Origin of the sequence: Fusobacterium sp. (assembly GCF_019012925.1) — a bacterium.
In the GTDB taxonomy this organism is placed as follows: Bacteria; Fusobacteriota; Fusobacteriia; order Fusobacteriales; family Fusobacteriaceae; genus Fusobacterium_A.
Genome location: NZ_JAGIRL010000054.1, coordinates 1 through 57,671, shown reverse-complemented (window position 1 = coordinate 57,671; position 57,671 = coordinate 1). Strand labels below are relative to the sequence as shown.

Annotated in this window: 58 protein-coding genes and 2 riboswitches (1 of these 60 running past the window's edge); of the genes, 7 read left to right on the top strand and 51 right to left on the bottom strand. The window is 29.2% G+C overall.

Annotated features, from left to right (window positions below):
• Positions 1 to 201, bottom strand: the 5' portion of a protein-coding gene (locus tag QZ286_RS10240; RefSeq protein WP_291256870.1) for a hypothetical protein. Its footprint begins 348 nt before the window's first position; 201 of the gene's 549 nt are visible here — the first part of the coding sequence; it begins with the start codon at positions 199 to 201; its stop codon lies off the left edge, out of view.
• Between the two features lie 118 nt (positions 202 to 319).
• On the opposite strand from QZ286_RS10240, the gene QZ286_RS10235 reads away from it, so the two are divergent.
• Together QZ286_RS10235 and QZ286_RS10230 are read left to right on the top strand one after the other, a co-directional pair.
• Positions 320 to 1,003 carry a pseudouridine synthase gene (locus QZ286_RS10235; RefSeq protein WP_291256869.1) on the top strand — a complete coding sequence of 228 codons (684 nt, stop codon included), beginning with the start codon at positions 320 to 322 and terminating at the stop codon, positions 1,001 to 1,003.
• A 105-nt stretch (positions 1,004 to 1,108) separates the two neighbouring features.
• On the top strand, positions 1,109 to 2,086 hold the full coding sequence (locus tag QZ286_RS10230) for a tyrosine-type recombinase/integrase (RefSeq protein ID WP_291256868.1): 978 nt from the start codon (positions 1,109 to 1,111) through the stop codon (positions 2,084 to 2,086).
• A 290-nt stretch (positions 2,087 to 2,376) separates the two neighbouring features.
• On the opposite strand, the gene nagA is transcribed toward QZ286_RS10230, so the two are convergent.
• From nagA to QZ286_RS10080, 30 genes are all read right to left on the bottom strand, one after another.
• Positions 2,377 to 3,510 (bottom strand): N-acetylglucosamine-6-phosphate deacetylase, encoded by a 1,134-nt coding sequence (gene nagA / locus QZ286_RS10225; RefSeq protein ID WP_291256867.1) that lies wholly within the window; start codon positions 3,508 to 3,510, stop codon positions 2,377 to 2,379.
• Between the two features lie 59 nt (positions 3,511 to 3,569).
• Positions 3,570 to 4,397 (bottom strand): glucosamine-6-phosphate deaminase, encoded by an 828-nt coding sequence (gene nagB / locus QZ286_RS10220; protein ID WP_291256866.1) that lies wholly within the window; start codon positions 4,395 to 4,397, stop codon positions 3,570 to 3,572.
• 19 nt (positions 4,398 to 4,416) lie between these two features.
• Positions 4,417 to 5,271 carry a MurR/RpiR family transcriptional regulator gene (locus QZ286_RS10215; RefSeq protein ID WP_291256865.1) on the bottom strand — a complete coding sequence of 285 codons (855 nt, stop codon included), beginning with the start codon at positions 5,269 to 5,271 and terminating at the stop codon, positions 4,417 to 4,419.
• Positions 5,272 to 5,273: 2 nt separating this feature from the next.
• Positions 5,274 to 6,191, bottom strand: coding sequence for a TIGR01212 family radical SAM protein (locus QZ286_RS10210; protein ID WP_291256864.1), 918 nt, complete (start codon positions 6,189 to 6,191; stop codon positions 5,274 to 5,276).
• 48 nt (positions 6,192 to 6,239) lie between these two features.
• Entirely contained in the window at positions 6,240 to 6,956 is a 717-nt protein-coding gene (locus QZ286_RS10205; RefSeq protein WP_291256863.1) for a 2-phosphosulfolactate phosphatase, read from the bottom strand.
• A 116-nt stretch (positions 6,957 to 7,072) separates the two neighbouring features.
• Entirely contained in the window at positions 7,073 to 7,798 is a 726-nt protein-coding gene (locus tag QZ286_RS10200; protein ID WP_291256862.1) for a basic amino acid ABC transporter substrate-binding protein, read from the bottom strand.
• A gap of 17 nt (positions 7,799 to 7,815) precedes the next feature.
• Complete coding sequence (locus QZ286_RS10195) at positions 7,816 to 8,544, bottom strand: amino acid ABC transporter ATP-binding protein (RefSeq protein ID WP_291256861.1); 729 nt, start codon at positions 8,542 to 8,544, stop codon at positions 7,816 to 7,818.
• A complete protein-coding gene (locus QZ286_RS10190) occupies positions 8,537 to 9,247 on the bottom strand; it encodes an amino acid ABC transporter permease (protein WP_291256860.1) in 711 nt (236 codons plus the stop codon). The genes QZ286_RS10195 and QZ286_RS10190 overlap by 8 nt, the downstream gene beginning before the upstream one ends.
• 312 nt (positions 9,248 to 9,559) lie before the next feature.
• Positions 9,560 to 10,762, bottom strand: coding sequence for a pyridoxal phosphate-dependent aminotransferase (locus QZ286_RS10185; protein ID WP_291256859.1), 1,203 nt, complete (start codon positions 10,760 to 10,762; stop codon positions 9,560 to 9,562).
• Between the two features lie 154 nt (positions 10,763 to 10,916).
• Complete coding sequence (locus QZ286_RS10180; protein WP_291256858.1) at positions 10,917 to 12,248, bottom strand: dicarboxylate/amino acid:cation symporter; 1,332 nt, start codon at positions 12,246 to 12,248, stop codon at positions 10,917 to 10,919.
• A gap of 101 nt (positions 12,249 to 12,349) precedes the next feature.
• Positions 12,350 to 13,792 (bottom strand): ABC transporter ATP-binding protein, encoded by a 1,443-nt coding sequence (locus QZ286_RS10175; protein WP_291256857.1) that lies wholly within the window; start codon positions 13,790 to 13,792, stop codon positions 12,350 to 12,352.
• Between the two features lie 2 nt (positions 13,793 to 13,794).
• Positions 13,795 to 14,574, bottom strand: a complete 780-nt coding sequence (locus QZ286_RS10170) for an ABC transporter permease (RefSeq protein WP_291256856.1) — start codon at positions 14,572 to 14,574, stop codon at positions 13,795 to 13,797.
• A complete protein-coding gene (locus QZ286_RS10165) occupies positions 14,571 to 15,494 on the bottom strand; it encodes an ABC transporter permease (RefSeq protein ID WP_291256855.1) in 924 nt (307 codons plus the stop codon). Before QZ286_RS10165 ends, QZ286_RS10170 begins: the two co-directional genes overlap by 4 nt.
• Positions 15,495 to 15,496: 2 nt before the next feature.
• Positions 15,497 to 17,062, bottom strand: coding sequence for a nickel ABC transporter substrate-binding protein (gene nikA / locus QZ286_RS10160; protein ID WP_291256854.1), 1,566 nt, complete (start codon positions 17,060 to 17,062; stop codon positions 15,497 to 15,499).
• A gap of 1 nt (position 17,063) precedes the next feature.
• Complete coding sequence (locus tag QZ286_RS10155) at positions 17,064 to 17,816, bottom strand: cobalt-precorrin-6A reductase (RefSeq protein ID WP_291256853.1); 753 nt, start codon at positions 17,814 to 17,816, stop codon at positions 17,064 to 17,066.
• Complete coding sequence (gene cobJ / locus QZ286_RS10150) at positions 17,813 to 18,544, bottom strand: precorrin-3B C(17)-methyltransferase (RefSeq protein WP_291256852.1); 732 nt, start codon at positions 18,542 to 18,544, stop codon at positions 17,813 to 17,815. Before cobJ ends, QZ286_RS10155 begins: the two co-directional genes overlap by 4 nt.
• On the bottom strand, positions 18,537 to 19,523 hold the full coding sequence (gene cbiG, locus QZ286_RS10145) for a cobalt-precorrin 5A hydrolase (RefSeq protein ID WP_291256851.1): 987 nt from the start codon (positions 19,521 to 19,523) through the stop codon (positions 18,537 to 18,539). The genes cobJ and cbiG overlap by 8 nt, the downstream gene beginning before the upstream one ends.
• A 3-nt stretch (positions 19,524 to 19,526) precedes the next feature.
• On the bottom strand, positions 19,527 to 20,285 hold the full coding sequence (gene cobM / locus QZ286_RS10140; protein WP_291256850.1) for a precorrin-4 C(11)-methyltransferase: 759 nt from the start codon (positions 20,283 to 20,285) through the stop codon (positions 19,527 to 19,529).
• The gene (cobI, locus tag QZ286_RS10135) at positions 20,264 to 20,992 is read right to left on the bottom strand and encodes a precorrin-2 C(20)-methyltransferase (RefSeq protein WP_291256849.1); all 729 of its coding nucleotides are present in this window, start codon (positions 20,990 to 20,992) and stop codon (positions 20,264 to 20,266) included. Before cobI ends, cobM begins: the two co-directional genes overlap by 22 nt.
• A gap of 15 nt (positions 20,993 to 21,007) precedes the next feature.
• Entirely contained in the window at positions 21,008 to 21,568 is a 561-nt protein-coding gene (gene cbiT, locus QZ286_RS10130; protein ID WP_291256848.1) for a precorrin-6Y C5,15-methyltransferase (decarboxylating) subunit CbiT, read from the bottom strand.
• A gap of 17 nt (positions 21,569 to 21,585) precedes the next feature.
• Positions 21,586 to 22,209: a precorrin-6y C5,15-methyltransferase (decarboxylating) subunit CbiE gene (gene cbiE, locus QZ286_RS10125; protein WP_291256877.1), complete on the bottom strand. Its 624-nt coding sequence runs from the start codon at positions 22,207 to 22,209 to the stop codon at positions 21,586 to 21,588.
• Positions 22,196 to 23,320 carry a cobalt-precorrin-5B (C(1))-methyltransferase CbiD gene (gene cbiD, locus QZ286_RS10120; protein WP_291256847.1) on the bottom strand — a complete coding sequence of 375 codons (1,125 nt, stop codon included), beginning with the start codon at positions 23,318 to 23,320 and terminating at the stop codon, positions 22,196 to 22,198. The genes cbiE and cbiD overlap by 14 nt, the downstream gene beginning before the upstream one ends.
• Positions 23,321 to 23,968 carry a precorrin-8X methylmutase gene (locus QZ286_RS10115; RefSeq protein WP_291256846.1) on the bottom strand — a complete coding sequence of 216 codons (648 nt, stop codon included), beginning with the start codon at positions 23,966 to 23,968 and terminating at the stop codon, positions 23,321 to 23,323.
• Between the two features lie 18 nt (positions 23,969 to 23,986).
• Positions 23,987 to 25,294 (bottom strand): cobyrinate a,c-diamide synthase, encoded by a 1,308-nt coding sequence (locus QZ286_RS10110; protein WP_291256845.1) that lies wholly within the window; start codon positions 25,292 to 25,294, stop codon positions 23,987 to 23,989.
• Positions 25,291 to 26,349 carry a histidinol-phosphate transaminase gene (locus QZ286_RS10105; protein WP_291256844.1) on the bottom strand — a complete coding sequence of 353 codons (1,059 nt, stop codon included), beginning with the start codon at positions 26,347 to 26,349 and terminating at the stop codon, positions 25,291 to 25,293. Before QZ286_RS10105 ends, QZ286_RS10110 begins: the two co-directional genes overlap by 4 nt.
• Positions 26,350 to 26,385: 36 nt before the next feature.
• A complete protein-coding gene (gene cbiB, locus QZ286_RS10100; RefSeq protein ID WP_291256843.1) occupies positions 26,386 to 27,345 on the bottom strand; it encodes an adenosylcobinamide-phosphate synthase CbiB in 960 nt (319 codons plus the stop codon).
• 2 nt (positions 27,346 to 27,347) lie between these two features.
• The gene (locus QZ286_RS10095) at positions 27,348 to 28,829 is read right to left on the bottom strand and encodes a cobyric acid synthase (protein WP_291256842.1); all 1,482 of its coding nucleotides are present in this window, start codon (positions 28,827 to 28,829) and stop codon (positions 27,348 to 27,350) included.
• A gap of 139 nt (positions 28,830 to 28,968) precedes the next feature.
• Positions 28,969 to 29,139: riboswitch (cobalamin riboswitch) on the bottom strand.
• A gap of 96 nt (positions 29,140 to 29,235) precedes the next feature.
• The gene (locus QZ286_RS10090; RefSeq protein WP_291256841.1) at positions 29,236 to 30,762 is read right to left on the bottom strand and encodes an ATP-dependent helicase; all 1,527 of its coding nucleotides are present in this window, start codon (positions 30,760 to 30,762) and stop codon (positions 29,236 to 29,238) included.
• Positions 30,763 to 30,771: 9 nt separating this feature from the next.
• The gene (locus tag QZ286_RS10085; RefSeq protein WP_291256840.1) at positions 30,772 to 31,728 is read right to left on the bottom strand and encodes a Gfo/Idh/MocA family oxidoreductase; all 957 of its coding nucleotides are present in this window, start codon (positions 31,726 to 31,728) and stop codon (positions 30,772 to 30,774) included.
• Between the two features lie 21 nt (positions 31,729 to 31,749).
• Positions 31,750 to 33,267 (bottom strand): iron ABC transporter permease, encoded by a 1,518-nt coding sequence (locus QZ286_RS10080; RefSeq protein ID WP_291256839.1) that lies wholly within the window; start codon positions 33,265 to 33,267, stop codon positions 31,750 to 31,752.
• 138 nt (positions 33,268 to 33,405) lie between these two features.
• Here QZ286_RS10080 and QZ286_RS10075 point away from each other — a divergent pair, with 138 nt between their 5' ends.
• Both QZ286_RS10075 and QZ286_RS10070 read left to right on the top strand, forming a co-directional pair.
• Complete coding sequence (locus QZ286_RS10075) at positions 33,406 to 34,395, top strand: hypothetical protein (protein ID WP_291256838.1); 990 nt, start codon at positions 33,406 to 33,408, stop codon at positions 34,393 to 34,395.
• A gap of 144 nt (positions 34,396 to 34,539) precedes the next feature.
• On the top strand, positions 34,540 to 35,328 hold the full coding sequence (locus QZ286_RS10070) for a glucosaminidase domain-containing protein (protein ID WP_291256837.1): 789 nt from the start codon (positions 34,540 to 34,542) through the stop codon (positions 35,326 to 35,328).
• 220 nt (positions 35,329 to 35,548) lie between these two features.
• On the opposite strand, the gene thiE is transcribed toward QZ286_RS10070, so the two are convergent.
• From thiE to QZ286_RS10000, 14 genes are all read right to left on the bottom strand, one after another.
• Positions 35,549 to 36,178: a thiamine phosphate synthase gene (gene thiE, locus QZ286_RS10065; protein ID WP_291256836.1), complete on the bottom strand. Its 630-nt coding sequence runs from the start codon at positions 36,176 to 36,178 to the stop codon at positions 35,549 to 35,551.
• On the bottom strand, positions 36,153 to 36,704 hold the full coding sequence (gene thiF, locus QZ286_RS10060; RefSeq protein WP_291256835.1) for a sulfur carrier protein ThiS adenylyltransferase ThiF: 552 nt from the start codon (positions 36,702 to 36,704) through the stop codon (positions 36,153 to 36,155). The genes thiE and thiF overlap by 26 nt, the downstream gene beginning before the upstream one ends.
• Positions 36,701 to 37,807, bottom strand: coding sequence for a 2-iminoacetate synthase ThiH (thiH, locus tag QZ286_RS10055; RefSeq protein ID WP_291256834.1), 1,107 nt, complete (start codon positions 37,805 to 37,807; stop codon positions 36,701 to 36,703). The genes thiF and thiH overlap by 4 nt, the downstream gene beginning before the upstream one ends.
• A 4-nt stretch (positions 37,808 to 37,811) precedes the next feature.
• Positions 37,812 to 38,585 (bottom strand): thiazole synthase, encoded by a 774-nt coding sequence (locus tag QZ286_RS10050; protein ID WP_291256833.1) that lies wholly within the window; start codon positions 38,583 to 38,585, stop codon positions 37,812 to 37,814.
• Positions 38,586 to 38,633: 48 nt separating this feature from the next.
• Positions 38,634 to 38,849 (bottom strand): sulfur carrier protein ThiS, encoded by a 216-nt coding sequence (thiS, locus tag QZ286_RS10045; RefSeq protein WP_291256832.1) that lies wholly within the window; start codon positions 38,847 to 38,849, stop codon positions 38,634 to 38,636.
• 9 nt (positions 38,850 to 38,858) lie between these two features.
• Positions 38,859 to 40,136 carry a phosphomethylpyrimidine synthase ThiC gene (gene thiC, locus QZ286_RS10040; protein ID WP_291256831.1) on the bottom strand — a complete coding sequence of 426 codons (1,278 nt, stop codon included), beginning with the start codon at positions 40,134 to 40,136 and terminating at the stop codon, positions 38,859 to 38,861.
• A 66-nt stretch (positions 40,137 to 40,202) separates the two neighbouring features.
• A riboswitch (TPP riboswitch) is annotated at positions 40,203 to 40,306 on the bottom strand.
• A gap of 44 nt (positions 40,307 to 40,350) precedes the next feature.
• Positions 40,351 to 42,618, bottom strand: coding sequence for a bifunctional dihydroorotate dehydrogenase B NAD binding subunit/NADPH-dependent glutamate synthase (locus tag QZ286_RS10035; RefSeq protein WP_291256830.1), 2,268 nt, complete (start codon positions 42,616 to 42,618; stop codon positions 40,351 to 40,353).
• A 15-nt stretch (positions 42,619 to 42,633) separates the two neighbouring features.
• Positions 42,634 to 43,338: a hypothetical protein gene (locus tag QZ286_RS10030; protein ID WP_291256829.1), complete on the bottom strand. Its 705-nt coding sequence runs from the start codon at positions 43,336 to 43,338 to the stop codon at positions 42,634 to 42,636.
• A 13-nt stretch (positions 43,339 to 43,351) separates the two neighbouring features.
• Positions 43,352 to 44,443, bottom strand: a complete 1,092-nt coding sequence (locus QZ286_RS10025) for a ParA family protein (RefSeq protein ID WP_291256828.1) — start codon at positions 44,441 to 44,443, stop codon at positions 43,352 to 43,354.
• A 96-nt stretch (positions 44,444 to 44,539) separates the two neighbouring features.
• Positions 44,540 to 45,709 carry a bifunctional phosphopantothenoylcysteine decarboxylase/phosphopantothenate--cysteine ligase CoaBC gene (gene coaBC / locus QZ286_RS10020; protein WP_291256827.1) on the bottom strand — a complete coding sequence of 390 codons (1,170 nt, stop codon included), beginning with the start codon at positions 45,707 to 45,709 and terminating at the stop codon, positions 44,540 to 44,542.
• A 12-nt stretch (positions 45,710 to 45,721) separates the two neighbouring features.
• Positions 45,722 to 46,417, bottom strand: a complete 696-nt coding sequence (locus QZ286_RS10015) for a hypothetical protein (RefSeq protein WP_291256826.1) — start codon at positions 46,415 to 46,417, stop codon at positions 45,722 to 45,724.
• 84 nt (positions 46,418 to 46,501) lie between these two features.
• The gene (locus QZ286_RS10010) at positions 46,502 to 47,098 is read right to left on the bottom strand and encodes an HD family hydrolase (protein ID WP_291256825.1); all 597 of its coding nucleotides are present in this window, start codon (positions 47,096 to 47,098) and stop codon (positions 46,502 to 46,504) included.
• A gap of 18 nt (positions 47,099 to 47,116) precedes the next feature.
• Positions 47,117 to 47,524: an META domain-containing protein gene (locus tag QZ286_RS10005; RefSeq protein WP_291256824.1), complete on the bottom strand. Its 408-nt coding sequence runs from the start codon at positions 47,522 to 47,524 to the stop codon at positions 47,117 to 47,119.
• A gap of 24 nt (positions 47,525 to 47,548) precedes the next feature.
• A complete protein-coding gene (locus QZ286_RS10000; RefSeq protein WP_291256823.1) occupies positions 47,549 to 48,256 on the bottom strand; it encodes an NAD-dependent protein deacylase in 708 nt (235 codons plus the stop codon).
• A 124-nt stretch (positions 48,257 to 48,380) separates the two neighbouring features.
• On the opposite strand from QZ286_RS10000, the gene QZ286_RS09995 reads away from it, so the two are divergent.
• Complete coding sequence (locus QZ286_RS09995) at positions 48,381 to 49,565, top strand: MalY/PatB family protein (protein WP_291256822.1); 1,185 nt, start codon at positions 48,381 to 48,383, stop codon at positions 49,563 to 49,565.
• A 51-nt stretch (positions 49,566 to 49,616) separates the two neighbouring features.
• Here the strand turns inward: QZ286_RS09995 and QZ286_RS09990 are convergent, their stop codons facing one another.
• The 6 genes from QZ286_RS09990 to QZ286_RS09965 form a co-directional block, all read right to left on the bottom strand.
• Complete coding sequence (locus QZ286_RS09990; protein WP_291256821.1) at positions 49,617 to 50,504, bottom strand: SPFH domain-containing protein; 888 nt, start codon at positions 50,502 to 50,504, stop codon at positions 49,617 to 49,619.
• A 23-nt stretch (positions 50,505 to 50,527) separates the two neighbouring features.
• Positions 50,528 to 50,950: an NfeD family protein gene (locus tag QZ286_RS09985; protein WP_291256820.1), complete on the bottom strand. Its 423-nt coding sequence runs from the start codon at positions 50,948 to 50,950 to the stop codon at positions 50,528 to 50,530.
• 33 nt (positions 50,951 to 50,983) lie between these two features.
• Entirely contained in the window at positions 50,984 to 51,415 is a 432-nt protein-coding gene (locus tag QZ286_RS09980) for a DUF4375 domain-containing protein (protein WP_291256819.1), read from the bottom strand.
• Positions 51,416 to 51,418: 3 nt separating this feature from the next.
• A complete protein-coding gene (locus QZ286_RS09975; protein ID WP_291256818.1) occupies positions 51,419 to 52,171 on the bottom strand; it encodes a DUF4261 domain-containing protein in 753 nt (250 codons plus the stop codon).
• A 9-nt stretch (positions 52,172 to 52,180) separates the two neighbouring features.
• The gene (locus QZ286_RS09970; RefSeq protein ID WP_291256817.1) at positions 52,181 to 52,657 is read right to left on the bottom strand and encodes a DUF2004 domain-containing protein; all 477 of its coding nucleotides are present in this window, start codon (positions 52,655 to 52,657) and stop codon (positions 52,181 to 52,183) included.
• 131 nt (positions 52,658 to 52,788) lie between these two features.
• A complete protein-coding gene (locus QZ286_RS09965) occupies positions 52,789 to 55,437 on the bottom strand; it encodes a tetratricopeptide repeat protein (protein ID WP_291256816.1) in 2,649 nt (882 codons plus the stop codon).
• 319 nt (positions 55,438 to 55,756) lie between these two features.
• On the opposite strand from QZ286_RS09965, the gene QZ286_RS09960 reads away from it, so the two are divergent.
• On the top strand, positions 55,757 to 56,989 hold the full coding sequence (locus tag QZ286_RS09960) for a coproporphyrinogen-III oxidase family protein (protein ID WP_291256815.1): 1,233 nt from the start codon (positions 55,757 to 55,759) through the stop codon (positions 56,987 to 56,989).
• 16 nt (positions 56,990 to 57,005) lie between these two features.
• The gene (locus QZ286_RS09955; RefSeq protein ID WP_291256814.1) at positions 57,006 to 57,515 is read left to right on the top strand and encodes a flavodoxin family protein; all 510 of its coding nucleotides are present in this window, start codon (positions 57,006 to 57,008) and stop codon (positions 57,513 to 57,515) included.
• Positions 57,516 to 57,671: the final 156 nt, after the last annotated feature.

The window sequence follows — 57,671 nt, the reverse complement described above, 5'->3', positions numbered from 1 at the left end:
AAGTACCTCTCCTGCTTTTTTGGCATTCATTATTTTAGGAAGCTTACTATCCTTTCCCTTGCTTCTAAGATATTTAGAAAGTGGAATTAGATTTACAGTATCAAAAAACTCCATAAAAAACTCATTATTTGTATATCCATCAGGAATAACTCCCTGTTCAATTGTTTCAATCATACTATCTATTTTTTTAAAATCTACCATAATACTGCTCCTTTGTTATGTTATTAATCTATTATAACATTTACTATATTAAAAGTAAATTTGAAACTTATCTAAATATATGATAGTATAGATGTAGTAACATATATTGGAGGTAATAATGAGATTAGATAAATTTTTAACAGAGTGTGGAATTGGAAGTAGAAGAGAAGTTAAAAAAATCCTAGACAGTAATAGAGTTAAAGTTAATGGAATTATAGTTAAAAATCCACAAAGTAATATAAAAGAGAGTATAGATAAAGTAGAGTTAGATTCAAGAATATTAGAGTACAAAGAGTTTAGATATTATATAATGTATAAAAGAGCTGGATATATAACAGCAACTGAAGATCCAAAAGAGAAAACAGTTATGGAGTTACTACCTGAGTGGGTAATAAAAAAAGATCTAGCTCCTGTAGGAAGATTGGATAAAGATACAGAAGGATTACTACTTTTTACCAATGATGGAAAATTATCTCACTCTCTACTTTCTCCAAAAAAACATGTAGATAAAACTTATTATGCAAAACTAGAAAATATAATAAATCAAGAAGATATAAAAAAATTGGAATCAGGAGTTGATATTGGAGGATATATTACTAAACCTGCCCAAGCTAAAATCATCTCTGACAAAGAGATTGAACTAACAATTTCAGAAGGGAAGTTTCATCAAGTAAAAAAAATGTTAGAAGCTGTAGATAATAAAGTTATTTATCTAAAAAGATTAAGTTTTGGAAATTTAAAATTAGAAGGTATGGAGCTAGGTGAGGTAAAAGAGATTTCTATTGAAGAAATTTTAAAATAACTTATTTTTTATAAAATTGAGCCATAGTTTATATCAGAAAGTTTAATTTCTTTTGTTATTTGATAGTATTTTATAAAAAATATATTAGGACTTTTAGGAGAAAAAATGGATATCATTAAAAGAGGAGAAACTAGATTAGATACTCCAAGAAGAAAAAAAAGAGAAAAAGAGAATAGAAAAAGTATTTTTGAAATTTATCGTTCTGAAAAAACTATAAAAGATTATCTTTTTTATTTAAAAGATTTTTTAGAATATATTTATGAAGGGGAAAATATAAGAGCTGATGAACTGATAGACCTAATGAAGGAGATTGAAAAACAAGATGTAGAAGATTATCTTACTCATCTAATTGAGGATAGAAAGATGAAAAAAACATCTATTAATAAAATTATATCTGCCTTGAAATCCCTATACAAAGAGCTAGAAAAAAATGGTTACAATAATCCATTTAAGTATGTGGAGTTGTTCAAAGTTTCTAGAAATATAGATAACGTATTAAAACTTTCTGCTGAAGACATAAAAAAAATTATAGGACAATATACTATAAAAGGAGAAAAGGAGTATAGAAACCTAACTATATTATACACTCTTTTTTATACAGGTATGAGAAGTTCTGAACTTATTAATTTAAAATTTAAACATCTACTAAACAGAGAAGGAAATTACTTTATAAAACTAGAACAAACAAAAAGTGGAAAAGAACAGTATAAATCTATTTATCCAACTCTAGTTGAAAAACTTTTAGAATATAAACAATATAAGCAACAGATATATAACATCAGTAATGAAGAGATTGAAGATATTTTTATATTCAATAGTTCTGCTGAGAAAAATACAAAATTAGCTTACAGAACCCTATATGATATAATTCAAAATTTTGGTAAATTGATAGGTAAGGATATTAGCCCTCACAATGTTCGTCACGCAGTAGCGACTGAACTTTCTTTAAATGGAGCTGACATTTTAGAAATTAGAGATTTTTTAGGACACGCAGATACAAGAGTAACAGAAGTATATATAAATGCTAAGTCAGTATTAGAAAAAAGAGTTTTAGAAAAGCTTCCAGATTTAGAAAAAATATAGTCATATAATTTTAAATATAAAATTATAATAATTATTTATATTAAGATTTATAATTATATTCATTATAATACTTCATAATTATAACGTTTTTAAACAATTTATTAGGAGATTACATTTTAATAATTATATAAATAAAAATTATTTTAATAATCAAACCACATATAATTAACATTATATGTGGTTTGATTAATTTATGCATAAGAATAAAAATTATTTAGAATAATTTTTATGATTCTATCAATTTATTTTGATACTAAAAGTGAAGACTTCAACAAATAGAATTAAATATTTTAATACTCGATTCCTTTAGCTATTACCTTTTTAAGATTTAAATGTTTATCTAAGAAGACTATATCTGCAAAGTAATTTGGCTGAAGTTTTCCGTATTTATCATCTATTTTAACAGCTTTAGCTGGATATAGAGTAGCCATTCTTATAGCCTCTTCCAAAGTAATATCACAATGTTTTACTAAGTTTCTAACTCCTGCATCCATAGTTAAAGCTGAACCACCTAATGTTCCATCTTCTCCAAAACATTTTCCATCTTTATAATATACTTTATTTCCTTCAAAATAGAAGTATTCCATATCTGTTCCTACAGGAGATACAGCATCTGTTACAAGATACAATCTTTCCCCCATCACTTTAATAGCAGATTTTATTGCAGAGTAATGACAATGGAATCCATCAACAATTATTCCAGCACATATATCACTATCAAATACTGCTCCTACAGCTCCAGGATTTCTATGGTTAAATGATGACATCCCGTTATATAGATGTGTTGCTAATGTTATACCGTATCCTTCTTTTTCCTTCAACTCTTCATAAGTTCCATTTGTATGACCAAGAGCTACTCCAATTCCAGCACTATGTAATTTTGATATAATTTTACCATCTGTTTTTTCTGGTGCTAAAGTTATTATTCTTACATTCTCTTTTCCACTTTCAATTATTCTATCAATAATAGCCTCATCAGCTTTTCTAATGTATTTAGGATTGTGTATTCCTTTTTTCTCAACACTTATATATGGTCCCTCTATATGTAATCCTAACACTCCATACTTTTCTTTATCTATCCCCTCTACAAGAGATATAGCTTTTAAGATATTTTCATCTGAAGTTGTAATAAGTGTAGGAGTAAAAGATGTACAACCATATTTTAAATTAGTTTTATACATTGTTTCTAGAGTTTTTTCACTTATATCATCATTAAATAGAACTCCACCACAACCATTCAATTGAAGATCTATAAACCCTGGAACAACATAATTGTTCTCTGCATCAATAATTTCTATTCCATCTTTTGAAAAATCAACTTCATTTATTATATCAACTATTCTATCATTTTCAAAAATTAGAACTTTCCCTTTATAAAATCTATTCCCTATAAATAATTCTCCATTTATTATTGCTTTTCTCACAAGACCTCCTATTATATAAAAGGAGTCACATAACTGCGACCCCTAATATTACTCTCTAATTATTTATTCTCTTCGTATAATTCTTTTAATAATCTTTCTGAGTCTAAGTTATTTTTTTCAATATCTTTAAAATATCTGTATGTACTTACTTTTAACTCTGCACAAGCTGCTTCATCAGAAACAATTATTCCACTTCTATGTAGTTGAAGAGCAGATATAGTCCACATATGATTTACTCCTTCTTCAATTCCATAGTGTAAAGCTCTAGATTTATTAGCTCCTGTTACCATAATTAATATCTCTTTAGCATCTAATATTGTTCCTACTCCAACAGTTAAAGCTAATTTAGGAACTTTATTTACATCTCCACCAAAGAATCTAGAGTTAGCTATTATTGTATCCATAGTTAATTCTTTATCTCTAGTTCTTGAAGAAAGAGAAGATCCTGGCTCATTAAAAGCTATATGTCCATCTGGTCCAATTCCTCCTAAGAATAGGTGAATTCCTCCATATGATTTTATTTTTTCTTCATATCTTTCACACTCTGCTTGATAATCTTCAGCCATTCCATCTAATATATTTATATTTTCCTTTGGAATGTTAATATGATCGAAGAAGTTATGGTGCATATAGTAATGGTAGCTTTGATCATTGTCTGGTGTTAATCCTACATATTCATCCATATTAAAAGTAACTACATTTTCAAATGAAACTATGCCATCTTTATTTAATTGTATTAATCTTTTATACATTTCTAATGGTGTTCCACCTGTAGGTAATCCTAATACAAATGGTCTATCTTTTGTTGGTTTAAATTCGTTGATTTTTCTTGCTACATATACAGCAGCCCAATCTCCTACATTTTTATCAGTTATAACTACTCTCATCTTTTTCCTCCTAATATATTTATTTTATTTTAAATCCTTGAACTAATTCAATAGCATCAAAGATATAATTTTGCATCTTTTTATTCTCCAACATCAATTTAACATATAACATATCTATTATTGTTAATTGTGATATTCTCGGTGTCAATGCTGTTGATCTAAAATTACTTTTCATCTCTACAGTATTAAGTTTTATATCTGCTAACTCTCTAATTGGATTAGGAGCTATACTAGTCATAGCTATAATTTTTATATTTTTTTCTTTTGCTACCTTAGCTATATTATACATTTCCAATGTTTTTCCACTATGAGAGATTATAAATAAAACATCATTTTCTGTCATTGTAGCTAAACAACTTAGTTGCATATGAGTATCTGTTTCAATGACTGCTGGTTTTCCTAATTCTAACAGCTTGTAATAAAAATCTTTAGCTGCTATACCTGAAAATCCAACTCCTGTTAACATTATTTTTTTAGCTTTTCCCAGAGCTATAACAGCTCTCTCAAGCTCCTCAAAATCAGTTACTTCACAAGTATTATTAATAGCTATTGCATTTGCATTTGCTATTTTTCTTCCAATTATTTCAAAACTATCATCATTTTTTATATCCTCATGTATAATACTAATATGAGATTCTGCTTTTCTATTACCTAAATCTTGACTTAAGGCTAATTTAAAATCAGGAAACCCTTTAAATCCAATTCTTTTAGCAAATCTTACAACAGTAGCCTGACTAGTATTAGTCTTTTCCGCTATCTCATAAGTATTTAGATCCTTTATCTCTTCAGGTTTTTCTAAAACGTAATCTGCAACTTTCTTTTCTCCTGCAGAAAGATCATTTTGAATATTACTTATCTTAATGAGTACTCCCATTCTTACCCCCTCTCTATTTTATATTTACCTTGAACAACATCTTCCTCTTTCATCAGTTTATCAATACTGTTTAATACATCTCTTTTATTTAGACTCCAAAGAGGACCAATCAGATTATTTCTATCTCCATCACCCGTCACTCTATGTATGACTATATTATACGATAAATTTGCCAAAATTTTAACTATTTTTTTCACATATTCATCTTTTTTTTGCAATTTTAATTCATTTCTATTATAAATCTCTTCTAACATAGTATTTTTTATTACATGTAAGAGATGAATTTTAACTCCCCAAGTCCCACATTTTTCTGCAAATATTGCTGTATTTAGTGGATCATCTTCATTTTCATAAGGAAGTCCAACTATTATATGAGTTACAAATTTTATATTTCTTTTATTTAATTCTTCAGTAGCCTTAACATATGTTTCTAAGAGATATTTTCTATTAATTTTTTTAGCTACATCTTCATTTATAGTCTGTAGCCCTAGTTCTATCCAAATAAAATGCTTCTTATTTAATTCATCCAAAAGATTTAGAACATCTTCTCCTAAACAATCAGGTCTTGTTCCTATGGCAAGTCCTATTACTCTAGGGTGTGACAAGGCTTTTGTATATATCTCTCTCAAATACTCCACATCTGCATATGTATTAGTAAAATTTTGAAAATAAGCTATTACTTCTCCATCTGGAAATTTTTTCTCTATGAGTTTTAATTGATCCTCTATTTGATTATAGATATCATCTCCTCTTTTTCCAGCAAACTCTCCACTACCTCTTTCACTACAAAAGATACAGCCTCTTTTACTTAAAGTCCCATCTCTATTTGGACAAGTAAATCCACCATCTAAAGATACTTTATAAATTTTTTTCCCAAAAGTTGTTTTAAAATAATCATTTAATGTATTATATCTTTTCATCTATTAATCCTTCTATTTTTTATTATATTATACCATAAAAATCCATATTTAATTCTCTATATTTATTGTAATTTTTCCATTTCTATATATTGGGACAATATCATACTTATCCATAGAAAGACAATATTTCAAATCCTCTATAAATCCTAATCTTTTTAGATATTCATAGTGTTTTGTTCCCTCTAATGTATCACAAACTTCCTTTGAATTCTCAGCTATTTTTCTCAAAGCTATTGCCATATCAGAAAGTTCAACCTTCTTGACTTTCTCAACTCTTTTAACTATCTCTCCAGCACACAAGGCATCATCTAAGGAGAAATTATCATCTGTTCCTGAACAAATTATGACTACATCCTTTTCATCTTTTATAATCTGTTTAACAACACCCTCTATATTTAAAAAAGCAGCAATATATACTCTCTCTGCTCCAATACAACTTTCGATTGCCCTCGTTCCATTACTAGTAGTCATATACATATTCCTATCCTCTATCAGTTCTCTTTTATACTCAAGAGGAGAGTTCCCACAATGAAATCCATCTATTTTTAATCCTTTTCTCTCTCCACAAAGTAGTGGATTGATATCTAGTTTAGAATTTTCTAAAACACTCTCTATATCTCTATATGGGTATATTCCCTTCACTCCATTAGCTAAAGCTGTTATCATAACACTTGTAGCTCTAAGCACATCAATAATTATAACAGTTTTCCCCTTAATTTTATCAAAAGTTACATTTCCTGCTGTATCTATAATATCAATTCTCATTTACAACCTCCTTCTAGTACTCATAGATATAATAGCACTCTAAATACTTTCTAGTCAAATAAAAGAGAGAAAATATCAACTCCTAACATCTTCTCTCTTTCCTTTAATATTTATTATTAGTTAAAATATTTTTTTAATAACTTGTCATAAGTTCCATTAGCTTTTATCTCATTTAATCCCTTTTCTAACTTTTCTAATAACTCTTTATCATTTTTTCTAACAGCAATAGCATATTTTTCTTGAGCACTTTCAGCCTCTGCTATTTGAAGTCCTGAGTTTTGTTTTACATAATTTTCAGCAGGTTCAGAGTCTAAAACTACAGCATCTATCTTATCAACTTTTAAAGCCATTATACCAGCATATGCTGCGTTATATCTCTCGATTTTAACTCCTTCCATATCACTTACTATTACATCTCCTGTAAATCCTAACATAACTCCAACTCTTTTTCCTTTTAGATCATCAAATGATTTTATACTGTTATTTCCCTCTTTTACTATAATAACTTGACTAGCAGTATAATAAGGTTGTGTAAAAGATACCATTTTTTGTCTCTCTTCAGTTGCTGTCATTCCAGCTATTACCACATCAACTTTTTTCATCTGTAGAGCTGGTAATAGTCCATCAAAAGCCATATCCTGTATTTTTATATCAGCATCTAATACCTTTCCAATCTCATTCATCATCTCTATATCAAACCCTACTATCTCCCCTTTTTCTAAATACTCAAAAGGAGGAAATTCTGCATTTGTTCCCACGTATATCTTCTCTTTAGCCATAGCTAAACTAGATAAAGATAAAACCATCAATCCCACTAAAACATTTTTTAACATTTTTTTCATAATAAACACTCTCCTTACTATTTGTTTAAAACTTTATTTAAAAACTCTTTTGTTCTATTATGTTTTGGATTAGAGAATAGTTCATTAGGAGTAGTATCTTCTAAAATTATTCCCCCATCCATAAAGAAAACTCTGTTAGCTACATTTTTAGCAAATCCCATTTCATGTGTTACTATTAACATAGTCATTCCCTCTTTAGCTAGATCTCTCATTACATCCAATACCTCTTTTATCATCTCAGGATCAAGAGCAGAAGTAGGTTCATCAAATAACATAATCTCTGGCTCCATTGCTAAAGCTCTAGCTATTGCTATTCTTTGCTTTTGCCCTCCAGATAATTGGTTTGGATAGACATTAGCTTTATCTTTAAGTCCAACTTTTTCAAGTAGTACAATGGCTTTCTTTTCAGCTACCTCTTGTGATATATTTTTTAACTTCATTGGAGCTAGAGTTAAATTTTCCATAACTGTTTTATGTGGAAATAAGTTAAAATGCTGAAACACCATACCTACATTTTGACGAATTACATTTATATCAACTTCATCTGACATAATATCTTGATCTTTGATATAGATATGTCCCTTAGTTGGTTCTTCTAACTTATTTATACATCTCAAGAATGTTGATTTTCCACTTCCTGAAGGTCCTATTATAGCTATAATATCCCCTTTATTTACCTGTGCATCTATCCCTTTTAGTACATTTAATTCTTCATAACTTTTAAAAAGTTTTTCTATCTTAATCACTTACTTTCAACCCCTTTTCTACTTTTCTCATAAATCTTGTAAACATAGCTGTCATTACTAAATATATTAATCCAACTGCTAATAATGGTTCAACTCCTCTATAAGTTTGACTTGTAATTATATTAGCTGAACGAAGTAGGTCAACTCCACCTATAAAACCTACTATAGAAGTCTCTTTTAAAAGTGTTATAAACTCACTTACAAGAGCTGGTAGTATCTTCTTAATAGCTTGAGGTACTACAATCTCTTTCATTGCTTGTCCATAGTTCATTCCTAAGGCTCTTGCTGCCTCCATCTGTCCTTTATCTAGTCCCTCTATTCCTGCTCTAATTATCTCTGCAACATAAGCTCCAGAGTTAATTCCAAATGATATTGCTGCAATCACAAGTATTGGTGTATCTCTTAAACTTCCAACAAATATTAGATTTGCAAGTATCATTAATTGTACTACTGCTGGTGTTCCTCTTATTAAATCTACATAAACAAATGCTATTTTAGATAAAGGATTAAATTTTTTCCAGCTCTTAGTATGTTTAAATGGATAAAAATGTGAAAGTTGTAACAAGGCTATAAATATTCCTAAAGCTATTCCAATAATAGCTGCCAAAGCTGTTGTTCCAACTGAGAATGCTAGTCCATCCAAGATGTACTTATATCTCTCCCCTCCAATAAAAATCTCTTTTAACAGTATTAAGTATTCCATTGTTCCTCCTTAAATATATTATATAAATTTATTTTTTTATAAAAAAAATACAGACATGAAAATGTCTGTATTACATACTAAAATAAAACCTAACTTCAAATACTTAATAAATATTTAAAAGTCATCAACTCTATGCTCATAAAGATATATCTCAATATCTCTAATCTTTTCAAGAAGATAAATGTAATTCAGTCAATTTCAAAGACAAGGTAACTATATTATTTTGTTGTTTATTTTTCCTTATCCTTAAATTCCTTAACATTTACTCTTCCTCCTTTTGTTTTAATTTTCTTGATTATACTCTAATTTTTTTTAATTGTCAATATTTTTTTTGTTATATTCTTCCAAAGCTCTTCTTAGAACTATCATTGCATTCTCTATATCATCAATATTCGTACAGAATGAGAATCTTACCTCTTGTTCTCCTCTTCCCTCTGTTTGATAGAATCCTGGCCCTGGTGCTATAAGAATAGTTTTACCATCATAGGAATAGTCAGTCAATAACCATTTAGCAAACTTCTCTGCATTATCAATAGGAAGTTTAGCAAAAATATAGAAAGCTCCCTCAGGTTTTGAACACACTACACCTGGAATTTTTTGTAAATATCCAAATAGAAGATCTCTCCTACTCTTGTATTTTAACTTAACATCTTCCAAGTAACTATCCATTGTATTAATAAGATTTGCAGCAGCATGTTGTTCTATAGTTGAAACACAAAGTCTAGCTTGACAAAACTTCAAAATATAGTTCATAAGCTCATGGTTTTTACTAGCAATAAGTCCAATTCTCGCTCCACAAGCACTATAATGTTTTGAAATACTATCAACAAGTATAACTCTATCCTTTAGATCATCCATCTTCATAATTGAAGTATAATCTATATTATCATAGACAAACTGCCTATAAACTTCATCAGCTATTATATATAAATTATGTTTTTTAGCTATCTCTCCTATCATTAGAATCTCTTCTTTTGTATACACAGTTCCTGTTGGATTGACTGGATTAGAAAACATAATTGCTCTTGTTTTTGGTGTTATTAATTTTTCAATCTCCTCTTGAGTTGGCAAATGAAAACTATTCTCTATTGTTGTAGGTATAGCTCTAACCTTTGCTCCTGCAAATGTAGAAAAACTTGAATAGTTAGAGTAAAAAGGCTCAGGTATTAATACCTCATCTCCCTCATTACAAATAGCCATTAAAACAAATAATATAGCTTCACTTCCCCCCTGAGTTATCAATATATCCTCTTCATCAATGTCTATTCCACTAAGCTTGTAGTTTTTTACAAAACTCTCTCTTAATTTTAGTATCCCCTTTGAATCTGAATATGTAACTATTTTCTCTTTATAATTGTTCAATCCTTCAAAAAAAGAATCTGGAGTAACTATATTAGGTTGTCCTATATTTAGTCTATATACTTTGATTCCTCTTTTCTCTGCTTCGTCAGCAAAAGGAATTAATTTTCTTATTGGAGAAAAATTCATCTCTAAAGCTCTATTTGATATTTTCATAAACATCCCTCTTTCTTAAATATTTTTAATTTATTCATTCATTCTATCATATCTTAAAAAAAAATTCAAAATATTTATTATAAATTCATAATATTTTCATAAAAAAATACACTTAAAACTTTCAAATTAAGTTTCAAGTGTATTAAATACTTAACTATTTATTATATACATCTTCATCTAACATATGCTCACTCTTAGCTACATATATACTTGCAGCACTATCTCCAATTACATTTAGAGAAGTTACTAACATCTCAATTGGTCTATTAATAGCAAGTATCAATGAGTATGTCAATATAGCAGTATCATTTACATATCCAAGTCCTGATAAGATTGTAAATAACACTATTGCTCCTGCCCCTGGTGCAGCAGGTGTTCCAACTGAAGCTATAAGAGCTAAAATTCCAATAATAAATATATTTGATAGCCCTAGATCATATCCAGCTGTAGTTGCTACGAAAACAGCTGCAATAACTTGCATTATAGCTGTTCCATTCATATTTGTTGTCATTCCTAAAGGAAGAACGAAAGAGGCAATATCGCTATTTACTCCTAATTCCTCTACTGTTGTTTTCTTATTTAATGGTAATGTAGCAGCACTTGAAGATGTTGAGAATCCAAATAAAGCTACTTTTGCTGCTTTTTTTACAAAAGGTAATGGATTTAATTTAGTAGAAACTGCTATTAATATTGAATATCCGAATATAAGGAATAAAAATAGTGTAATAGTTGTAGATACAACGTATATTAAAGCAGGTTTTAAGTGCTCTACTCCATATGCAGCAAATGTTCTTGTCAATAGTACAAATATTGCTATTGGTCCAAAAACATTGATAACAAATGTTAAAAATTTAATTACAATATCATTTATCTCTTGTAAAAACCCTTTTACATACTTAGAATTCTCTCCTAGAGAGTTTATACATAATCCAGTAGAAACTGCCAAGAAAACAGTTGCTAGAACTCCACCATTTTGAGAAAAGGCAGCAAATATATTGTTTGGAACCATTTGAATTAACATAAGTAGTGGATTACTTCCAGTTTTACCAGCTACAACATTTACTCCTGACTCTATGTGGATATTAAATGCCCCTGATAGATTTAAAGCCATTCCTACAAATCCAGCTAAGATTAAAGCAAATACAGATGAAACTAAGAAGAATCCCAATGTTTTATATGAAATACGTCCCAATTTTCTAGTGTCACTTATATGACATATTGCAAGTGTTATTGAAGTATATACCATTGGTATAATCACAAGTTGTAACGAATTTATAAAAAGTTGTCCCACTATGTAGAAAAGTCCTAAAGCTTTTTCTCCACCCTTAGCACTAATGTCTTGGAATAGTAAAAAGTTTATAAATTTCCAAGTTGGACTATTTACTCCCAATCTCTCTCTTAAAAAAATACATAAAAATCCAGCAAGTATACCTAACACCAAAGCTATACTCATCTTAATAGCAAGTGTATTAGTATTTTTTTTCATTATCATTTCCTCCTAATATTATAATATTTTAAAAACTTCTAACAGTTATTATAAGATAAATTAGGAGTTATGTCAAAGATTTTTTTCACAAAATTGACACATTATTTAGCTAATGAAAATAATTTTTGAGTATATTCATTTGTTATAGTAATTTCATCAGAATTTTTAATTCTTTCTACTATCTCTCCCCTATATATCACTAAAATTGAATCACAGAGAGATTCGATAACTTCTAAATTATGTGAAATTATTAAATAGGATATATTTTTTTCAACCTTTATCTTTTTTAAGAGATTTAGAATTTGGATTTGAGTAGATTTATCTAAGCTACTTGTAGGCTCATCTAAAATTAACAATTTAGGTTCTGACAGCAACGCTCTCGCTATACATATTCTCTGTACCTGTCCACCACTAAATTGCTTTGGATATTTTTCTAAACTCTCTTTTTCTAGGCCAACTTCTAATAAAATTTTACTAATTTTATCAATATCTTTTGTAACATCTCCCAAAATATTTTTAATTTTTCTATATGGATTCAGTGCTCCTACACTATTTTGGAATATTATTTGTATCATATTTCTATTATTTTTAAAAATCTCTTTATTCAAAAGCTTATTATATAGATATATCTCTCCTCTATCTTGTTTTTCTAGTCCTACAAGCACCTTGGCCAAAGTAGTTTTACCATTTCCACTCTCACCTATTATTCCAATACTACTATCCTCTAAGATTTTAAAATTTATATCTTTGAGTACCTCTTTATCTCCATAACTTTTATAAAGATTCTCTACTGATAAAAGTATTTTTTTATCTAATTTCTCTAAATTTAAATCATTTTTTAAAAATTTATTATGTAGTAATTTTTTTGTATATTCATTTTTAGGAGAAAAGAGAACCTCATCTTTTCTCCCACATTCTACTATTTCTCCATTTTTCATTACACAGATATCATCAGATAAATCTGAAATAACTTTTAAGTCATGAGATATTATTATCATTGTTTTTTTCTCTTTTTTCTGTATATCATAAAGAAGTTTTAAAATCTCATTTTGTGTAATTGTATCTAAACTGCTAGTAAATTCATCAGCTATTATAAGTTTACTTTCCATAAGTAGAGCAAAAGCAATATTTATTCTCTGCAACATTCCTCCACTCAGCTCATAAGGATATAAATTTAAAACTATTTCAGGATTATTTATCTTTACTCTTTTTAAAATTTTTATAGCCTTACTCTTTTTTTCACTATATGAAATATTTCCCATTAATTCATATAAATGGCTTTTTATCTTCATTAAAGGATTGAAAGCAGAATTAAAATCTTGTGGGATTAAAGCTACTTTATCAATATTTAATTCTAATTTTCCCTCTATACTCCACTTCTTATCAAGAATATTTAGTATACTAGAAATCAATGTCGTTTTTCCACTTCCACTTTTTCCAACAATTCCTAAAACCCGTCCCTCTTCTAATATTAAATTTATTGAGTTAAGTATTTTATTCTCTTTTATACATACAGATAAATTTTCTATTTTTAATATTTCCATATCTAATCCTTAATTATTTCATATTGGTTTTTTATCTCATTTCCTAATAAATTCACAGATATTACCATTATAAATATTACTATACCTGGTCCTATCATCAATTCAGGTCTACTATATATATAATCCTTTCCTTCATTTATCATCATTCCAAGTTCTGAATATGGAGCTCTTACTCCAAAACCTAAAAAAGAATAACCAGCTAAGCTAAGAATAACACCAGCAAAACTATTAAAAGCTACTATCATAATTTGTGGAGTTATGTTAGGAATCAAATCCTCTTTTAAAATTCTCCATTTAGACTTATTTAAAAGAGTACTCATTATAATAAATTCTGAACTCATAAGTTCTTTTGTCAAGTTTCTTGAAATTCTAGAATAATTTGTCCAAGAAACTAAAAGGAGAGATAGACCCAAACTAAAAGCACTACTCCCCATTATATTTACAATCAAAAGAACAATTATTATACTTGGAAATGAATCAAAGATATCTGTAATTCTAATTATGATATTCTCTATTCTCCTATTACAATTTCCAGCAATAACTCCTAAACACATTCCTAATAATGCTGATAATATAGTTACAATCAAGGCTGTTAAAAATGTTACCTGTATTCCCAATATTATTCTTGAAAAAATACATCTCCCTAAATAATCAGTTCCTAAAAAATATTTAAACGAAGGTGATAATAATTTTTTTTGTAAATTAATTTCTATTGGATCATTAGGAGATAAAAATTTACCAAATATAGATATAAACATAAACAAACTAACTATATATCTCATTCCTCTTTCTCCTTCATCCTTGGATTAATCCAATAACAAATTAAACTACTTATCTCTGTTGAGATGATAAAGAGAGTAGAGACTAAAAAAATATATCCTTGTATTATAGGATAATCTCTTCCATCAATAGCTTCTACTATCATCTTTCCTAGTCCTGGCCAAGCAAATATATTCTCAATTATTACAGTTCCACCTAATAAGCTTCCAACCGTTTTTCCAAATGAAGTTATTATAGGAGTTAATGAATTTAATAAAGCATAGTTTATCATTATCCTTTTTTTCTTTACTCCTCTTAATTTTGCATATTTTATAAAATCTTTTTTTAAAACCATCAAAATATTTTCTTTAATCAGTTGTGTATAATATCCTATATATGATAAAGACAAAGTTATTCCAGGTAGTATTATACTATTTTTTGCATAAGCACCTGAAATTGGGAGTAATTTAAATTTTACTCCCAATAAACTAATAAATATATATCCTAACCAAAATTTAGGAAAAGACATTCCTATTAAACTTAACCCCTTTATAATCTTATCAAAAACTGTATTTTGTTTTATAGCTGAAAAAATCCCCAATGGAAAACTTATAAAAATTATTATTCCAATTGAAAAAATCATTAATTTTAACGAATAAATAAATGAAACTTTCATATAATTATATACATCTAAACCACTTATATATGATTTCCCTAAGTTTAAATTAAGAATATTTTTTAGCCAAATATAGTATTGTTTCCATATTGGAATATTTAATCCCATCTCCCGTTCGATATATTTCAAATTATCTTCGGTTAATGGAAGATTAAAGGTATTTAGATAAGCTATTCTAGGATCTCCTGGAATAATTCTTGTCACCATAAAAGCAATACAGGATGTTATAAAAAATAAGATCAATATATTTATTATTTTCTTAAACATTGCTATTTCCTTCTAACATTCTGTAAAGGTATAATTTCTTTTATTGAAGAAAACTCTACTCCTTCTATGTCTTCTCTTGATACTGCCACTACAACAGTAGTTACAAGAGGTACATATATAGCTTGCTCATAAAAACTTTCAACTATATAATCAAAATTACTTTGAAGTTTATCTTTATTAGTCTCCATCAAAGAATCTCTCATAACTTGATGTAATTCTTCACGATTCTCTATTCCCTTTTGAACTATATTAAATTTATCTCCATCACTTATCATAGCGGCCAATGTTGCAAAAGGTTCATAAGATCCACCCCAAGAATTAAACATTATTATATCAAAATCACCTTTAGTCCAATTTTGACGAAATAATTTTGATTCTTCTTGTGATATATTAAGTTTAACTCCCACTTTTTTATACTGTTGCTGTAATATCTCTGCTAAAATTTTTCCGTTTTTTATACTATTGTCTAAACTTAATTTTATTTCTAATATTTCACCATTTTTTTGACGATACTCCCCACTATTATCATATTTCCAACCTGACTCTTCCAATAATTTATTTGCTTTATCTAAATTAAATACATATGAATTTTTCACAGTATTTTTAACATACTCCACATCATTTGTAAAATAGCAATCTGCTGGTTTTCTAATTCCTTTAAAAATCTCCTTAGAGATTGTTTGATTATCAGTAGCATAATTTAAAGCTTGTCTAACTCTTTTATCTCCCAAAATTTTCCCAGCAGTATTTAAACTTAAGCTAGTTACCTGTTTTGGTTCTGAAATTTTAACATTGAATCCCTCTTTTTTTAATTGTTCAATATTTTCCACATTTAAAGAGTCAAAGTTATCATAAATCATATCTATATCTCCAGCTCTTAACATTGCTACACTTGTTCCCATATCTGATACAACATATGTTTTAAAATACTCAAACTTCGGCCTATCTCCCCAATAGTTTTCATTTCTTTTGAAGATTGCAAATTGATTCGCCTCATACTTATCTAAACTCCACATCCCTGTTCCTATAGGAGCTGAAATCTCTTTGGCACTCAGTTGTCCATCTACAAATCCCTTTTCTCCTAAAAATACAAGTGGTCTTGAAAATGTAAGATCTTTTAAAAATGAGTTACATGGATTTTTTAAAACAAATTTAATTGTATAATCATCTATTATCTCTATTTTCTCTATCTCTTTTAAAGATTGTAAAAATGAAAAAGCTTTTTTATTCATAAGTACTTCTTCAAAATTTTTCTTTACAATATTGCTATTAAAATTAGATCCATCACTAAATTTTATATTTTCTCTAAGTTTAAATGTATACTCTTTTCCATCTTCCGAAATTTCCCATTTTTCACTCAATACAGGAGCTATCTCCCCATCCTTCAATGTTACTAATCCTTCATATACCCATCCTTGAGCATAATGTGGACTTGCCATTAAATGAGGATTCAATTCTCCTATATCCTTTGGTATTGTTATTTTCAACATATTTTTTTCTGAGTTTTTCTCTGATCCACACCCTATAATAAAAGAACTTAATATAAGCGACAATAGTATTTTTTTCATTTTACTCCCTCTTTTCTACATTTAATAATAATTCATCTATGCTGTTGTAGCAATTAGGATAATCTATCTTAGGTCGAGTAAGAAAAATTACTTCTATTCCTGATTCTTCAGCAGCTTCTATCTTTTCTCTTTCCCCTCCGGTGTTTCCAGCTTGTTTAGTTATAATATATTTTATATCATATTGTTCAATCATAGCCTTGTTCATACTCTTACTAAAAGGTCCTTGCATAGCAATTATATTTTTAGGTAGTATTCCAAGATCTTCACATTTTTTTACCATATCCCATTTAGGTAAAATTCTAAAATAACATTGATTTAAATTATTTAATTGAGAAAAAAAAGGTATATTGTTACTACCTAGAGTAACTAATATATTCCCCTTTTTTTCTGCTATATATTTGATAATATCCTCAATTTTTTCAAACTCTTTATAGAGTTTAGGGAGAAAAGAGATTTCCTCCCTTTCAAATCTAAAATACTCTATTTTCTTATCTTTAGATGCTTTTAATACATTTTCAGAAACTTCAACAGCATAAGGGTGCGAAAGATCAATCACCTTATCTATACTCTCTTTCTCTATAAAATCTAGCATCATTGGATAAGTTAATTTTTGGCATACTACTCTTACAGGTAGATTCTCTAAAAGTTTTCCTCCATATTCAGTAGCAGTAGTAACAATAATATCAGTGGTTTTTTTACAAAACTTTTCAAGAAACTCTCTTGAATCTTTGGTACCACCTACCACCCAAATCATAGATGATATCCTCTAGGAGTTATCATTCTTCCCTCTTTTATATATGTTTTAGAGTTACCAACTACAACTACAGTAAACATATCTATTTCATGCTCTAACATCTCTTCTAAAGTAGTAAGTGTATAGTTTTGATCCTCTCTTCCCACATGTCTTAAAAGTGCTACTGGAGTTGTTGGAGCTTTATGTCTTAACATTATCTCTCTAGCCTCTACAATCTGCTCTGTTCTTCCTTTGCTTTTTGGGTTATATAGTGAAATTACAAAATCTCCCTCACTAGCTCTATCTATTCTCTTAGTGATAACATCCCAATCTGTTAAAAGATCACTTAAACTTATTATAGCTTGATCGTGCATAAGTGGTGCTCCTACTAGAGCAGCTCCAGCTACTGATGATGTAATTCCTGGAATTATCTCTACTTCTATTCCGCTACCAAGAGCAACTTCAATCATAATTCCTGCCATTCCATATATTCCTGCATCTCCACTACTTATTAGAGCTACTGTTTTTCCCTCTTTAGCTAGCTCTAATACTTTTTCACATCTGTCTATCTCTTTTTTCATTCCAGATACATAAAACTCTTTATCTTTAAATTCATCTTTTACTAAATCAACATAAGTTATATATCCAGCTATTATATCTACACTTTTAAGAGTTCTATACGCTCTTACACTGATATCATCCATATTCCCTGGACCAATTCCAACTACATATATTTTCCCTTTATTCATATCCAAATTTCTCCTCATAAATTGATATTGTTATTCCATTATAAATATATTTTTGCTCTAAAAAATCTCCATTTCCATTTGAAGCTAAAAGAGCACAAGGTTCTGAAACACAACTTACTCCTATCTGTTTTTTTACAAATTCAGATCCTTTAAATCTTTGTTCTACCTCTTTTATCTCTTCTCTTGAAATTATCGCAAGTTCTTTTTGAAGTTCTTCTACTAATGAGAGCAATCCTAATTCATCAGCCTTGATATCTACTGTTGCTACTTTTTTTATACTTTCATAAGCTAGATTGTGTTTTTTCATAACCTCATCTAAAGCCTTAAATATCTCCTCTTTAGGTGTTCCACGTCTACAACCAACACCTACTATTAAATTTTTAGGGTATATTCTCATTATATCTATGTTCTTTTTATTAGAAGCTATCACAACTCCTGAAGAGTTAGTATTTTCTCCTATTTTCACATTATTTGGTAAAAGAATTTCAACTTTTTTATTATCAACTATCAAAGATGTTAAATCTTTAGCTTTAGTTAAAGATTCCATTTCACAGTTTAATTTCTGAGATAAGGTGTCTATAGCTATCTTTCCTGTAACATCAGAACTAGTTGTTATTATTGGAAGAAGTGAAAAAGTATTAGCAACCTTATAAGTAAGTTCATTTGCTCCACCAATATGACCTGAAAGAAGAGATATTACAAAATTTCCTCCTTCATCTATTACCAATACTGCTGGATCTATATCCTTACTCTTTATTAAACAACTAATTTTTCTAATAACTATTCCCGTTGCCATAATAAAAATATGACCATCATAATTATTAAATTTTTTAGTGAGCTCATCTGTAAAGTTTTCTATCTGTATAGTATTTTCTAATTGAAATTTTTTCAAAGTATAAATATCAGCCTCTAACTTTACTCCTATTTTCTTAGCTAAATTCCCTGCTCCTCTTGTTACACTCCATATAGCTAATCTCATTTCTTACTCTACTCCCTTTCTGTATTCATGAGTAAATGTCTTATCATATAGTTTTGATTTTTCATACTCATTTCCTAAGAAATCTCCTACTAAAATTTGAGCTGTTTTAGAAATTCCAGCCTCTTTTACCTGATTTTCTATTGTTTCTAATGTTCCTAGTACTATTTTTTGATCTGGCCAACTTGCTCTTTGTACTACAGCTATTGGTGTAGTCATAGGATAAGAAGTTGCAAGTCTTTTTACTACATCACCTATCATATGCACGGATAAGAATATAGCCATAGAAGCTTGATGAGAAGCAAGACTCTCTAATGATTCTCCCTCTGGAACAGGTGTTCTTCCCTCTAATCTAGTACAAATAACTGTTTGTGAGACTGCTGGAAGAGTGAACTCTTTTTTTACTGCGGCAGCTGAGGCTAAAAATGAACTTACTCCTGGAACTACTTCATACTCTATTCCATGTTCATCTAAAACATCCATCTGTTCTCTATGAGCACCAAAAATTGCTGGATCTCCTGTATGAACTCTAGCAACTTTTTTCCCTGCTTTTATCCCTTTAATTGTTACATCCATTACCTCTTCTAATGTCATAGATGCCGAATTATATATCTCTGCTCCCTCTTTATGACAATCTATTACCTCTCTTGGTACTAAAGACCCTGCATATATAATAATATCAGCCTCTTTTACTATTCTCTGTCCTTTTACTGTTATTAATTCTGGATCTCCTGGTCCAGCTCCTATAAAGAAAACTTTTTCCATTCTTCAAATCCCCCTTTTTTAAATATCATAGTTGTAAAGTATGGTATATCCTCTTTAGTTAGGTTAGATATATCATAAAAAACCTCTTCACTCTCTTTTCCACTATTTGATACCATTATGATGTTATTCATATTATTAGTTTTTATAAGAGCCTCTTTCAATTTATCAAAATTTCTACTAACTTTCATAAAAACTATATTTTCACTCTCTTGTAACTCTTTCTCAATATCTGTATTATCATTTATTGAAACTATTTTTAAAGATTCATCTCCCATTACTATTGGGAAATTAAATCTAGAAGCCATATCTGCAAATGAAGATATTCCAGGAATAGTTTCAACTTGTGATTTATACTTATCTTGCATATTTTCTAAAAGATAAACATACGTACTATATGTCATACTATCTCCAATAGTTAAGAAACCAACATTTTTTCCTTGCTCTAATAGATTTTCAACCACTCTAGTATTAGCTTTTCTTCCCTCTACTCTATCCAATGGATTTTTTAACATAGGAAATTCCATAAATACTATCTCTACATCACTTTTTAAATACTCTTTAGCTATGTTGTAAGCTGTACTTCCCTCTGCTTTTTTTGCCTCAGGTACGATTATTACATCTAATTTTTTTAAAGCGTTAACAGCTTTTATGGTAAGTTGCTCTGGGTCACCTACTCCTACACCTATTCCATAAAACTTATTTGTCATTACTTATATCCTCCCTTATTTGTTAACTGTTATTATATAAATAGGATTTTCTCCATACATCATTGTGTATGGTCCTACTTTTTTACCACGTGAAACCATCATATTTACAACTTCTATATCGTTAAAGTTATACTCTTTCAATAGAGACATTGTATCATTCAAACTTTCCAATGTAATTGTATTTACAACTAGTCTAGCATCATCAGTTGCATATTTTTTAAAATGCTCCAATATAGACCTCATACTTCCAGTTGATCCTCCAACAAACATTCTATCGTAAGAGATATTTGGTATATTTTCTGGAGCTCTTCCATGAATAAGTTCATAATTCTCAAGATTAAAATTCTTTACATTCTCTCTAATTGTATCTAGACCTTTTTCCTCTTTTTCTATACCTATTACCTTTCCTAAAGGCATATATGTTGCTGCTTCTATACCAATTGTTCCAGTTCCAGCTCCAACATCTATCAACACTGAATCAGGTTTTAACTGAAGCTTAGCTATAGTCACAGCCCTTACCTCTTGTTTTGTCATAGGTAGCTCTCTTTGTATAAACTCCTTATCGTATATGTGCAAGATCTTTCCCTCCTCTTCTATTTTCTAATTATAACAATATTCATTAAAAATTCTCTATTTAAACTCTCATATTCAGCTATTTTTAATATAGTTATCTTTTCATCTGAATAGGATAATCTCTCTCCTATTACCATCTCTGCATCTGCAAAGCCATTCTCATAAAACTTTTTTGCTATTGCATATGGAGTATTTATATTATCGGTAAGTAGAACAATTCCTTTTTCTTTAGTAAACTCCTCTATATAGTCAGCTTCTCTTCCATGTACACTTAGAAGTTTATACTCTTGCCATACCTCTCCTATTCTAGAGAATAGATATTGATATGAAGATATTCCTGGTATTACTTCCAACTCTTCATTTTTATAATTTCTTCTTAAAAAACTAAGTAAGCTATAGAAGCCTGTATCCCCTGAAACTATAATTGTAATTTTTTTATCTCTATTCTGATTTAAATATATTATTAAATCTGATAATTTTTCCAAAGTATATTTATAGCAGTCAGCTGGGAGCAAAGAGGAGATCTCCATCAACTGTCTTGCCCCTCCAACTGCGATTTCACTACTTCTTATTGTATCTATTCCCTTTTTAGTTATATAATCTATATTTCCTGGACCAAGTCCAACTACTCTAATTTTTTCCAGCTAACTCACCTGCCAATTGATAGAACTTCTCTGTATATCCAAGAGTTTCTCCTTTGAAAGAAAATAAGAGAACTTCACACTGTATCTCTCCTCTTGAATACTCTTCTACTCTTCTTTTTACTTTTTCAGCTATAAAAGGAAAAAACTCTCTTTTTTCAATATAATCACACGCTTCTTCAACTGTATTAGATTCTAGTATCTTATGAATATTTTCTGAGCTTTCTCCACATAGAAAAGCATTAGCTCCCATTATCTCTACTCTTGCATCTGCAACTCTACTGTGTGTATTAAATATTCCACCAGCAATTTTTATTGCCTTTCCTATATGTCCTAAAAATAATATTTTTTTAAATCCCAATTTAACAGCTGAATCAATCATAAATCCTGCATAGTTACTTATTACTATTGTTTGCTCTAGATCTAGTCCCAATTTCTCACAATAGTTCTTACTATAGTTTCCAAAGGTAAATATACACCAATCTCTATCTCTCGCCATTCTTAAAACTTTTAGTTCAACAAACATAGAATCTTTTAAAGCCTCTTCGCTCATAGGCTTTACTATTCCTGTTGATCCCAATATAGAGATTCCACCTACAATACCAAGTTTTGGATTGAATGTCTTTTTAGCTTTCTCTCTACCTTCAGGAACATATATGGTAATCACAGCTTTTTTCCCCTTTTTGCCTAGAAAATCATCTGCTACCTCTTCAATCATTTTTTGTGGTCCAGGATTTATTGCAGACTTTCCTACCTTTGCCTGTAATCCTAACTTTGTAACTGTCCCTACTCCACGTCCACCTACTAAAATAAAGTTTTTAAATGAGATTCCTCTATCTATCTCTGGTAATTCATCTACTAATTTTATTCTAGTACATATCTGTATTCCATTTGTTACATCTGGGTCATCACCAGCATACTTAGTAACAGCTACACTTACAAAATTTTTTCTAACTCTCAATCTATATATTGGAACTAATATATTTTGTCCATTTGATGTTGTAAAATTTACTTCATCTAGATAATTATTATTTAATAGGGCTTCTAATCCTGCTTTTACTCCGATTGCTGCACAACTTCCAGTAGTATAACCAGATTTTAACTCTTCAGCCATTTAAAATCCCTCTCTTTTATACATTTGATAAAGAATACCATGAAGAATTGATACTGCTACTGTACTTCCTCCTTTTCTACCATTAATTGTTATGTATGGAAGTCCTAATTTTTTAAAATCCTCTTTTGATTCTGCTGCTCCTACAAATCCAACTGGTACTCCAACTACTAGAGCAGGTTTTTCTATCTCTCCTTTTTCTATCATCTCCTTTAACTGGTAAAGTGCTGTTGGAGCGTTTCCTATTAAGAATATTTTTGTTTTTTCATCTTTACCTGCTTTTTCCATTCCAACTATTGAACGAGTTACCCCTCTCTCTTTAGCTTCTTTTATAACCTCTTCATCAGATACAAGGCAGTAAGCTGAACAACCAAATTTAGAAAGAACTAGTTTGCTAAGTCCATTAACTATCATATTTGTATCACAATATATTTTACAACCATTTTTTAATGCTTCCATAGCACTCTCTACAGCTCCATTTTGAAATTCAATTAAATCTGCATACTCAAAATCTGCTGTTGTATGTATAACTCTTTTTACTATTGGAAATGTTTTCTCATCAAATTTATCTCTTTTCTCCTCTAGCTCTTCACCTATTATTTCAAAACTTCTTTTTTCAATATCTTGTGGAACTTTTATATATGTACTCATCTATCTCTCCTTTTGTTTTTAATCTAATATCTCTTTTAAATAATCTAAACTATTAAAAAAATGTATATGAGGGTACCCAGCTTTGCATTTTTTCTCTTTAAAAATACAAGCCCACTCTTTTCCATTAGGTTTCACTGCTCTATATTCTCTACTTTCATGTTCTATCTTAAATATCTTAGAGTAATGAAACTCATGCCCTTTTCCTAACTCTTTTTCATCTTCATACACATTGATATATCCAAAACGAGATATATCTAATCTATCTTTCATCTCTATACTGCACTTAATTATATCACACATTGGAATATATTTCTCATCTAAAAGCTTTATTCCAGAAGTTAGATACATAAAGCCACCACACTCTCCATAGATTTTACCCTCTCTTCTATAAAAAGTTCTGATACTCTCTATCATACTCTTATTTTCAGATAGTTCTTGTGCATAATTTTCAGGATAACCTCCACCAAAATATAGTATATCTACATCTGGTATCTCTTTATCAGTTATCGGAGAAAAGGGAATCAACTCAACTCCTAAATGCTCTAATAACTCTAAATTATCATTATAATAAAAACTAAATGCTCTATCTCTAGCAATTCCTATTTTAAGACCAGAATACCTATCCTTCATCTCTTCAAATGGATTGATAACATCTTCAGGTTCTCCAATTTCAGCTATCTCTAAAAGTTTTTCTACATCTATTGTCTTCTCTAAAACTTTTTTTAATTTTTGACTCTTATCTTTTAGATCATCTATCTCTTCTGCTTGAAGTAATCCTAAATGTCTACTAGAAACAGAGAGTGTTTCATCTTTAGGCAGGTAACCTATACAATTTATTCCAGTATATTTTTCAATAGCTTCTTTATAATGCTTAAACATAGCTTCACTTACTTTATTTAAAATTACACCAGCTATATTTACTCTACTATCAAACATCTTATATCCCAAAATCTGAGCAGCAATACTTGTACTCTTACCACCACCATCTACTACTAATATAACAGGTAGCCCTAAGACTCTTGAGATATGTGCTGAACTATTATTATCAAGAGAGTGATCCACTCCATCATAAAGTCCCATTACTCCCTCAACTATTGAGATATTTTTATGATGTTTATAGAAAGAGTATTTTACCCCCCTCTCCCCCATCATAAATAGATCTAAATTATAGCTTTTATTTCCTGTCACAAATTGATGAAATCCTGGATCTATATAATCAGGTCCCACTTTAAATGGAGACACATTTTCAAATAGTGACATAAGTCCCATTGAAACAGTAGTTTTCCCTATACCACTACTAACTCCAGCTATCATAAATCCTTTCATCTTACCACCTCACTCAAAGCTTCCAAAACTATTTTATTGTTCTCCCTATCTTTTATAGCTAATCTAATAAAGTGTTTATCTAAACCTACAAAGTTTGATGCATCTCTTACTAATATTCCCCTCTGTATCATCTTCTCTCTCACTTCAATAGAACTCTTATCTATTAGCTTTATAAGAATAAAGTTGCTATTAGTTTTGTAGGATTTTATACCTTTAATTTTTAAAGTTTTATTATAAAACCACTCTTTCTCCTCTTCTATCCAATTCTCACTTTTTTCTATATATTCTCTATCCCAAAGCATAGTTTTTCCAGCCAAATCAGCAAAACTATTTATACTCCAAGGCTCCTTATACTTTTGGCTTTTCTCTAATATCTCACTATCATAAGTTATTCCATAACCAAGTCTTACTCCTGGAACAGCAAAAAATTTAGTGAGAGCTCTCATTACAAAAATATTACTATCTTTTAAATTAACAGCTGTAAAATTCTCCCACCCTCTTATAAACTCAATAAATGCCTCATCTATAAAGAGTTTTATTCCCCTCTTTTTCAATTGATCATTTATCTTTTTTATCTCTTCAAGTTTAAGAAAATTTCCTGTTGGATTATTTGGATTACAAATTATAACTAAATCACATTGAGGTATAGACTCTACGAACTTATCAACATCTAATTTAAAATCTCTTTTCTCATCTAAGATATGATAAATTATTTCACAATCTATACTTTCTAATGCTCTTCTATACTCAGCAAAACTAGGTGCAATCAAAAAAGTTTTTTTAGGTTTTAAGCTCTTCATATAAAGAAACAGTATCTCTGTAGCTCCATTTCCCACCACAATATTTTTCAGATCTACACCATTATATCTTCCTATATTTTCTCTTAACTCTATATAATCAGGATCTGGATATTTTTCTAATAGTTCAAAATTCTCTATCACTTTTTTCTTAAACTCTTCTGGAACACCTAAAGGGTTTATATTCGAGCTATAATCAAGAAGTTCTCCTTTTCCCTCTCTTTTCAATTTATATATATTTCCACCATGTAAGTCCATCTATCTTCCTCTTTTTTATCTTTATTCACTTAATTTTTAAATAAAAGCTTTAATTAACTGAGACACGATCATAAAAGTTGCTAATCCTACCCAAGAAGAAACATACAACAATCTTATTCCTTTTTTTACATCAGGAATTCCAAAATGTTTTAACTTATCTCCTATAGTTGGCTTATCATAAACTTTTCCAAAATAACTTGTCTTCCCTCCAAATTGAACTCCCAAAGCACCAGCAAAAGCTGCTTCTGAATTTCCAGAGTTTGGACTAGAGTGATTCAATCTATCTCTAAAAAATACCTTCCAAGCTCTTTTATAATCCATTCTTAAAATAAAAGCTCCGATAGGAATTATAAATCCTCCAGCTATTCTTGCAGGAATAAAATTTGCTACATCATCTATTTTTGCAGAAATCATTCCAAAATCCATATATCTTTCATTTTTATATCCTACCATAGAGTCCAAAGTATTAATAGCTTTATATCCCATAGCAAAAGGCAATGCCAATGAAACTCCTTCAACTGAGAAAAAACTTCCTAAAAAGGCAAAAAACATTGGAGCTATAACTCCATCTACTGTATTCTCACTTATAGTCTCCAATACACTTCTAGTGATCTGTGTTACATCCATATTTCCTGTATCTCTACTCACTAAATAAGATAACTCTTTTTTAGCTTTTTCCATATCCCCCTCTACTAAGATTCTGCAAACTCTAAAACCTTCATCTGCTAAACTCTTAGTAGCTAAAGTTGTGTATAGAAAAAATATTTCTAAATAAATTGAAAGTTTTGCTATATAGTAAGATACTAAAAAAGTAATTCCAATGGTTAATATAGCAAGAATTCCACCTGTCAATTTTTTACAACTAAATCTATAAAGTAATTTTTCTAAACTCTCTATTAATTTCCCTATAAATCTAACAGGGTGTGGAAACCAGTGAGGATCTCCTAAAATAAGATCCATTACATATGCTATACTATATCTAATTATAAAATTCATCTTTACTCACCTAATATCTCATAAATTTTTTCCATATCAATATTTTCTCTAAATACTTTTTCTAACTTATCTAACTCTTTCTCTCTATACTCAGCAAAGGTAACACCTTCTAATTGAGTTTCGATTCCCTTTTTCTCTCTAACTTTATTTAAGATTGTTCTAGTTACTTTTTCATTATCAAATATTCCATGAAGATAGGTAGCAAAAATTGTATCTCCTTTCTCTATAGCTACAACTCTTTCATCTGAAGTAATCTTTCTCTCTTTTCCAATAGTCACTCCCTGATGTATCTCATAACCATTAATAGATTCTCCATTCAATCCAGCTAATAGACCTGAACAATTTTCTAATTTACCTTCATATTGTAGAGTGTTCTTCTCTTTTTCCATTATAGTCTCAAGCTCTAGTAAACCTAATCCTGGAATCTCTTTTATTTCACTCTCTATTCCATAAGGATCTTTTATCTTCTCCCCCATCATCTGAAAACCGCCACAAATTCCAATGATACTCTTTCCAGCTTTTGATGCTTTGATAATCTCAGTGGCAACTCCACTATCTTTTATCTCCTTTAAATCATCAATTGTATTTTTGGTGCCTGGAATAATTATTATATCCTCATCTCCCATTTCATCAGGTGAGGTAACATATTTTATATTTACATCTTCAACTATTCTCAAAGCATCTATATCTGTAAAATTAGATATATGTCTAAGTTTAATTACAGAGATATTGATCCCTTTTTTCTTTTGCATCTTTTTAAATCTCTCTGTAACACTATCCTCATCTTCAATATCAATATTACTATATGGCATAACTCCTATTATTGGAACTCCTGTCAACTCTTCTATCTCCTTTAATCCAGGCTTGAGTATATTTATATCTCCTCTAAACTTATTTATAATTACACCTTTTACTCTAGCTCTCTCTTCTACTGTCATCAACATTATTGTTCCATAGATAGAAGCAAACACTCCCCCTCTATCTATATCGGCTACTAATATAACTGGAGAATCAGCCATCTCAGCCATTTTCATATTTGCTATATCCTCGCCCTTTATATTTATTTCAACAGGACTTCCTGCTCCTTCAATTACACTTATATCAAAATTCTCTTTTATATAATTATATGATCTCATAATTTCAGGTTTTAAAGATATTTTAAAGTTTCCATACTCTATTCCACTCATATTTCCAATTGACTTTCCATTGACTATAACCTGTATTTTTCTATTAGTTGTTGGTTTTAAAAGTATAGGATTCATATATGCTTCTGGATCAATACCACAAGCTGCTGCTTGAACCACTTGAGCCCTACCCATTTCCAATCCAGATTTAGTTACAAATGAATTTAATGCCATATTTTGTGATTTAAATGGAGAAACTCTATATCCATCTTTTGTTAATACTCTACACAAACCAGCAACTGTAATACTTTTTCCAGCTCCTGATGATGTACCGACTACCATAATATTTCTATGTTTCATCTTCTTCTCCCCCGAAAATAAAAAAACACAATAAAAAGAGTGTAACTTAAAAATTAGCTATATTTATAACTATTAATATTTCAACTCTTTTACTGTGTCTATTCTCTCATCTTTATTTTTCTCCTCCCGTCCACGCAGGATAGTTAAATAATTTTAAATAAGATATCCTGACTTAGATTCACCCTACTGACACTCCTTCCCAATTTCTTAGTGGACTATGTGTTCTCGTCATCATTACAGTGGCGGGACCGTGTAAGATTTTCACTTAACTTCTCTTATTTAAAACCTTTACTTGTCGTGACTTTTCCTACATATTATACTATATCTCAAACATTTTAGTCAAGAAAAGAGAAATATTTAGAATATATATAATTAATATTTTTATAAAATTCTTATATTTATTTTCTTAATAATTGAGAAATCTCGACCTTTTATCAAAATAACCTAACTTTTCATAATAATATCTAGGATAACTCAGATACAAATATTTTTTAGCTCTACTGCAAGCCACATAATACAATCTTTTCTCCTCTTCTAAATTTTCACTATCTATTCCATTTGGAAATACCCCTTCCAAAAGAGTGGGTATAAAAACTACTTCCCATTCCAAGCCTTTAGCTGAGTGCACTGTATACAGTGCAACTCCATTACTCTCTTCCTCTTTTTTGTGGTATTCTATTCCATACTCCTTCAAAAGTTTTTCCAAAGTTTTTATAATATATCTATTTCTATATAGTATTGCAATCTCTTCTAAAGGGATTTTATCTTTTAATTGTAAAATTTTTTTACAGATATAATCTCCCTCCCCTTCAATATTTTTAAACGAATTTTTATGAACTTTTTCACAATGTACATCTGTTCCTATTATTGTTTTATTATACTTTAAATTAAATTTATTGGCAATTCTATTGGTATACTCTATGATCTCATCACTACTTCTATAATTCATTTTCAGTTTTATTAATTTTGAGTTTGGAAAATCATCTCCAAATTTTAAAATATTAGTAAAATTTGCTCCCCTAAATCCATATATACTCTGATAGTCATCTCCAACTACCATAAGATTTCCTGTATCTCCTATTAATTCTTTTAATAATTCCATCTGCGAAATATTACTATCTTGATATTCATCTACAATGAGATAATCAATTTTATTTTTTATATAATCCCTAAACTCTCTATTATCTCTAAATTTTTCTAATACAATATCTATCATATCATCAAATTCATATATATTATTTGTTTTTTTGTATTTTTTATATTCGGACTTTAATTTATAGATATCATCTTTCATCTGTTCTTTTTCAAAAACTTCCTCTACCTTTAGTTTTCTATTTTGAACCTTACTTAATCCTTCACTCAATTCATCAACTGTATAAAAATTATCTTTATATTTTCTATTCAAATCCATTTTTTTAATTAAATATTCAAATATCTTTTTTCTTCTCTCTTCATCTATTATCTCAAAATCTATAAGTTTAAATATATTTTCATATTTTCTAATCAACCTAGCACAAAAAGAGTGAAATGTTGTTATTGTAACTTTTACTTCATCTCTTTTTAAAATCTCTTTTAATCTGCTCTTCATCTCTTCACTTGCTTTTCTTGTGAAGGTAATCATCAATATCCTTTCCTCTTTTATCCCATTTTCTATCAACCAAGCAGTTCTGTAAACTATTGTTCTTGTTTTTCCAGAACCAGCACCTGCTATTACTAGATACTGTCCCTCTGTTGATAATAATGCTTTTTTCTGTTCCTCATTTAAAAGTGAGTTATAATTTAAACTATAATTATTAGATAAAAGAGAGGTATTAACACTCTCTACCTCTCTACTCTCTAATTTTCTAATACTCCTTTTTAAAAATATATCATTTTCATTTTTTAATGCTAATGTCGCTTTGGATTTACTTCTTCTATCAATTACATCAACCATATTCCTCTCCTATTTATTGGCCAATCTCTCCATTATCTCCACACATTTTCTCGAAGTTGAAAAACTGTTTAATTCTGACTCTACTCTCTTTTCAGCTATAAGTTTTATAAATTCCTCTACTTCATATCTCATATCATTTTTATAAATTGGTAATTCAATGCCTTCCTCTCTTCCATCTCTATATTTTATCTTTATTCCTTTCACTTGGGAAATTTTTTCTATTACAATAGAACCCTCTTCTCCCAATATCTCAGAAGGAGTTTTTTCATCAGTTATTTTAGAATATGAGATATTTGCAACTTTATCACAATATTTGAATAGTACTGTCCCACACCCATCTGTTCCACTACTTAATAGATAATTATACCCAAAATACTCCTCTGGTTCTCCAAACATTGCTACAGCAAAATGTAATGGATACACTCCTATATCATAAAGTGATCCTCCACCTAGACTTTTATCAAAGATATTAGTAATTTTTCCCTCTTTTAATACGTCGTATCTAGAAGAGTACTGACAATATTTTATAAAAACCTGTCTGATAGCTCCTATTTTATACAAATTATCCTTTATAATTTGAAAGTTTGGATTAACTGTTGGACGCATTGCTTCCATAAAAGTTAATTTTTTTGACATTGCTATATTTACTAAAATATCAAACTCTTCCACTTTAGTTACTATAGGTTTTTCACAAATTACATGTTTACCTGACTCAAGTGCTAATTTTGCCTGTTGAAAATGAATTCCATTAGGTGATGCGATATATACAGCATCTATATTCATATCACTTAGCATCACATCTATATCTTGATAAACTTTTTTTATATTGAATTTATTTGCAAAAATTTCCCCTCTATTTTTATCTCTTGATAGAAGAGCATAAACTTCACACCCATCTGTTTCTTTCAACGCAGTAATAAATTTTTCACTTATACTACTTGTTCCTATTATTGCAAATTTTACCATCTTTTCCTCCTATATATCTCATTATTCTTTTTCTTTGAAATACTCCCCTAATAAGAAAGTAATTAAAACTATAAATAAAACTACTGCTGAAAAAGCAGAACTTTCCATATATTTTTTATTAGCCACTAAAGAGTAATTTACCAATGAAGCTATTGGAATTATATCTCCTAACTGCATAGTATATGCTATAGTAAATTCTCCAAAAATTATTGCAAAGATTTGGAGAAAAGAGGAGATAAATATGTTTTTTAAAATTGGAAACTCCACATATCTAAATCTTTGATAAAAATTTTTACAATCTATCTCACTACTTTCTAGAATTTCAGTAGGAAATTTTTTCACATATTGATACATAAATGAGTACCCTACTGGAATAGCTCCAATTAAGTATCCTATTCCCAACAAAATAACTAGTGGAATATTAAATAATACATTCATATAATAGAGTGTTATTGCAAGAAAGGCACCAGAAATTCCCATATTTGAAAATATTATTATATCAGTTACTCTATTGTAGTTTTTTATAATTACATATATGAAAAAAACAGATATAATACTTACAATAGTTGAAATAGCTATAGAACTAAATATACTAGCTACAATGCTATACTCTTGATTAAACTCTTTAGAAAAAAGATTAAAATATGCTTTTAGTGTAAACTTCCCAGTAAATTGATTAATGAAGGAGAAAAGGAAAGAAAATAGCACTACACCATATTGAAATAACATATAAATTATTGAATATATTTCAAATAATATATTTGTCTGTTTTAACTCTTGATCTCCCGAAACTTCATACTCCTTTACAAATATTCCAAAAGCATTGAGAATAAGTAGTATTAAAAATTGTACACCTCCTAATACCATAGCTTTTGAAAAATCTGCTCCCCCCATGAGAGTATTTGCAATTTCAACCTCTATATTAGAATATTTTATTCCACCTAGTGAAAGAATAATCCCTAAACTTAAAAAACAATAAGTAAAAACCAAAATAAAGGCTCTAAATAATTGTGGTAATATAAGTGGTAACTGTCCTTTAAAAAATATAGTTACTCCTCCAGCTCCATCTATTCTCATTGCTTCACTTAACTCTTTAGGTATTTTTTTTAATCCTTCACTTATATATTTAACAAATATTGGTGAATTGTAAAATACATTAGCTAATATTATTCCTTTTAAACTATATAAAATCCCCATATCTTTTAATATTGGTAAATTAAATATTATAGAAAATATTGTAACTATTGAAATTACAGGAAAGAAAAAAGGAATAAAAATCAATCCTTGTATAGCCTTTGAAAGACTATTATTGTGATAACTTACATAATAAGCTGGTATCAATCCTATAAGTAAGGATACTACACTTGAATAAAATCCCTGCTTAATTGAAAAAAATACTACTTCCTTAATATAGTTATCCTTTAAAATCTCTAAACTTGATATCTGAAAAAAATCAGTAGCAAAATAATATATTGGAATAAACCATAAAATACCATAGAGAAAATTTATAAAAATTTTTCTTATATTTTTTACCTTCAAATACTTCTCATCCTTTCATTTTATTTAAAATTCTCTTTATTCTAATATTATATCAGATTTTTATTTTCTATTCTGCTTTTTTTTTTTTAGAATTTGTGATATTATTTAATATAAAATTAAATTTAAAAGGGTGAATTTATGATATATTTTTTACATGGAGATACAGCTCCTTTACAAATCAAATATGAGGAAATTATTTCAAAAATAAGAAATAGTAACCCCTCTATTCCTGAAAAAACTTTTGATGCCTCATTAGATGAGATTACACAATTTTTTGATTCAGTCTCTACCAACTCTATCTTTTCTCCAAAGGAGTTAATAGTCTTAAAAAGAGCCGAATCCTTTAAAAATATAGAAAATATAGCAAAATCTCTAAAGTTATATAATCTTAATCAAAAGGAGATTGTTATCATATATGAAGAGTTTTTAAATGATTTTGGCAAAATCAAAAATCCATTATCTAAAAAAGCTTTGGATAGTTTTAAAGAGATTGCTGAAATTATCTGTTTCAGAAAAGAGAATGAAAAGAAATCAGCTATATTTTATGTTCAGCAAGAACTTAATATCTCTGAATATGAAGCTGAAAAATTTATTGAACTAGAAGGAAATGATTTTTTTAAAATTAAAAATGAGGTTGAAAAAGTCAAAAGCTTTTTAAATGGAGAGCTTTTCAACCTAGATAAAGTTAAACCTATTCTCTCTATTGCAGAAGAGTTTAATTTAAAAAATTTAATTGAAGAGTTTATCCTTAATCAGAAAAAAAATGAATTGTTACACTTTATCCAAAAAGAAAAATTATATACAAATTTTATATATATAATGAGTGATGAACTTATATTTCTTTTAAAATTAAATTCAATTATGTCAGATAAAAAAATAGATAAAAATATCTCTTATAAAAAATTTAATGAGGTAGTTTATGAAGATATAAAAGAGTATTTTTTAACTGATAAAGGATACCCTCATCCATATACAATATTTTTGAAGATAAAGAATTTTGATATATTTGAACAACAGTTTCTGAGAAAAAGATTAAAAGAGATATCCAATTTAGAGTATGAGATTAAAAGTGGAAATTTAGATATTGAGATTGGGGTAGAATTATTTATTTTAAAATTTTTTAGTTAATTTAGAAAAGGAAAGTTTCCTTTTTTAAATTAATTTTTATCTTAATAATTATAGGACTTATTTCTTGTGGTTAAATTTAGTACTTTACTTATTTCAATTATTTTGGTATACTATACACTGATTATTTTAAAAGGAGAGTACTTTATGAAATTAAAGAATATTTTTATTTCTATTTTTTTTCTAATTCTTACTAACTTTGCTTTTTCTGAAGAAATTTTAAAAGAAATAAATTATGAAAAAGTAACAGTAAATAGTCTAGATGATATAGAAAAATGGAGAACTTATGAAGGACTATATGCTTTTACAACTGTAAATATCGATTTAAGAAAGTTATCCCCTTCTCAAAAAAAGAATACCTTTATTGATATTTTATTACCAAGTATTAATGTTGTTAATGCTGAAATCCAAAATGATAGTGATATTATAAAAAAACTATCTAAAAAAGCTGATTTAAATGACGCTGAAAAAATATATGCACAAAATATTTTTAAAAAATATAGAGTTGAGTATGGAAACTGGAAAGAACTTTCTTCTAGATTGATTATTTACCCTACTTCACTTATTTTAACTCAAGGAGCTATTGAAAGCGGTTGGGGAACTTCTAGATTCTTTAGACAAGCAAATAATATCTTTGGAATGTGGTCTACAGATCCAAATGAACCAAGATTACCTGCTAAAGGGATTAGAGATAATGGTTTTGTCCCACATCTAAAAAAATATTTCTCAATAAAAGATTCTGTTGATGACTTTGTTTTAAATCTTTCAAGAAATTCAGCTTATAAAAATCTGAGAAAACTGGTTAATGAAAATCAGTTACCACAAATAATTGCTACTGGCTTAATTAATTACTCTGAGGAAAGAGAAAAATATGTAAAAAAAGTTATTACCACAATGAATTATAACGATCTAACAGAGTACGATAAAAAAATATAATATATTGTTACAAAGAAACAGTCATAATTTACTATGGCTGTTTTATTTTTGTTTTTTTAAATCTATATTTTATACTTATAATTATAGGACTTTAACTGAGGGAGATAAAAAATTATACAATATAAATAAAATTACTTAAAAAAAAGTTAAAACAAAGGAGAGGTAATTTTTGAAGTTACCTCTCCTTAATTTACATATTTCTATATTTTTGATTATTTTCCTAACTGAACTTTTTTTGTAATTCTGTTACAAATTCTGAAATATTATCATTTCCGACAATTTCACTAACAAGGCAAATACGCTGTGCTCCTTTAGATATGATAGTATCTATGTTATGTGCTTTTATCCCTCCTATAGCTACAAATGGGAGCTTTAGTTCTCTTACAGCAAATTCTAAATACTCTAATCCAACTGGTTTAGTATCTTTTGTTGTAGTAGGATATATTGGTCCAACACCTATATAGTCAACATTCATATTTTTATAAGCTTCCATTCCCTGTTCCTCTGAGTGTGTAGATAATCCAATTATCTTATCATCTCCCAAAAGTTTTCTGACATCATCAGGATGCATATCATCTTGCCCTATATGAACTCCATCAGCATCAACTAATAAAGCTATATCCACATTATCATTTACTATAAACAAAACGTTATTTTTTTTACATAACTCTCTTATTTCTCTAGCTTCCTCTATTTTTTCTCTACTAGATTTTGTTTTAGCTCTATATTGTACTATCTTTATTCCACCAGCAATCATCTCTTTAACACAAAAATAATTAGTTCTTCCATTAGAAAAATTATCTCCTGTAATTCCATATATTCCTTTAGGAATTTCTATTCTCTTTCTCATTATCTAACTCTCCTAATATGATCTCAACTACTTTTCCAGCCACTAAATTCACTTTATGTGAATATGTTTTATATGTTGAAATATCACTATATTGATCTCCTACCAAATATAAATTTTTCATCTTTTTCATAATTTGAACTTGAGAAGTATCTATTCCACCTATACCTGATACTGTAATTAACAATTTTTTAGTATTGTATAATTCCTCTACAAATAGCTGTTTGAACTCTTTCTTATCAAATCCTTCAACAATAATATCACAATCTTTAAAAAATTCCTTTATATTATCTCTATCAAATTTTATAATTTCAAACTGATAATTTCCTTGTGCTATTTTGGTAAGATTTTTGTATAAAGCCTGTGCTTTATACTCTCCTATCTGATCTTTAAAATAAAATTGACGATTAAGGTTACTCTCCTCTATCCTATCAAAATCTCCAAATTTGAGATCAGTAAGTCCAGATCTAACTAGATGCATAGCTACATTTGAACCAATTCCTCCGACACCAGCAATTCCTATCTTCATACCAATGTCTCCCAGTCTTTATATTTAGGCTCTAATCCATGCTTTCTAATTGCTTCTACAATCTCCTCTACACTTCTGCTATCTGTAATATCAAATTGAGCTGTAGACTCATTTTCATGTGAATATCCTCCAACTTCTGTTCTTGATCCAGCTGAAAACTTAGTAATTCCTAATGGTAGCAAGTTATCTCTCATATATGCACTCTCTCTAGTAGAAAGATTTATTCCAACATTAGGTTGAAATATTCTATTAGCTAATATTATCTGTACAAATGTTATATCATCTACAGCATAGCTATCTTTTAAATTTCCCTCTGCCTCATTAACTCTAGGAAAAGATATACTAAATTCACTATTTGGATAGTTTTCAACTAGATATTTTAAATGTAATCCAGTCTTAAAAGCATCGCTTCTAATATCTCCAAGTCCTAGTAATGCACCTATTCCTATTGATCTTACTCCAGCTTTTGCTCCTCTTTCTGGAGTATCCAATCTATATCTAAAGTTCTTTTTTTCTCCTGACAGATGAACTTCTGCATATCTTTTTTCATCATAAGTCTCTTGATATACAGTTAATCCATCCAATCCATCTTCTACTAAATACCTATAATCCTTTTCATCTAAAGGCATAACCTCTATTGAAACTGATGAAAAGTATTTTTTTAATCTATCTATTGCACCTTTTAAATACTCTTTATCAACTAATCCTTTTGCTTCTCCTGTCAATAATAGTATATTTTCTATTCTTGATTTTGCTATCTCTTCTGCCTCTCTCTCTATTTCATCAAATTTCATATGCCTTCTTAAAATATGATTTTTTTTAGAGAAACCACAATATATACAATTACTTGTACAATAGTTTGAAACATATATTGGTAAATATAAGCTTACTACATTTCCGAAAAATTGTCTTGTTAATTTAGATGCTCTTACAGCCATTTTCTCAATGTGTTTTTGTGCTTTTGGAGAGAGTAAGTTCAAATAATCATAGACAGATAGTCTCTCTTTTTCTATACTGTTTAAAATATCCTCATCTGTAACTGATTCAAAATATCTATTAAAATCAAACTCTTTCCACTTTACTAATTCATCATAATAACTCATTTAATTACTCACCTCTAAATAGAAAACCTGTTAATGGTGATGATGCACTTGCATACTTTTTCTCTTCAGCCAATTGAGCTAAAAAAGCTTCTCTTCCAGCTTCAACTGCTAATGAAAAAGCTCTTCCCATTTTTACTGGATCTTGTGCAGTTGCTATTGCTGTATTTACTAATACAGCATCACATCCCATCTCCATAGCCAAAGCTGCGTCAGAAGGTTTTCCTATTCCTGCATCAACTATAATCGGAACTCTATTGTTTTCTAATAGCATCTCAACAAATGGTTTTGTCAAAATTCCTCTGTTTGATCCAATAGGTGATCCTAGAGGCATAACTGCCGCTGCCCCTGCATCTTCTAATCTTTTAGCTGTTATTAGATCAGGCATAATATATGGTAATACTATAAATCCTTCATCTGCTAATATCTTAGTAGCTTTTATTGTTTCTGAGTTATCAGGCATCAAATATTTGTTATCATTAATTATCTCTATCTTTATAAAATCTCCACAACCAGCTTCTCTAGCTATTCTTGCTATCTTTACTGCTTCTTCAGCTGTTCTTGCTCCTGATGTATTAGGCAATAAAGTAATATGTTTAGGAATATAGTTTAATATATTCTCTTTAGGATTTTGAAAGTTTATTCTTCTCAAAGCCATTGTAATTATCTGTGATCCACTCGCTTCTAACATAGGAGCTACTAAATTCTTATCTGAAAATTTTCCTGTACCTGTTAATAATCTACTTTTAAATTCTTTTCCTTTTAATATAAATTTCTCCATTTTTCCTCCAAACGTTATAATTTTTGTCCTATATTATTAGTTATAAAATTATCCGCCAGAAACGAAAGAAAGAACTTCTAGATGATAATTACTAGCTACTTTTTCATTTTTCCATTCATTTTTTTTTACAATTTCATCATTTACTAATACTACAGCTCCTGACAAATCTATCTTCCATTTACTAGAAAGTTCATCTATTATCTCTTGGACACTCATATCTTCTTTTGGTAAAATATATTTTTCACCATTTAATATAATCTCCATACAATCTCCTTAGTCTAAAATTTCATTACATCTTTTCATTGGGCATAAATCTCCACACATTGTACATACTTCCTCTTCAATTGGTGCTGAAGATTCTCTATACGCTTTAGCTTTTTCTGGATCTAAACATTCTTCAAACATTCCTGACCAATTTAACTCTCCTCTATGTTTACTCATTCTGTTATCCCAATCTTTTGCTCCTTTTATTCCCTTGGCTATATCAGCTGCATGTCCAGCAATTCTTGAAGCCATAATTCCCTCTTTCATATCATCAAGTGTAGGTAATCTTAAATGTTCAGCTGGAGTTACATAGCATAGGAAGTCAGCTCCATTAGCAGCAGCAATTGCTCCACCTATTGCTGCAGTAATATGATCATATCCTGGTGCCACATCTGTTACTAATGGTCCTAATACATAAAAAGGAGCATTGTGACATAATTTCTTCTCTATTTGCATATTTGTTACTATTTCATTCATAGGTATATGTCCTGGTCCCTCTATCATTACTTGAACATCTTTTTCCCAAGCTCTTTTTGTAAGCTCACCTAAAATTAAAAGCTCTTGTATTTGTGGTGCATCTGTAGAATCAGCTATACTTCCTGGTCTTAACCCATCTCCTAAACTTAAAGTTACATCATATTTTCTACAGATTTCAAGTAATCTATCATAATGCTCATAGAAAGGATTCTCTTTATCATTCAATATCATCCATTGGAATAAAATTGATCCTCCTCTACTTACTATTTTAGTTAATCTTTTATTATTTTTTAATCTATCTACACAAGTTCTATTTAATCCAGCATGAATTGTTAAAAAATCTATTCCATCTTCACAATGCATCTCAACAACTCTAAATAGGTCTTCTACACTCATATCCTTTATATTCTTACCTAATTTTGCAACAGCATCATACATTGGAACTGTCCCTAACATTACTGATGATTTTTCAACTAATTCTTTTCTAAATTTTTGAGTATCTCCAAATGTACTCAAATCCATTATTGCATCTGCTCCATACTCTATAGCCTTAGTTACTTTTACCATCTCACCACAGTAATCACAACAATCTTCAGATACTCCTAAGTTTACATTTACTTTTGTTCTTGTTCCTTCCCCTACTGCTCTAGGATAGATATTTTTATGGTTTTTATTAGCTGGAATTACAATTGAACCCTTAGCTATTCTTTCCATTAACTCCTCTTTTGACATATTTTCATCTTTTGCAACAATTTCCATCTCTTTTGTAAATATCCCTTTTTTTGCTGCTTCCATTTGTGTACAATACATATTTTATCCTCCTAGTTAATAAAAAAAGCTCTATACACCTATGTATAGAGCTAATTATAATAATTATTATTATATCTTTTGCTTCCCTACGCCGGTATTATCCATATCAGGTTCCAAGGGTCAGGACACTCTCCTTCTCAGCTTACTCATAAGCTCCCCTAGCAATTCTATTCAATTCTGTTTTGATTATATACCCATTTATTGCATCTGTCAACTATTTTTTCATTTTTAAGTATTTATCAATCTCAATTGCAGCTTTTTTTCCAGCTTCCATAGCTAATATAACTGTGGCTGCTCCTGTTACTACATCTCCTCCTGCAAATATTCCTTCCCTTGAAGTAATAGCATTATCTTGAGCTAAGATACATCCCCACTTATTTAACTCTAAATCTTTTGTAGTATTTCCTATTAATGGATTGGGAGTAGTTCCTAAAGACATTATTACTGTCTCACCTTCCAAAGTGAATTCACTATTTTCTATTACAGAAAACTTTGCTCTTCCACTTTCATCTAGCTCTCCTAATCTCATTCTTACACATTTAACCTCTTTTACCCAACCATTTTCATCTCCAACTATCTCTATTGGATTAACTAAAAAGTTAAATTTTATTCCCTCTTCTTTTGCATGATGTACCTCTTCTTTTCTAGCTGGTAACTCCTCTTCTCCTCTTCTATAGAGTATAGTTACATCTGCACCTAATCTCTTAGCTGTTCTAGCTGCGTCCATAGCAACATTTCCACCACCAACTACAAATACTTTTTTCCCTATTTTTATTGGAGTAGCATACTCTTTTTTATTAGCTTTCATCAAATTCACTCTTGTTAAAAATTCATTTGCTGATATTACTCCATTATAATTTTCTCCAGGAATATTCATAAATCTAGGTAATCCAGCTCCGCTTCCAATAAATACTGCTGAATAACCTTTTCTTTCCAATAGTTCATCTACTGTAAATGTTCTTCCTATAAAAACATCTGTATAAAACTCTACTCCTAAATCTTTAAGTTTTTCTATCTCCTTATCTACTATATCCTCTTTTGGTAATCTAAAAGCTGGTATTCCATAACTCAATACTCCACCTAATTTGTGTAGTGCTTCAAAAACAGTAACACTATATCCCAATTTTGCTAAGTCACCTGCCACTGTAAGTCCTGCTGGTCCACTTCCAATTACAGCTACTTTTTGCTCTGACATTTTCTCTCTTTTTATAACGGTTTTATTTTTTATAGCCCAATCTCCAACAAATCTTTCTAATTTACCTATTGCTACTGCTTCACCTTTGATTCCTAGTATACACTTTCCTTCACATTGAGTTTCTTGAGGACAAACTCTTCCACATATAGCTGGTAAATTTGAATATTTTCCTATAAGTTCACTCGCTCCTTCAATATCCCTATTTTTTATTTTTTGAATAAAATTAGGTATATCAATTGAAACTGGGCACCCCTTAACACATAGTGGATTTTTACAATTCAAACATCTCTCAGCTTCTTTTTGGGCTTCGTCTATACTATATCCTAAACAAACTTCATCAAAATTTTTATTTCTTATCTCTGGTTTTTGTTCTCTAACAGGAACTCTACCCTTTATTTCATCTAATTCTAAATGTATAGGGCAAGAATCATTATGATGTGTTTCTCCATCCTCTATCTTTAATATCTCTCTGCCCTCTTCTGTTTTATACATTTTTTGTCTTCTAATAGCTTCATCATAATCAACCTTATCTCCATCAAATTCTGGTCCATCAACACAAGCAAATTTAACTCTATTATCTATAGTAACTCTACAAGCACCACACATTCCTGTCCCATCTACCATTAATGGATTTAAGCTTACTGTATTTGGTAAATTATACTCCCTACACTTCATAGAGGTAAACTTCATCATTATCATAGGACCTATTACAACTGCTTGATCGTATTTTTTCTTTTCTTCAGCTATTAACTTTTCTAATAATTGAGTAACATTTCCTTGTACCCCATAACTTCCATCATCTGTACAAATATATACATTAGCTAATTTTTTTAACTCTTCTTCTAATATTATTAGCTCCTTTGTTCTAGCCCCTATTATTACATCTACTGATATTCCTTTCTTATTAAACCACTTTACTTGAGGATAGATTGGTGCTGTTCCTACTCCCCCTGCTATAAATATATACTTTTTCTCCTTCAATTCAGTTAATTCTTTATCTAAAAATTCACTTGGTTGTCCTAGTGGTCCCACAACATCTTGAAAATAATCCCCTTCATTGTAGTCAGACATTTTTTTTGTTTCATCTCCAACTACTTGAAAAACAATGGTAACACTTCCTACTTCCTTATCATAATCACATATTGTCAGTGGTATTCTTTCTCCATACTCATCTGTTTTCACAATTAAAAATTGCCCAGGCTTTGCTCCATATGCCAACTCTTTAGCTTCTATATCCATATAACAAATATTTTCACTCAACCACTTCTTTTTTAAGATCTTATACATAGTCTACTCCTAATATTATTTTAATATTTTTTCTATCTCAAATAATAATTTATCTATCTTCTCTTTACTTTTATTATCTAATTCATTATATCTGTCATTAATTTTTTGATATAAATCATCTATCTTCTCAACACTGTAATTATATATCATCTTCTCATTTTTTTCTTTGATCTCAATTAACTCATTATTGTCATTTATTATATCTAACATCTTTTTATATGTTAGTACTTGGTCGTTCTCTTCCAATTTTTTTAGTATTTTGTCCTGCTTTTTATATAGTAACTCCATGCTTCTAATTGGTAATACACTAATTATCTCTTTCACAATTTTTGAATCTGTGTTATTAAATAACTCATATCTTTTTCTCAATCTCAATGCAGTATCTTTTTTATACCCATTTAACTCTAAATATTTTATATATAACCCCTCTGGGCTTCCTTTTCTTCCTAACTCTTGAAAAACTTCAGTCAAATTTTTTCCCAATAGAATTACATTATTCCCCTGAATTTTTAACATTTCTAACGATTTCTTCTTTAAATACTCAATTAAATCTAAATCAGTTGTTAGTCCTAAAAATACATTATTATCTATTGGAAATATCTCTTCTAAACTTTTTATCTGTATCTCTTTTTTTTCTAGTTTTGTAGTTTTATCCTCATCTTTTTTATTTTTTATTCTTTTTGCCATCATTGCCTGAAATCTTTCTTCAGCTGTACTCATTTTTCCTCCTATACTACATCTCCATTACAATATCTAGTAAACTTTCTTGTGCATCATATATGCTTTTTGCCTTGCTCTCCCAAACAGTTTTTCCTTTTTTTACCAAACTCTCAATTAAAGCTATCTCCTTTATAGGTTCAGGGAAGATAATATCTGTTTCTTCAATTATACTTTTTAATTTCTCTAATATATTTTTTTGTGTCATTGTTGCTCTATGTAAATTTACTAAAATAGCATGTATCTTATCTACTCCAGCTTCTTCAATTACATTTATTATTCCCTTCAAAGTTGGAATATCACAAAAAGCTGGTATTATAATTTTATCTGAACATTTTACAAACTCTGTATCTATTTTCATTGTTGGAATACTATCTATCAATATGTAGTCATACTCTCTTTTTAAATGTTCAATAAAAATTGGCAATTTCTCTAAAAATCTCTCTGTAAAAACTGAACTTTCCAATGGAATAAAATCTAAATTCTTTCTTAATCTTATCTTATCCCCCTTACCAGTCATAACCCAACTTCTCAAACCTTTTTTCATCTCTAAACTTTCTTGTTTTTCTTCTGGAATAGTAAAATCAATAATGTTATTTTGAGAGTCAGATGTAAGTATCATTACTTTACTCCCTTTCATTGTTAAACCATGAGCTATCTGCACTGTTAAAAATGTTTTTCCAATTCCACCCTTATTAACTTTTAATGTGTATACTTTCCCCAGTCTCTCTTCTCTATCTATTATAACCCTATCCTTCTCAATAGTTATATTTACTTCATTATTTTCTTTTGTTATCTTTAAAGTATCAACTATTCCAAAAGGTATATTTAACTTTGCCACATAATAATCCTTATCCTTATATACCTTACTAAAATTAATACCAATAGTTTTTCTATATTCTACAATATCCCCATGAATATCCTTACTCTCTTTTTCCTCTTGAGCCTCTCCCTTTGTTAAAGTTATTATTCCATTTTCCATTGAAAATACAACTTTATTCTCTTCTTTACTTATTCCTAAAGCATCTATTATATTTTTATCTATAGTTAAAACTGCATTGTTAAAACTACCGTTCTTTTTATAAAATAGTCCTACTTTCTTTTTCATCTCTTCTCCTCCATAAAAAACTAAGTCGCATACATGCGACTTAGTTCATTGTAGTATATCCTATTTTAACATAAATTTGGTATGAAAGCAATAGTTTTATAACTTTATCTCTGCTAATATATCATAAGCTAATTCATTTTTCTCCTTTTCAGAAACTTCTACTATGCTATTCTCTCCCTTAACTATATATACTTTATTTGTAGTTTTTTGCATATTACTAGCATCATTAGCTATAATCATATTTAAATTTTTTCTTCTATATTTTCCTAATGCATTTTCTATTAAGTTCTGTGTTTCCGCTGCAAATCCTACTAAGTATTGATCTTTTTTTCTTTTTCCCATTTCTAAAAGAATATCTGGATTTCTCTCTAAGACTATTGTTAAATCTCCATCTTGCTTTTTTATTTTTTCAGTTGAGTATGTCTTTGGCCTATAATCAGCTACAGCAGCACAAGCTATTGCTATATCCACTTTTTCAAATTTCTCCATACAAACTTCATACATCTCTTGAGCACTTCTTACTTGGATAAACTCTCTTAGTCCAGCTGGCTTATCCAAATTTGTAGGACCTGAAACTAATATTACTTCAGCACCCATTTTTGCTGCAGCTTCTGCCAAAGAATATCCCATCTGTCCACTTGATCTATTAGAGAGATATCTTATTGGATCTATTGCTTCTTCTGTTCTTCCAGCTGTAATTAAAACTTTTTTATTTAGCAATCTCTTTTCAACATCTTTATTCTCTCTCTCTACAATCTCCACTATCTCATCTTCGTCTTTTAGTCTTCCTTTGGCATTTACATTACAAGCTAAAAAACCTTCATCTGCTTCAATAAATTTATATCCATATTTTTTTAATTTTTCTCTGTTTTCTCTTAAAATAGGGTTCTCATACATATTTACATTCATAGCTAAAGCAAAATACACAGGTTTTTTACAAGCTGAAATAACTGTAGATAGCATATCATCTGCTATTCCATTAGCTACTTTTCCAACAATGTTATAAGTAGCTGGAACTACTAATATTAAATCTGCCCAGTCAGCTAGTGAAATATGCTCAACTTCAAAATGTGGATTTTTATCCCACATATCTACATATACTCTATTTCTTGATAATGTTTCTAAAGTCAATGGTGCTATTATTTTTGTCGCATTCTCTGTCATAATAACTTTTACATTATAACCTTTTTTCTTAAGTTTTGACACTACATTTGCTGACTTATAAGCTGCTATCCCTCCTGTAACTCCTACAAGAATATTTTTCATAATCTGCTCCTTCTATATTATTACTCTTCTCTCTCTATAATATTCATCTCTTTTACTTACAAACTCATCTATTTGCTCATCTTTAAATCCACATTCACTTAATCTTTTAAAATCAAAAGTGATTATATCTTCCATAAACTCCATATCACTCTCATTGAAAATATTCATAAGCTTTCTACTTTTGCTATAAAACTTAGATAATCTCTCTCCCTTATTCAAATAAGTTACTATCTCCCATTCAATAAAATCTTTTCCTATGAATTTTTGAAACTTTATTCTTGCTTCTTCTAAATTTTTTATATCTTTTGGTAAATTATCAAAGGTCTCCAAGTCCATCTCTTGAATATAAGTAATTCCAGTATTTGTTAAAGCTATCACAACTTCTTTATACTTAGAGGCTGAATAAAATTTTTCAACATCTACTTTATAATAATACTTTTCTTTTCTAGATGATAAATTATACTTTTCTATTACACCCTTTAATCTACTGTTTTCCTCTCTAGCCTCTTTTATATTTTTTTCTATCAACTCAAGTTGCTTATTATTCATCACATTGTTTGTACTTTGATTTAATCTATCTAACTCATTTATCAAATCTGAAATCTCTTTATCTTTTCTTGATATAACTTCTTCAAGCTCTGCTATTTTCTTGTTTAATTTTTCCTCTTTTTCAATATATTTTTTATTAAATACAGAAAATAATCCCATAAAATTCCTCCAAAAAACCCCTTAATTTTTCTTAAAACAATCCACCAACTCTATTATGTTTCTATGATAGTTTTTCATAGATTTTTAACATGTTTTGATTATACCTCTTTCAATATACTTGTCTATCTCAACACGAACAAATCCATTGTATAACTTAGGTGCATATTTGATTATAGGCTCTAATCTCTTTACTACCATCTCTTCTGTAACACTCCATTTTTTCCAAGTATGCCCATCAGAGGATAAGTTCTGTATAAATCCTTGAAATCTGTCAAAAATATTGGCAAATTTTGAATCATCAGATTCCATATTTTCAAACTCTAACCACAATTTAAAATACTCTTTATCTTGGTTTTCTGGAAGTAATCCAAATATTTTTTGAGCTGCAACCAACTCTTTTTGAAATTTCTCTTCTTTATCATAATGACTAAAGGCTGGAGTATCATCACTATATACTTCAACTATATCATGTAATAATATCATTTTTAAAACTTTTTCTAAGTTTATATTCTCAAATTCCACATACTCTTTTAATGTTATAGCACAAAGAGCCATATGCCAACTGTGTTCAGCATCATTTTCTCTTCTATTTACATCTCCAAGAATAACTGATTGTCTTAATATTCCCTTTACTTTATCAATTTCCATTAAAAACTTTATCTGATCTTGTAATCTTTTCATAACTTCCTCTCTAATACTCTATCTTTTTTTAAATATAAGCTTCTCTTCTTTTTCATTTGTTAAAACTAATTGACCATTTTCTTGCTCTATTTTTTTCATTCCTTTTAATAGTGATAAGTATTGATCTTCTCTAATTAAATCTTCTTTTGGTCCACCCATTCTTGTAGAAGCTAAATCAGTAACAACTATATTTCCATTACTTATTTCAACCTTACCAAAAAATCTATTTAAACCTGAATATCCAAATATTCTTCCCTCTTCATCAAAACCAACAGTTAAACCTTGACCTGGAAATAGATTTACCAATTCATACTCTTTTTCAACTATCTCCTTAACACTATCTACTTGTACTGGTCCTTGTGGCTGTATATTTGTACAAGCACCTACTAAAACAATCATTGATAATAAAATTATTGCTTTTTTCATAACTAACTCCCCTTTTTTATTTATTTAAAAGTTTTTATATACCTCTTCCATTACCTTTGCAAATTTCTCTCTTATTACTAAATTTGCTTTATCATCTTGTGAAGTTGGTGTTTCATTTAAAATTACCAAGTTTTTACCATTAAAATACTCAACATAATAAGCTGCTGGATATACAGTCAAACTTGTTCCAACTATAATAAGTGTATCAGCCTTTTTTATCTCTTTTATAGCTAATTTTGTAACCTCTTCGTCTAACATCTCTCCATAAAGAGTCACATCTGGTCTTACAATTCCACCACACTCACAAATAAAAGGTTTTGTATCTCTTTTGTTACATTTTATACAATACCATTTTTTTAATGTACCATGTAACTCCAAAACATTTTTACTACCTGCCTCTTGATGTAAATCATCAATATTTTGTGTAATTACACTTTTTACCTTTCCAAGTTTTTCTAGCTCTGCTAAAACTTTATGCCCCATATTAGGCTTTATATTATTAATTGATAATTTCTCTTCTAAATATCTATCAAAAATATCTCTATGAGAAAAAAAGAAATCATGACTTAAAATAGTTTCAGGCTCAAAGCCCATAAAATCTCTCTGTTTATACAAACCATCTTTTCCTCTGAAGTCTGCTAAACCTGAGTCTGTAGACGCCCCTGCTCCTGTAAACACAACTATATAATTACTATTCTTTATAATCTCAACAAGTTGTTTTATCTCGCCCATAAAAACCTCCTATTCTCTCTGTATCACTATTATACTACATTTTTATTTTTATTTCTAACTTATTCTATTTTTTCTTATAAAAATATGTTACAATCTCATTAGACACATACTTGGAGGTAATTTTATGAAATATAATTTTGATGAGATAATTGACAGAAAAACAACTAATTCTAAAAAATGGAATCCAAAACTATATCAAACTATTTTTAATGGACATACAGATCTACTTCCTCTTTGGGTTGCAGATATGGATTTTAGAGTAGCTGAACCTATATTAGATTCAATGAGAAAAGTTATTGATCATGGTGTTTTAGGATATACACTTCCTGATGAAGAGTATTATAACTCTATTATTCAATGGAATAGAAGAAGAAAAAACTGCTCAGTTGAAAAAGATTGGATTGTTTATACTAATGGAGTTGTTCCAGCTATCAGCCTCATTATTCAAAACTTTACTAATTCTGGAGATAATATTCTTATTCAAACTCCTGTCTATCCACCTTTTAAACTTATTCCAGAAGGGTGTGGAAGAAATATTATTTTAAATCCATTAGTTGACAATGCTGGTTATTATACTATGAATTTTGAAGATTTTGAGAAGAAAATTGTAGATAATAATATTAAGCTTTTTATTCTTTGTAATCCTCACAATCCTGTTGGAAGAGTTTGGAAAAAAGAGGAATTGGAAAAAATTGCTAACATCTGTCTAAAACACAATGTTTTCATTATCTCAGATGAGATACATTCAGATTTGATTTTTAAAGAATCTACCTTTACATCATTTTTAAATTTAGATAAAAAATTCTTTAATAAACTTTTTATCTGTACAGCTCCTACTAAAACATTTAACATTGCTGGAACACAAACTTCTTTAATCTTTATCCCAAACAAAGATTTAAAAGATAAATTCCAGAGTTATTTGAGTAATATTAGAATGGAAACTCCAAACTCATTTGGAATAGAAGGGGTAAAAGCTGGGTATCTTTACGGTGAAGAATGGTTAGAACAGGTTATTGAATACTTAGATTCCAATAGACATTTTATAAAAATATTCCTAGAAGAAAAACTTCCCGAGATCAACTATCATCTACCTGAAGGTACATATCTTGCTTGGATAGATTTTTCGAAAATTTTAAAAGATGAGGATATGTTAGAGTTCTTTGAAGAAAAAGCTAAAATTGCTATAGATTATGGTACTTGGTTTGGAGAAGAGGGAAGTGGTTATATCAGATTAAATTTTGCCTGTCCTAGAGCAATTCTCGAACAAGCTTTAAATAATATTTTTAATGCTATTTCTAAATTAAAATAGTTAAAAAAAGTTCGATCAGCCTTTTGGTTAATCGAACTTTTTTATTAATTTTTATTTAACCTCTTTTTTGCTTTCATTAAAAAGCTCACTCAAAGTCATAATATTTTGTAGATCACTTGGAACAATTATCTTAGTTGCTTTTCCATCTGCTACTTTTGCAAATGCTTCCATAGCTTTTAATGTAAGAACCGACTTATCTGCTCCAGCCTCTTTTAAAAGTCTAATAGCTTCTGCTTCTGCACTTTGAATTTTTAATATAGCCTCTGCTTTTCCTTCAGCCTCTCTTATCTCAGCTTCTTTTTTAGCCTCAGCTCTTAATATAGCTGCTTCCTTTTCTCCTTCTGCAACTAGTACAGATGACTTTTTCTGTCCTTCAGCTCTCAAGATTGACTCTCTTCTCTCTCTTTCAGCTTTCATCTGCTTCTCCATAGCATCTTGAATCTCTGCAGGAGGTATGATGTTTTTTAATTCCACTCTGTTTATTTTGATCCCCCAAGGATCTGTTGCTTCATCAAGTATAGATCTCATTTTTGTATTGATAGTATCTCTTGATGTCAAAGTATGGTCTAGCTCCAATTCTCCTATTATATTTCTCAAAGTAGTGGCTGTTAAATTCTCTATAGCCTGTATAGGTCTTTCAACCCCATAAGTATATAGTTTCGGGTCAGTAATTTGGTAATAAACAACAGAATCTATCTGCATAGTTACATTATCCTTTGTAATTACAGGTTGTGGTGGAAAATCTATTACTTGCTCCTTTAATGATATTTTCTTTACAATTCTATCTATAAATGGAATAAGTATATTCAATCCTTCACTCCAAGTAGTAAGATATGCTCCAAGTCTTTCAATTACATAAGCTTGTGACTGTGATACAATCCTTACATGTACTGCTAAAAGTATTATTGTTATTAAGATAATTAAAAATATAAAAAACATAATCTTTTCCTCCTTAAGATAAATTATTCATTGGTACAATTTTTTAATTTAGTTAAAACTAATTTATTCCCTTGAATCTTTTCTACTTGAGCAATCTCATTAAGTTCTAACTTCTCATCACAAATAGCTTCCCAGATCTTCCCATCTAGTTTTACAATGTATATATCCCTATTTCCTCTCTCTTCTAGATTTTCAATTTTTACCTTAGCTTTTGTAATTCTATCTAGCTCTTTTCCCTTTCCTTTTAAATGAATAACTGCTGTTTTTCTTATTAAAAGTAAGGATAAAGCTGATACAGCTATAAAAATATAAAATTGATAATCCACTGGAAGATCTGTAAAGAACATTGCTACAAAAGCTCCTATAGCAAACCATATTGAAATCAATCCAAAGCCTAAACACTCAACTACAATAAAGGCCACTCCTATAAAAAACCAAATCCACATACTTATCTTCCCTTTCTGAATATATATTTAACACTACTTTTCTTCTATATAATGAGTATACATTCTATCCATTATACTCTCTTTATCCTCCCAGTATTCCTCATCCAAACTCTCAATCTTATCTAATTCACTCTCTTTTAAAAATTCAGGAATCGCCCATAACTCATCTATTCTCTTATCATCTTTCAACTTAGCAATGACTCCATACTGCTTTTCTAAGATTTTTTTAGTTTCTAAAGCTCCAATAGATTCCAATCCTCTCAAAGCATAGATATAGGCCTCATATCCCCAATTGCAATAAAATTGTAAAAATCCACCATTGTGCATATCTAACTCCATATTAAATAGAGCTCCCATCTCAGCTTCCTCTTTTTTTAATTTTTTGTAATCAGGTCTTACTTCACCAAATTTTATTGAATACTCTTCAAATGTATCATACCATTTATCTTCACTTATATTTACCATTATTTACTCCCCTTTATTTTCATTATTGAACTCAATTTTCAAAGTATCTTCCTCTAAGGCCACCCCTTCAGATAAAGTTATTGGTAGCTTCTGCTCTGCAGAGAATCCAATTGTTTCACCGTCATTTAATTTTACATCAGATGTAATTACATAATTTGCTATATCTATTAAAAACTCATATAATTCAAAAACTTCAACATCTGTATCTAAAACTTCTATCTCTTTTTTTCCAAAATACTTAAGTCCCTCTGTATAACCACAAATTCCATTATCACTTCTATACATTCCTATATACACCATATTCAAAACAGGGAATCCGTTATCTTTCATCTCATCTGCAACTTCAATATATATATCAGAAGGGATAACAGTAGGATATTTATATATTCCAATTGTATTTTCTAATTTTAAGATACTAGATACTATTTTTACAAATAATTTTGCACTCTTTACACTATCCTTTCCACCACTTACAGTTACTATCATATGTGATTGATGCTCAGATGTTAACTGTACTCCGTTCTCCCAAAAAATATTATTTTTAGCATTTTCTTCTGCTTCGTTATTTGGAACTGGTGCCTGTATCACTGCAAGTGTGACCATAGTATTTCCTACATTAAATACTGTTGCCCCATCTTTTATCTCACTATTTAACTCTATATTCCAATCAGCTTTTAAATTTCTCTGAATTGTAGTAAAATCACAATTTTTATCCTTAAAAAGGATAAATCCATTTATTAAATTTTTATTTTCCATAAGTCCTCCTTAACTTTCCCAAGTTATATCTAAAATTTCTCCTCTATTGTTAGTAATCACTACTAAAATTTGGTCACTAATCTTCCCATCAAGCATAAAATCCCATATAGCATAACCTTCATATTCTGGGTATATTCCTACTCTTACTAAATTCACTCTTGTTAAAAGTTTTTCATCTAATTGCATATTGTTATCTAAATTTTTTACAAGCTTTTCTACAGTACTTTTATCAAATTCTTCTATATGCCAATCTATCCACTCTTTTGTAACTCCCCAATCATCAAAATCCTCATTCAATCTTTTTTCTATATTTTCTTTATAACTAGATAGTTTTGAGACATACTCATCATATTCTAATATCCAATCTTTTTTCCCTAAAACTTCTTCTAAATTTAGATCTAAAGAGATATTTTTTTCCAATAGATGAATCTCAGTCTCGTGATAATCTTCGTTCAAATCTATATTTCCAAAAAATCTTATATTCATATTTGACTCCTTTCATCCTATTTTTCAATATGAGTATACTTTTTATTTATGACTTAAATATGACAAAGTAAACTCCTATATAATATTAATTATACAAAAAAACTCTAGCGAAAGCTAGAGTTTTCTTAGTTTTATGATAATAGAGTCATTGATTGGATAAGTTTCTTAATATTTTCTACATCTTTTTTCAACTCTTCTGAGTTTAAAATCTCTCCTTCTATATATAAGTGAGCTTCATCTAAATACTTTTGTGCCTTCTCTCTCTCATCTATAAGAGCATAACACCAAGCTAATTCTAGTTCTACCCAACCTTTAAATTGATTCTTTTCTAAAGAATCTTCCAATATTTTTATAGCCTTTAGAACTTCACCACTTTTTCTATAGATTGATCCCAATTGATAAATCAACCAACTATCCTCTGTATCCATAAAGTTAGCCTTTTCAAAATAAGTAATAGCTTCCTCATATCTCTCTAATTTACTATAGATAAATCCTAACTGTCCATTGATCCAAACATCATCTCTTCCTAATTTTATAGCTCTATCTAAATACTCCAATGCCTCTTCATATTTCTTTATAGACTCGTCAGCTAAATTCCAACCTATTTCACAGTATAGCCAAATATCATCTCTTCCCAACTTTTCAGCTTCGTATAGATATTTTAAAGCTTCTTGTGCATTATTCAACCTTCCATAAAAATATCCTATCTGAGAGTTTATAAATGTCTTGTCTGAATCTTCAAGAGAAAGAAGATGTTGCAACCTTATAATAGCCTCTTCATATCTCTCTAACTCTCCCAATATCTCTCCTACTTCTAAGTTGAGCCATTCATCTGTTCTTCCCTTTTCTTCTGCCTTTAAATAATACTCCAAAGCTTCTTCATAATTTTCAAGATTTTTTAAACAGAAACCTAACTCTGAAAATAACCACTCATCATCTCTTCCTAGTTCCTCTGCTTTCTTCAAATATACCAAACCATCTTCATATCTTTTCAATCTATCAAAAGTAAATCCCAATTCAGAATCAATCCAAATATCAGCCTCACCCCTTAACTCTCTAGCTTTCTCTAAATATGGTAAAGCTTCCTCTGATTTATCTGTAGCATTTAACCAGTATCCTATCTCAACATTCGTTCCTATATCATCTTTTCCTAGCTCTTTTGCTTTTAAATAATTTTTTAGCCCCTCATCTACTCTATTCAATCTAACTAAAGCATAACCTAGTTCATAATATATCCAACCATCTTCTCTACCCAACTCTTTTGCCTTTTCTAAAAATTCTAAAGCCTCTTGATTTTTTTGACTATGGTTATACACCCACCCAAATTCAGAGTTTATCCAAATGTCATCTCTTCCTAACTCTTTTGCTCTCTGTAGATATTCTAATCCTTTAGCAGTATCATTTTTTACATTGTCATAGATCCAAGCTAATTCAGAAATTACATATATTTCATCTGGTTCAATCTCTAAAGCTTTCTCATAGTTCTCCAAGGCCTTATCGTAATTTTCTATCTCTCTGTAACAAACAGCCAATCTCTCAAACACCCATTCATCTGCTCTTCCCATTTCTATTGCTTTTTCAAACTCTAGAATAGCTTGATCAAATCTCTTTAACCCACCTAAACAAAACCCTAATTCTGAATGTACCCAAATGTCATCTCTTCCCAACTTCGTAACCTCATCTAAACATTGTAAAGAGTTTTCATACTCACCTATATGATCATATGCCCAAGCCAATTCAGATTTTACATATATTAGATCCCTATCATTTTTTATAGTGTCCAACATTTTTTTGTAAAAATCTATTCCGCCCTCATTATCCCCTTCTTCAAATTTTCTGTTTCCTAAATCAGAATAGGTATATCTTAAAAGCATCTCTGCATCAGGTTCATTAGGATTTATTTCTAAAGCTTTTTTAAAATAGCTCTCTGCTTCTTCAAGTTTTCCCAAATAGTAACAAGAGTAACCAGCACGAAAATTCCAAAGAGAGTCCTTTTCTCCCTCCTCTTTCAAAGAGAGTAAAACTTCCAATCCTTTTTCATACTGATCATTATTGTTATACGCCCTTGCTAGTTTTCCTAAAATAATATAATTTAGCTCCTCTTTAGGTAAACTTGTTATTATATCTATTATCTCTTGATTTTTGTCCTCTCTATGTAGTATATCTAATCTCTTTTCCAACTCGCTCTTATTTAAAAACTCATTATATGCTCTTTCATCATCAATACTTATAAGTCTATCTTGGGAATTTTTATCAGTCTCTTCATTTATGTAATGAGAATTTGTATAGGCATAACCTCTATCATTTTCTATATCATCTTTTAAAGTTAAAAACTCATAATCATTTGGTACAAGTTCCAGTCCTTTATCAATTGCCTTAAAAGCTTCATCTAACAAATTAAATTTGTAGCAAAGTCTACCTAATTGTAACCACCCCCATGGATAATCTGGCTCAACTTCTGTTCCTAATCTACTATACTCTAATGCTTCATCATATCTTCTAAGATAGACTAGTGCACAAGAGTACCTATAACACCAGATGCCACTTTTTACCCCCTTGTCCTTTACTCTGGCAAGAGTTTTTTCTGAGAGTTCATAAAAATCATAACTATCCATATTATTGTAGACATAAGCTCTCCAAAGTGCTACATCTAAGTCTTCATCCATCTCTTTATCTGTATATCCATTTTTTTCCTGTATCTCTTTTAATCCATCTAAAATATCATTTAAATACTCTGCTTCTTCAAATTTTTGAGCCCACTCTTTTGTTACTATTTTCATACTCCCTCCTGCTTTAATCTAATACTTTTTATTGAATTAAGAAGTAATTTAAACTCTCCCTTTTATGATATTATTCGTTAATTTTTTTTAATATCCTTTAAATTTTATGCTATATATGCCATTTTATTCTAGTTTTATTTCTATTTCATAATTTTTTAACTAGATAATTATTTTTAATTTCAAATATTTCCTATTTAAATTTTTAGTCATTGACATATTTTTTTAATTAATGTATTATATCTAATAGAGTATTATAATAAATTAATTCATATTGTTATCTAATAAGCTATCAATTCAAAAATAAAAAGGAGTACACCAAATGTTTGATATAAGATATAAATCACACCATGATGTAAAAAATATTATTGATAAAAAAATGGGTAGAAAAATAGTAACACCATTTACATTTAATAAAATATTAAAAGAGAGCCCTATCACACAAGAGGGAGGAATATATGTACATACTCCATATTGTGATAAAATTTGTTCATTTTGTAATATGAATAGAAAACAGATTGATAATGATCTTAATGACTATACAGATTATCTTTGCAAAGAGTTTAAAAAATATGGAGAAAAAAACTACATAAAAGAGAAAAATATCACAACAATATTTTTTGGTGGTGGAACACCTACAATATATAAAGCTCACCAACTTGAAAAGATACTCTCTACTTTAAGAGAAAATTTCAATATTTCTGATAATTGTGAATTTACTTTTGAAACAACTTTACACAATTTAACTTGGGAAAAATTAGAAATAATGGAAAAATATGGAGTTAATAGAATAAGTATTGGAATACAAACTTTTTCTAACAGAGGAAGAAAATTACTCAATAGAACTTATGAACAAGAGCATATCACCAATAGAATAAAAGAGATCAGAGAAAGATTTAAAGGACTTATATGTATTGACATCATCTATAACTATCCTGACCAAACTGATGAAGAGATTGAAACTGATGCAAAACTTGCTTGTGAATTAGGTGTAGATAGTGTTAGTTTCTATTCTTTAATGATACAAGAGGGATCTCAAATTTCAAAAGATAGATCTGAAAATAAAGTTATCTTTAGATATAATTTAGCAAGAGATAAGGAGTTACACGATAAATTTTTAGATATTACTCTTTCAAATGGCTACTCAATATTAGAGCATACTAAAATAACAAATGGTAAAGATGAATACAGATACATTAAAAATGTCAATTCATCTTCTGATCTAATTGCTATTGGTGTAGGTGCTGGTGGAAGAGTTTCTAATTATGAATTTTTCCATCTAAATAAATTGATAACTTTCTATGCTTATGATAATGAGTTAAAATTTAGAGTAAAAAAACTTTCAGGTATATTACAGTATAAAAAAATAAATCTTAGCGAGATCAAAGAATTAGCTAAAGAGTCTTATGATAAAATCTATCATATTTTAAAAGACTTTGAGAAAAAAGGATTAATAATACTAACTGATGATACAATGGAATATACTTTAGACGGTGTATTTTGGGGAAATAGCATTACTGCAACTTTAGTTGAATCAATGATTGATAATAAATAATTATACGGGGGTAAAAATGAATACATTGGTGGTTTATTCCTCTTTAACAGGGAATACAAAAATGGTATGTGAAAAAGTCTATGAAATTATCGAAGGAGAAAAGAGTATTGTCTCTATTTCTGATATAAAAGAGCTGGATATAGATAGCTTTAATAGATTTATAATTGGATTTTGGGTTGATAAGGGTACTGCTGACAAAAGAACTAGAGAATTTATTAAAAAACTCTCTAAAAAAGAGATAGCATTTATTGGAACATTGGGGGCTGAACCAGAATCAGATCACGGAAAAAAAGTATTTGAAAGAGTTACAGAACTATGTAATAAAAATAATAACCTTCTTGGTGGATTCCTATGTAGAGGAAAAATTGATCCTAAACTTGTTGAAAAAATGGGAAAATTCCCTCTAAAATTAGTTCATCCTTTAACACCTGAGAGATTGGAAAGAATTGAAGGAGCTAAATCCCACCCTAATGAAAAAGATTTTGAGAACGCTCAAAATTATTTTAAAAGTCTTTTTGCTAGATAACATACTCTAACTAAAAATGGGGCTGTTGCAAACTGATGGTTTTTAAATATCAGTTGCAACGCCTTTTTCTTTTTTTGCAAAAAAATAGAAATCATTTAATTGATTTCCTAGGTTTTTAATTTCTTAATTTAAATTTTGGCAGCACAAAAAATCATC

Bases quoted from the DNA above. Each gene is read 5' to 3' on its own strand.
- QZ286_RS10235 (WP_291256869.1), top strand. From the start codon at position 320: ATGAGATTAGATAAATTTTTAACAGAGTGTGGAATTGGAAGTAGAAGA.
- QZ286_RS10230 (WP_291256868.1), top strand. From the start codon at position 1,109: ATGGATATCATTAAAAGAGGAGAAACTAGATTAGATACTCCAAGAAGA.
- nagB (WP_291256866.1), bottom strand. From the start codon at position 4,397: ATGAGAGTAGTTATAACTGATAAAAATGTAGGAGATTGGGCTGCTGTA.
- QZ286_RS10215 (WP_291256865.1), bottom strand. From the start codon at position 5,271: ATGGGAGTACTCATTAAGATAAGTAATATTCAAAATGATCTTTCTGCA.
- QZ286_RS10210 (WP_291256864.1), bottom strand. From the start codon at position 6,191: ATGAAAAGATATAATACATTAAATGATTATTTTAAAACAACTTTTGGG.
- QZ286_RS10205 (WP_291256863.1), bottom strand. From the start codon at position 6,956: ATGAGAATTGATATTATAGATACAGCAGGAAATGTAACTTTTGATAAA.
- QZ286_RS10200 (WP_291256862.1), bottom strand. From the start codon at position 7,798: ATGAAAAAAATGTTAAAAAATGTTTTAGTGGGATTGATGGTTTTATCT.
- QZ286_RS10190 (WP_291256860.1), bottom strand. From the start codon at position 9,247: ATGGAATACTTAATACTGTTAAAAGAGATTTTTATTGGAGGGGAGAGA.
- QZ286_RS10185 (WP_291256859.1), bottom strand. From the start codon at position 10,762: ATGAAAATATCAAATAGAGCTTTAGAGATGAATTTTTCTCCAATAAGA.
- QZ286_RS10180 (WP_291256858.1), bottom strand. From the start codon at position 12,248: ATGAAAAAAAATACTAATACACTTGCTATTAAGATGAGTATAGCTTTG.
- QZ286_RS10175 (WP_291256857.1), bottom strand. From the start codon at position 13,792: ATGGAAATATTAAAAATAGAAAATTTATCTGTATGTATAAAAGAGAAT.
- QZ286_RS10170 (WP_291256856.1), bottom strand. From the start codon at position 14,574: ATGAGATATATAGTTAGTTTGTTTATGTTTATATCTATATTTGGTAAA.
- QZ286_RS10165 (WP_291256855.1), bottom strand. From the start codon at position 15,494: ATGTTTAAGAAAATAATAAATATATTGATCTTATTTTTTATAACATCC.
- nikA (WP_291256854.1), bottom strand. From the start codon at position 17,062: ATGAAAAAAATACTATTGTCGCTTATATTAAGTTCTTTTATTATAGGG.
- QZ286_RS10155 (WP_291256853.1), bottom strand. From the start codon at position 17,816: ATGATTTGGGTGGTAGGTGGTACCAAAGATTCAAGAGAGTTTCTTGAA.
- cobJ (WP_291256852.1), bottom strand. From the start codon at position 18,544: ATGAATAAAGGGAAAATATATGTAGTTGGAATTGGTCCAGGGAATATG.
- cbiG (WP_291256851.1), bottom strand. From the start codon at position 19,523: ATGAGATTAGCTATATGGAGTGTAACAAGAGGAGCAGGGAATTTAGCT.
- cobM (WP_291256850.1), bottom strand. From the start codon at position 20,285: ATGGAAAAAGTTTTCTTTATAGGAGCTGGACCAGGAGATCCAGAATTA.
- cobI (WP_291256849.1), bottom strand. From the start codon at position 20,992: ATGACAAATAAGTTTTATGGAATAGGTGTAGGAGTAGGTGACCCAGAG.
- cbiD (WP_291256847.1), bottom strand. From the start codon at position 23,320: ATGGCTGAAGAGTTAAAATCTGGTTATACTACTGGAAGTTGTGCAGCA.
- QZ286_RS10115 (WP_291256846.1), bottom strand. From the start codon at position 23,968: ATGAGTACATATATAAAAGTTCCACAAGATATTGAAAAAAGAAGTTTT.
- QZ286_RS10110 (WP_291256845.1), bottom strand. From the start codon at position 25,294: ATGAAAGGATTTATGATAGCTGGAGTTAGTAGTGGTATAGGGAAAACT.
- QZ286_RS10105 (WP_291256844.1), bottom strand. From the start codon at position 26,349: ATGGACTTACATGGTGGAAATATATATAAATTGAAAAGAGAGGGAAAA.
- cbiB (WP_291256843.1), bottom strand. From the start codon at position 27,345: ATGAATTTTATAATTAGATATAGTATAGCATATGTAATGGATCTTATT.
- QZ286_RS10095 (WP_291256842.1), bottom strand. From the start codon at position 28,829: ATGAAACATAGAAATATTATGGTAGTCGGTACATCATCAGGAGCTGGA.
- QZ286_RS10090 (WP_291256841.1), bottom strand. From the start codon at position 30,762: ATGGTTGATGTAATTGATAGAAGAAGTAAATCCAAAGCGACATTAGCA.
- QZ286_RS10085 (WP_291256840.1), bottom strand. From the start codon at position 31,728: ATGGTAAAATTTGCAATAATAGGAACAAGTAGTATAAGTGAAAAATTT.
- QZ286_RS10075 (WP_291256838.1), top strand. From the start codon at position 33,406: ATGATATATTTTTTACATGGAGATACAGCTCCTTTACAAATCAAATAT.
- QZ286_RS10070 (WP_291256837.1), top strand. From the start codon at position 34,540: ATGAAATTAAAGAATATTTTTATTTCTATTTTTTTTCTAATTCTTACT.
- thiE (WP_291256836.1), bottom strand. From the start codon at position 36,178: ATGAGAAAGAGAATAGAAATTCCTAAAGGAATATATGGAATTACAGGA.
- thiF (WP_291256835.1), bottom strand. From the start codon at position 36,704: ATGAAGATAGGAATTGCTGGTGTCGGAGGAATTGGTTCAAATGTAGCT.
- thiH (WP_291256834.1), bottom strand. From the start codon at position 37,807: ATGAGTTATTATGATGAATTAGTAAAGTGGAAAGAGTTTGATTTTAAT.
- QZ286_RS10050 (WP_291256833.1), bottom strand. From the start codon at position 38,585: ATGGAGAAATTTATATTAAAAGGAAAAGAATTTAAAAGTAGATTATTA.
- thiS (WP_291256832.1), bottom strand. From the start codon at position 38,849: ATGGAGATTATATTAAATGGTGAAAAATATATTTTACCAAAAGAAGAT.
- thiC (WP_291256831.1), bottom strand. From the start codon at position 40,136: ATGTATTGTACACAAATGGAAGCAGCAAAAAAAGGGATATTTACAAAA.
- QZ286_RS10035 (WP_291256830.1), bottom strand. From the start codon at position 42,618: ATGTATAAGATCTTAAAAAAGAAGTGGTTGAGTGAAAATATTTGTTAT.
- QZ286_RS10030 (WP_291256829.1), bottom strand. From the start codon at position 43,338: ATGAGTACAGCTGAAGAAAGATTTCAGGCAATGATGGCAAAAAGAATA.
- QZ286_RS10025 (WP_291256828.1), bottom strand. From the start codon at position 44,443: ATGAAAAAGAAAGTAGGACTATTTTATAAAAAGAACGGTAGTTTTAAC.
- coaBC (WP_291256827.1), bottom strand. From the start codon at position 45,709: ATGAAAAATATTCTTGTAGGAGTTACAGGAGGGATAGCAGCTTATAAG.
- QZ286_RS10015 (WP_291256826.1), bottom strand. From the start codon at position 46,417: ATGGGATTATTTTCTGTATTTAATAAAAAATATATTGAAAAAGAGGAA.
- QZ286_RS10010 (WP_291256825.1), bottom strand. From the start codon at position 47,098: ATGAAAAGATTACAAGATCAGATAAAGTTTTTAATGGAAATTGATAAA.
- QZ286_RS10005 (WP_291256824.1), bottom strand. From the start codon at position 47,524: ATGAAAAAAGCAATAATTTTATTATCAATGATTGTTTTAGTAGGTGCT.
- QZ286_RS10000 (WP_291256823.1), bottom strand. From the start codon at position 48,256: ATGGGCGAGATAAAACAACTTGTTGAGATTATAAAGAATAGTAATTAT.
- QZ286_RS09995 (WP_291256822.1), top strand. From the start codon at position 48,381: ATGAAATATAATTTTGATGAGATAATTGACAGAAAAACAACTAATTCT.
- QZ286_RS09990 (WP_291256821.1), bottom strand. From the start codon at position 50,504: ATGTTTTTTATATTTTTAATTATCTTAATAACAATAATACTTTTAGCA.
- QZ286_RS09985 (WP_291256820.1), bottom strand. From the start codon at position 50,950: ATGTGGATTTGGTTTTTTATAGGAGTGGCCTTTATTGTAGTTGAGTGT.
- QZ286_RS09980 (WP_291256819.1), bottom strand. From the start codon at position 51,415: ATGGTAAATATAAGTGAAGATAAATGGTATGATACATTTGAAGAGTAT.
- QZ286_RS09975 (WP_291256818.1), bottom strand. From the start codon at position 52,171: ATGGAAAATAAAAATTTAATAAATGGATTTATCCTTTTTAAGGATAAA.
- QZ286_RS09970 (WP_291256817.1), bottom strand. From the start codon at position 52,657: ATGAATATAAGATTTTTTGGAAATATAGATTTGAACGAAGATTATCAC.
- QZ286_RS09965 (WP_291256816.1), bottom strand. From the start codon at position 55,437: ATGAAAATAGTAACAAAAGAGTGGGCTCAAAAATTTGAAGAAGCAGAG.
- QZ286_RS09960 (WP_291256815.1), top strand. From the start codon at position 55,757: ATGTTTGATATAAGATATAAATCACACCATGATGTAAAAAATATTATT.
- QZ286_RS09955 (WP_291256814.1), top strand. From the start codon at position 57,006: ATGAATACATTGGTGGTTTATTCCTCTTTAACAGGGAATACAAAAATG.